Below are 55,560 nucleotides of genomic sequence, written 5' to 3'. Positions count from 1 at the left end.
AGTCCCCGCTCTTGCCGCCGCTTTTGGCCAGCACTCTGATGTCTGTCAATACGGCATGCTTGTCGACTGCCTTGATCATGTCGTACACGCTGAGGGCCGCGACCGACGCCGCGGTGAGCGCTTCCATTTCGACGCCGGTCACGCCGCGGGTCTTGACGGTTGCCAGGACCGCAACGGCATCCAGGCCCAGTTCGAAGTCGACAGTGACTTTGGAGATGGGCAGCGGGTGGCACAGCGGGATGAGCTCGGGAGTCTTCTTCGCTGCCATGATTCCTGCGACGCGAGCAACCGCCAGCGCGTCGCCCTTCGGCAGGTCGCCCGCGCCCAGGAGGGCGAGTACCTCCGCGGTGGTGCGGACCGTGGCGGTGGCTGTGGCCTCCCGTGTGGTCTCGGCCTTGCCGGAAACATCAACCATCTGCGCTGTCCCGTCCCGGCGCAGATGCGTCAGCCCGGCAGCGTTGTCTTCATTGTTCACAGCGTCCATACTTCCACTTCTGCGCCCGCGGCGAGCGCAGAAGTCCCCACCGGGACATGGATCAGGGCGTTGGAATTGGCCAGGGCATGGATCAGGTGCGAGCCTGCGCCTCCTTCGAGCCGGACCGAGCCGTCCGGAAGGAGCGTGCCGCGCCGGAGCTGGTGCTTCCCCTCGGGTGACTCCAGCGGTGCCGCCAGCCTGGCCAGGATTGCCGGCCGCGGGGCCGGTGCGCCGAACAACGAGCTGAGGACAGGGCGCAGGAACATTTCGAAGGAGACCAGGCAGCTGACCGGGTTACCCGGGAAACCCACGAACGGGACACCGTCGAACCGCCCGATCCCCTGGGGCCCGCCGGGCTGCATGGCCACGTGCAGGAATTCCACGTCCTGTCCCGCGGCTGCCTGCCTGACCACCTCGTAGGCTCCTTTGCTGACACCGCCCGTGGTGACGATCAGGTCCACTTGCGGGGCATGCCTCCGCAGCATGGCCGTCAGCTCGTCCGGACTGTCCGTTGAGATCGCAGCCCGCAGGACATCCAGCCCGGCCTGGCGCATGGCGGCTTCGAGGAGCGTGCCGTTGGCGTCGTAGATCTTGCCGGGTTCCAGCGGGCTGCCAGGCTCCACCACTTCGTCGCCCGTGGTGGCGAGGAGCACCTTCAGCTTCCGGTGTACCGTAACCTGCGTGATGCCCAGCGCCGCCAGCAGCCCCAGCTGGCCCGGGCCCAGAAACGTTCCGGCGGCGAGCGCCAGCTCCCCGGCCCGGATGTCGCTGCCCGCATTGCGGACGTATGTGCCTGGGTCCGTTGCCGGCAGCCGGACGGTGGCCGCCGCTCCGGGTTCCGGAAAGGAGTCCGGAACCGCCTTTTCAACGGGTACGACGGCGTCGGCTCCGGCAGGAATCATGGCTCCGGTCATGATCGGCGCGGCCGTGCCCGGTTCCAGCGCCGCAGCAGTGGCACCGGCCGGGATGGGCGCCACCACTTTCAGGTCTGTCCCGCCGTCGGGAATGTCTTGGCTGCGGACGGCGAAGCCGTCCATTTGGGAGTTCGCAAAGGGCGGCAGGTCCACGGGCGCGGGGATATCCGCTGCGAGCCCGCGTCCCAGCGCCGCCTGGAGCGGCAACTCTTCGGTACGCCCGGGACCGCTGAAGTCCGCAAGGAGCTCTCGTACCGCCTCGCGGTGGGCCTCCACGGTGCGGGCCTGGTGGCCGTGCCCTGTGGCGGTGTGACCATGACTGTTGTCGGTGCGGTGCATACGTTCCTTACCTGGGTCCTGGCGTGCTCGGATGCCGGGCGTACCGGGGCCGCCGGCCCGCTACGGCGTCACGTCAACTCTAATGGTGTGGAATCCGGTGGCGCCGTCCGGGGCGACCCGGGACGGCTTTTCAATCTGCGGCACACCGTTGAGGTCCGTGGCCCGGACCTGGATCTCATACTGCCCGGGCGTGAGGGGCAGTGAGAGCTGCCACTGGTACCAGGTATCCCGGGACATGCCGGGTGCAAGTTCCGCCGCCTGCCAGCGGCCGCGATTAACGCGGAGTTCCACTGTGCCTATTCCGGTGTGCTGGGCCCACGCGACACCGCCGAAAGCCACCGTTCCGGCACGCACCGGCCGGCCGGTGCGCGGGACGTCGATGCGTGAGGACGTTTTGATGGGTCCGCGCTCGCTCCAGCCGCGGGGGGTCCAGTACCCGGCGTCGTCGGCGAACCGGGTCACTTTTAGTTCCGTGAGCCATTTGGTGGCAGAAACGTAGCCGTACAGGCCGGGCACAATGAGCCGCACCGGGAAGCCGTGCTCCAGCGGCAACGGTTCGCCGTTCATGCCGACGGCGAGCAGGGCGTCCCGTGTGTCCGTCAACGCTTCCAGGGGTGTGCCGGCCGTCCAGCCGTCACTGCTGCGGGACAGCACCATGTCCGCACCGCTCTGCGGCCCGGCCATGGCCAGCAGCTCCCGGACCGGCCAGCCCAGCCACAGCGCGTTGCCGATGAGGTCCCCGCCCACTTCATTGGAGACGCAGGCGATGGTGATGTGGCGTTCGGTCATGGGCTTCGAAAGCAGCGTGGCGAAGTCGAGCTCGATGTCCCGTTCCACCATTCCCGTGACCTTGAGGACCCAGGTGTCCGGGTCCACTGCCGGAACAGTGAGGGCAGTGTCGATCCGGTAGAAGTCCCGGTTGGGCGTGACCAGCGGACTGATGCCGTCAAGCCTCAGCTCAGCTCCTGCCGGAACCGGCGGGACCGGGGATGCCGGGGACGGCAAGGCAAGTTTGCTCCGGAATTCGCTGACGCCGGCCGCGGCGGCGCGCAGGGCAACAGCAAGCGCGCCTCCAAGGATCGCGACGACGGCGGAGCCGCCCAGTGCCTGCATGAACCGGCGCCGGGCCGGTCCGGCCGCCGCGGCTGCCGGGCCCCAGTCGCGGAGGCGTGACATCAGCCAGCGCAGGACCAGGATTCCGGTTCCGGCCGCAAGCAGGGGCAGCGCAATGGCGCTGCCGGTTGCCTGTTCCCGGCCAAGGACCGCCGCCAGGCCCGCCACACCAAATAGGGCGATGACTGCAAACCCTGCTAAGCGGCGCCGCCACTCCAGGAGGCCGGCTAGCGCAGCGAGGGCGGCTATGGCCAGTCCCATGCCGACGAGCAGCGCCAGCTTGTCCGCCGTGCCGAACACTGAGATGGCCCAGTCCTTCACGGCCGGAGGTACGGCATCGATCACTGCACCGCCAACGCCGGTCAAGGGCGAAAGTGAGGGGCTCACGAGGGCGGCGGCGAGTTCGCCAGCCACCACACCGACGGCCACGGCGACAACGCCTGCGGCCGCTGCCCGCCGGCCGGCGGCGGCGACCGCGCCGGGGACGGCGGCAGGAACAGCGTCGGGAGGCATTTTCGCGGATCCCCTTCCCTGCGGATCAGTGTCCACGGCGCACCTTCGCTTCCGTCATGTCCTGGCTTCCGGTTGAACTCCGGCGCGGGGCGTCCGACGGGTGAGCCCGGTCCGGGGCGGGCAGGCGCAGCGAGAACCGGCAGCCGCCGTCGACATTTTCCACCGTCACGCTGCCCTCGTGGGCGCGGATGATTCCGGCCACCATGCTGAGCCCGATCCCGGCGCCGCTGTAGCCCGCGGCTTCCGGTTCCGGTCCGGAGATACCCGTGCCGCCGGAGCGGCTGCGCGAGGGATTCTTCTGCCATCCGGTGTCGAAGAGGCGGGGGATGTCCTCCGGTGCAATTCCGCCGCAGCGGTCCGTCACCGAAACCACCGCATCGTCCCCGTCCCTGGTGACTTCAACGGTCACGCCGGAGGCGGGGTGGCTGTACAAAATGGCATTCAGCACCACGTTGCGGACCGCCCGCCCCAAGGAGGGGCCGTCCGCGAGGGCCAGGCACTCCCGCACCCCGCCGCCGTCGAGCCTTATCTTCCGGCGGGTGGCGAGCGGTGCGAGGTCCGCGATCGCGTCGCTGGCGAGGTCGTAGAGATCCAGCGGTTCGGCCTTGAGCCGCAGGGTGCCTGCCTGGATCTTGGAGAGCTCCAGGAGATCATTGACCATGATGGCCATCTGGTCTGTCTGGCTGATGATTTTGCGGTAGTAGCCGCTGACGTCGTCGGCCATTCCGTCTTCAAGCGCTTCGGCCATCGCGCGCATGCTGGCCAGAGGCGTGCGAAGGTCGTGCGAAATCCAGCTGACGAGTTCGCGGCGGGAGTTCTCGACGGCAGCCTCCCGCTCCCGGGATTCAGCCAGCCTGCGGCTGCTGCGTTCCAGTTCGTCCGCCAGTTCCGAGAGCTCGGAACTCATGAGCGGCGCCGGCAGGCCCGGATGCTCGCCGCGTCCAATGCTCCTTGCGGCAGCTGCGAGGAGTTTGGCGTTGCGCGACACGCGCGCCCCGAGGACCAGTGAGATGGCCACGGCCACCGCGGATGCGATGGCCAGAACGTACCACATGACCTCCAGGTCCCGGGCGGAAATAACCATCGCATTGAAGGCGCTCACCATGCCTGCGGTCAGGACCGCAACGGTGGACAGCACCACCACGCAGATCTGGACGGCGATGGACGTCCTGCGAAGTGGTCTGAGCAGCAGCAGCGATGCTGCTCCAATGACCACGGCCCAGAGCAGCGCCCAGGCCACGATGGCGAGAAGTTCAGCTGTTTGCACCGGAGGCTCCGTCCGGAGTGTCCAGCCGGTAGCCCACGCCCCACACCGTCTTCAGGAGGGCAGGCCGGGTGGGATCCGCCTCGATCTTTTCGCGCAACCGGCGGACGTGAACGGTGACCGTGGAGAGGTCCCCGAAGTCCCAGCCCCACACGGCCTTGATGAGTTCCTCCCGGCTGAACACCTGGTTGGGGCGGCGCAGCAGGAAAGCCAGCAGGTCGAACTCCCGGATGGTCAGCGCAAGCGGTGTTCCGTGATGCGTCACGGTCCGGGCGGCAGGGTTGAGCTCAAACCCGGCAACCTCGACAGCAGGATCGGGGCTGAATTCCTGCACGCTGCGGCGCAGGACAGAGCGCACCCGGAGCACCAGTTCGCGGGGCGAGAAAGGCTTAGTGATGTAATCGTCCGCGCCAACCTCCAGCCCCAGGATCCTGTCATCCTCCGTCCCCAGGGCCGTCAGCATGATGACGGGGACGCTCGTCGTCTGGCGGAGCCTGCGGCACACTTCCACGCCGTCCAGGCCGGGCAGCATGCGGTCCAGCAGAACAAGGTCGGGGTGCCGCTCCGCGGCGAGGCGCAGGGCCGTAAACCCGTCCGCGGCGAGGTCCACCTGGAAGCCCGCCTGCACAAGGTAGTCACGGACCACGCCGGCGATGGTCTGTTCGTCTTCGACGAGGAGTATCCGCCGGTTTCCGACTGTGGCCTGGGCCGGTGCCGGCTGGGACTTGTTCACTCCTCCAGCATAGGTTCGGGGCCTGGGTGTGGCGCGGCTTTGCCGCCCGCTGTGGCGATCCGTAGGGATTCCGTAAGATCCGCGGAGTCATGGGCGTGATGGTTGACCCCAAGGTGGCGTAGCCTGAATTCATGAGTGTTCAGCTTGGTATGCCGCAACCCCGGGAGGGCGCAGGTTCCGACCCGCGAGTGCCGTCGCTGCCGTCGCGCCCGGAGGGCATGCCCGCGGGCCTCATGGACCGGTACGGACGCCGCGCCACAGACATGAGGTTGTCCCTGACGGACAAGTGCAACCTGCGCTGCACGTACTGCATGCCGGCCGAAGGCCTCGAATGGCTGGCCAAGCAGGCCGTGATGTCCGCCGAGGAAATCGTCAGAATAGTTCGGATCGGCGTCGACATGCTGGGGGTGCGCGAGCTGCGCCTCACCGGCGGCGAGCCCCTGGTCCGGGCCGACCTACTGGACATTATCTCTGCCTTGCGCCAGGCGCACCCGGAGCTGCCGATCTCCATGACCACCAACGCGGTGGGGCTGGATAAGAAGGCGGCCGGACTAAAGGCTGCCGGCCTTTCCCGGATCAACGTTTCGCTGGATTCCCTGCACGAGGAGACGTTCACCAAGCTGACCCGGAGGCCTTTCCTGGACAAGGTATTGGCCGGCGTGGACGCCGCGTGGGCCGCCGGGCTTGGTCCCGTGAAGCTCAACGCCGTCCTGATGCGCGGAATCAACGACGCCGAGTCCCCGTCGCTGCTGGCGTGGGCCCTGGACCGCGGCTATGAACTCCGCTTCATTGAGCAGATGCCGCTCGACGCCGACCACGGCTGGACCCGCCGGAACATGATCACCGCGGCCGAGATCCGCGAACTCCTGTCCGTCGACTACGTGCTCAGCGCCGATCCAAGGGACCGTGACGGTGCACCGGCCGAACGCTTCGAAGTACGCCGCAGGGCCCCGGGTTCCGCCGAGGCCGCCGGCCCCGTGCTGGGAACAGTGGGAATCATCGCCTCCGTCACCGAACCGTTCTGTTCGGACTGCCGCCGCACCCGGATCACGGCTGAGGGCAAGATCATGAGCTGCCTGTTCTCACGCGAGGAAGTCGATCTCCTGGGGCTGCTGCGCGAAGGCGCCACGGATGAGCAGCTCGCCGGGCGCTGGCAGGACGCCATGTGGATCAAGCCGAAAGCCCACGGCATGGACCACGTCGGTTTGGACGCTCCGGACTTCGTCCAGCCGGACCGCAGCATGAGCGCCATCGGAGGCTGAAGCATTGAACGTACGTTATTTCGCTGCCGCGCGCGCTGCGGCAGGGGTGGACGAGGAAAAGTTCGAACTGACCGACGGCGCCACCCTGGAGGAACTGTTGAGCGCCGTGCTCGACGTCGACCGCCCGGTTCCGCCCGCCGGTACCCCGCCGCTCGCGCGGCTTCTTTCGCGCAGCAGTTTCCTGCTCAATGAAGTGGCCGTGCGCGACCGGTCAGTGGTCCTGGGGCCGGATGACGTAGTGGACGTGCTGCCGCCGTTTGCCGGCGGTTAGGGATCGGGCAGGTTCTTACGACGGGCCGCCCCGTTCCGTGCCGAGGGCCAAGGCCAGCAGTGAATTCCTGCTCCTTACACCGCATGCAGCAAAAACAAGTTTGAACTGGTCCTGCACCGTGTAGGGGCTGATCCGAAGTGCCGCCGCCAGCGCCGCGGTGTCCAGTCCGCCCGCGGCGAGTTCCAGCAGGCTGCGCTGCCTCCGCGTCAGGCCGAAGCACCGGGCGAACACGTCAAGCCGTTCCCCCGCCGGGCATTCCTGAATGGTCACTGCCAGCTTCGCTGCCCCGTTCTCCCGCGGGTCCAGCCGGAATGACCTGAGCACTGCCCACCGGCCGCTGCCGATGCTTACCCGGGCGGACGCCGGATGGGAATCCACTCCGGCCTCCCGTGCCAGGAGTTGCGCGGCCACGTTGAAGACCTCGGCCGGGACGGCCTCGAACGGCCGGGGCCCCGGCTGCAGCAGGCAAAGCCAGTCGGCCGCCGAGGCGCTCCGGCTCGTTACTTCCAGCTCCGAGTCCAGCGTCAGCACCGCCTGCTGGGGCAGCCCCGCCACGGGCGGCACGTCGCGGCGGGGCTTCGCATCGAGCCTCATCCGGGCTGCCCTGCTTCGCCGCAGGCCAGCCGCGATGACGGGCGCCACAGCCGCCAGGTGCTTCGCTTCGAGGTCCGTAAATAGCCCGTCATCTGCGCTCCGCCACAGATCAAGCCAGCCCCAGCAGCCGTATCTGTCCGCGAACACCGTGGACAGGACATCCACCACCCCGTACCGCCGGAGGACGCCGTTCCAGAGCGGGCTCCGGGCAGGGTCTCCCCCGGTTGCCGTCCGCAGCGTCACCGCGGGCGGCCCGTTGTCGATGAGCGCCGTCCACCGGCCGGGAGTCGTCACATACTTCAACCTGATCAGGGCCGGCAGTTCCTGCGGGCAGGGAATTCGGGCCATCGGTGAAATTCCGGTGCACGTTTCGGGGTCGGTCAGGGGCCACACAAACGAACTGAACGGAACAATGCCGCCAATCTCCGCTAACAGGGCTGCGCGCAAGTCATGGTCCTCCAGCGGCGAACCGCAGAGGTCACCGATCCTTTCCAGGCTTCGGCTCGCCGCCCAGTGCGTGGTCATGCAAACAGTATGGCCCCGGGAACCGCAGCACGTGGGGGTCACAGGACCCCGGTGATCACGGCCCGGCAAGATGTCTCCGCCCAGATTTCTGGGATACCGGTCCCTCCCGCGGTGTGCCTACCGTGAGCTGTGCGGAAAACCTAAACGGAAGGCAAGGACATGTACACGCTTCAGATTGAGCACGGTATCAAGGACTTCGCGATGTGGAAGGACGCCTTCGACCGGGACCCCGTCAACCGGGCAGCCTCAGGCGTGCTGGCACATCGCATCAGCCGGCCAGTGGACGACCCGCGTCATGTGGTGGTGGAACTCGACCTTGCGCGTCGGGGACAGGCCGAGGAACTGCTGGCCAAGCTCCGCCAGCAGGTATGGAACTCGCCAGCCGCGGCTCCGGCCCTGGACGGTGCACCGAAGGCGCGGATTCTGGAATCAGCAGGCTGATTGCCTCCCGGTAGGCCCCAAGCGTCCGTTCGCGCTGTCAGGTACGGCGGCAGACAGAGGTCATGAACGGCGCGAAGGCTGCGGCGTCGGCCAGGCGGACCTCGGACGTGTGCGTCAGCACGCCGTCGTCCACCCGGAAAATGTGCCGGGACGTGTCCCGGCCGTTGCGGCGTTCCACGGTGAGCACTCCGCCATGCAGGCTGCACCGGATCGGAGCTTCCCGCGGCAGGCCCACGCTGTCCACGTGGTACCAGACGGTGTCCGCGTGGTCAGGGTCCATGGTGAACATGCCATGCCGCTCAAAACGGATCCCCTCAGCTTCCGTGTGGCGGTAGCTCTGTAGCACCGCGTACCCGCCGGCGGCCTTGGTGAAGGTCACCTCCGCCGCCGCAGTCCTGGCAGGCCGCCGGGGTGTGGCCTCAATGTGGGTCGTCCCCGTCCAGTGCCCGAGGAAATCCTCCAGCTCTTTGTGCACAGTGCCCGGGTGCGGACGGTCCATTGCTCCTCCAGTGTGGCCCCGGGTTCATCATCACGCCCCGCGGATGGAGTTGTCCAGCGTGTAGCTGTCCAGCGAAGGGCGGGCGGGCTCAGAGGCCGAAGGTTTCGCGTTCCTCGAACGGACCCACTACTGTCACGGTCCGGGGTGCCGCCGCAAGCTCCTGCGCCAGTTCCCGTACCTGCTCCACGGTGACGCTCTTGATCTGCCGGAGCGTCTCCTCGATGTCCTGGTATTCGCCGGACACCAGTTCGGCCCTGCCCAGCCGCGACATCCGTGATCCGGTGTCTTCGAGCGCCAGGACGATCCCGCCACACAGCTGGCCCACGGCCTTCCTGAGTTCGTCCTCGGAAATGCCGTGCTCCGCCAGCTTGTCCAGTTCGGCACCCAGCAGCTCAACGACCTGGCGGACCTTCGAGGGAGTGCAGCCCGCATACATGCCGAAATAGCCCGCGTCAGCATAGGACGAGGCAAAGGAATAGGTGGAGTACACCAGGCCGCGCTTTTCCCGTACCTCCTGGAACAGGCGCGAGGACATGCCGCCGCCCAGCACGGCGTTAAGCACGCTCATGACGTAGCGGCGCCCGTCCGTGGCGACGATGGTGGGGCAGCCCATGATGATGTTTGCCTGCTCGACGGGTCGCTTGACCACGTGGAGTCCGGCGGTTCCGCTGATGCGGGCCCGTTCGGTGGAGCGCCGCTCCACGGGTGCGGCGCCGGCCTCCAGCGCCCAGCCCGCCTGATGGAGGGCATCAACCACCAGTCCGCAAACGACGTCGTGGTCCAGCCCGCCGGCCGCGGTGATGACCAGTTCGTCCGGGCGGTAGTACCGGCGGTAGTGGTCCCAGACGGAATCGCGGGCAACGGCCCTGATGGCCTCCGGTGTTCCGCCGATCGGGCGTCCCAGCGGATGCGTCCCCAGCACCGCGGCAACGAAGTGCTCGTGGGCGACGTCCGTGGGGTCGTCGCTGTCCATCGCGATCTCCTCCAGGATGACGTCGCGTTCCTGCTCCATCTCCTGCGGGTCCAGGACTGCTCCGGTAATCATGTCCGCGATGACATCGATGGCCATCGGAAGGTCCGTGTCGAGAACCCGGGCAAAATAGCAGGTGCTTTCCTTGGCGGTGGCCGCGTTGGACTCCCCGCCGACCTCATCAAAGGCGGACGCAATTTCCAGCGCGGTACGCCGCTTGGTGCCCTTGAACAGGAGGTGCTCCAGGAAATGGGTGGACCCGTGCTGCCCGTGGGCTTCGTCCCGTGAACCCACGCCAACCCAAAAGCCGATGGTCGCGGACCGTTGGCCGGGCATGGCCTCCGTCAGTACACGCACGCCTCCGGGGAGCACGGAACGGCGAACCACGGACCCGCCGTCGGCTCCGTGGATCAGGGTGTCTCCGGGATGGTTCTGCACGAGCGGCAGGGGTACGACAGTCATCAAGGCCTTTCAGGAAAACGGTGCCAAATCTGCCTGCAATCGTACCAGCGGACCACTGCTGCCATGCCCGGGGAACTGGCGATTCAATCGGGCGGCTTAACGGCGGCGGGGCCGGTGGAAGTTCCACCGGCCCCGCCGTCATGCTGGTACTACGAAGTGCGCTGCAGACTACTCTGCGGCTGCCTCGGCGACCTCGGCGCTTTCAGCGCCTTCTTCCTCGGCGATGACCGGGGAGAGGGACAGCTTTCCGCGGTCGTCGATCTTGGTGATCTCGACCTGGATCTTCTGACCCACGGAGACGACGTCCTCGACGTTGTCAACGCGCTTGCCGCCGGCGATCTTGCGCAGCTCGGAGATGTGCAGCAGGCCGTCCTTGCCCGGGGTGAGGGAAATGAAGGCGCCGAAGGTGGTGGTCTTGACGACCGTACCCAGGTAGCGCTCTCCGATTTCCGGAACCTGCGGGTTGGCGATGGCGTTGATCGCGGAGCGTGCGGCGTCGGCGGACGGGCCGTTGGTGGCGCCGATGTAAACGGTGCCGTCGTCCTCGATGGAGATGTCCGCGCCGGTGTCTTCCTGGATCTGGTTGATCATCTTGCCCTTGGGCCCGATGACCTCGCCGATCTTGTCCACGGGGATCTTGACCGCGATGACACGCGGAGCGAACTCGGAGAGTTCGTCCGGGGTGTCGATCGCGGAGTTGATGACCTCGAGGATGTGCAGGCGTGCTTCGCGGGCCTGCTTCAGAGCGGCGGCCAGGACCGAGGCCGGGATACCGTCGAGCTTGGTGTCCAGCTGGATGGCCGTGACGAACTCGGAAGTACCGGCGACCTTGAAGTCCATGTCGCCGAAGGCATCTTCGGCGCCGAGGATATCGGTCAGTGCCGCGTAGCGGGTCTGACCGTCAACCTGGTCGGACACCAGGCCCATGGCGATACCTGCAACGGCCGCCTTCAGCGGCACGCCTGCGTTGAGCATCGACAGCGTGGAGGCGCAGACGGAACCCATCGACGTCGAACCGTTGGAGCTGAGGGCCTCAGACACCTGGCGGATGGCGTAGGGGAATTCCTCGCGGGACGGCAGGACGGGCACGAGTGCCCGCTCGGCCAGGGCGCCGTGACCGATTTCGCGGCGCTTGGGCGAACCCACACGGCCGGTTTCACCGGTGGAGTACGGCGGGAAGTTGTAGTTGTGCATGTAGCGCTTGCGCGTTACCGGCGACAGCGAGTCGATCTGCTGTTCCATCTTCAGCATGTTCAGCGTGGTGACACCCATGATCTGGGTCTCGCCGCGTTCGAAGATGGCCGAACCGTGAACGCGGGGCAGGACCTCGACCTCGGCGGTGAGCTGGCGGATGTCCGTCAGGCCACGGCCGTCGATGCGGATCTGGTCCTTCAGGATGCGCTGGCGCACAACGTGCTTGGTCACCGAGCGGAAAGCTGCGGACAGCTCCTTCTCGCGTCCCTCGAACTGGCCGGCGAGCGAAGAAGTGACGTCGTCCTTGAGCTGGTCCGAAGCGGTGTCGCGCTCCTGCTTGTCAGCAATCTGGAAGACAGCAGCCAGCTTCTCGGCGGCAGCGGCTTCAACGGCGGCGTAGGCGTCGTCTTCGTAGTCGAGGAAGACCGGGAACTCTACGGTCGGCTTGGCGGCGCGGGCGGCAAGGTCTGCCTGGGCGTCGCACAGTGCCTTGATGAACGGCTTGGCGGCTTCGAGGCCCTCGGAAACAACCTCTTCGGTGGGGGCGGTGGCGCCCTGTTCCTTGATGAGGTTCCAGGAGTTGTCCGTAGCTTCGGCTTCAACCATCATGATGGCGACGTCGTCACCGGCAACGCGGCCGGCAACGACCATGTTGAACACGGAGTTCTCGAGCTGGGAGTGCTTCGGGAACGCAACCCACTGCGAACCGTGCTCGTCGGCAACGAGGGCAACGCGGACGCCGCCGATCGGGCCGGAGAACGGCAGGCCGGAGAGCTGGGTGGACATCGAGGAGGCGTTGATGGCCACGACGTCGTAAAGCTCGTCCGGGTTGATCGCCAGGACGGTGACGACGATCTGGACCTCGTTGCGCAGGCCCTTGATGAAGGCCGGACGCAGCGGGCGGTCCATGAGGCGGCAAGCCAGGATGGCTTCGGTGGACGGGCGTCCTTCGCGGCGGAAGAACGAGCCCGGGATGCGGCCGGCGGCGTACATACGCTCTTCGACGTCAACGGTCAGCGGGAAGAAGTCAAAGCCTTCACGCGGGTGCTTGCCGGCAGTGGTTGCGGACAGCAGCGCGGTGTCTTCGTCGATGTACACCATGGCTGCGCCGGCTGCCTGCTTGGCAAGGCGGCCGGTTTCGAAGCGGATTACACGCTTGCCGAAGCGGCCATTGTCAATGACGGCTTCTGAGAACTGGATTTCGGGACCCTCCAAGAGAGTCACCTCCGTTTCTTGGTTAACGGAAGTCCAGCCGCATCAACCCAGTCCAGCATCTGTCTACTGGCCTGCACTGCACCCGGTCATCGATCGAGACCCACGGGCCGGGCTTCATTCTTCGAAGCCGTTCCCGGGAATCACTACCGAGGACCGCGAATGCGTGATGCGGTTGATCCTCCTGTTTAGTTTTGTTTGAAGAAGGCGGCCCTTTCCGTCACGGAAGGGGCCGCCCCTCAGGTCTGACTAGCGGCGCAGGCCGAGGCGCTCGATGAGCGCACGGTAGCGGTTGATGTCAGTGTTCTTGAGGTAGGTGAGCATGCGCTTGCGACGACCAACCATGGCCAGCAGACCGCGCTGGGTGTGGAAGTCGTGCTTGTGCTCCTTCATGTGCTCAGTGAGATCCTTGATCCGCTGAGTGAGGACTGCAACCTGGACCTCCGGTGAACCGGTGTCGCCTTCGGACGTTGCGAAATCCTTGATGATGGACTGCTTTACAGCGGCGTCAAGTGCCACAATAACTCCTAGAGATGTGCCGTGAGGCCCGAATCAGTAACTCACTGCCGGGTGTGCCAGTGCCGGAAATCCGCGGTAACCCGGGAAATCCTGCACATAACAAGAGCCAGCCGCCACGGACTGCAGCCGGATCCAACGTTTAGTTTACCGGCCCGGCCGCAATCTTGTCGAAACACGCCGTGCAGCGCGACCGCTGTGGGCGGGCCGGTTAGTGGCGCGCCAGCAGATCGCGGACGGCGGCAACACCGCGGTAGACCTCCATAAATGAGGTGCTGAGCGGCGAAAGCCCGATCCGGATGCCGTGCGGTGCCCGGAAATCCGGGATGACGTCCTGCGCCCAGAGCTGCGCCGTCATCTCCCGGAAGTCCGGATGGTCCACGGTGATGTGGCTCCCCCGGCGCTCCGGATCCCGCGGCGTTGCCAGGAGGACGCCGGCCGGAGCCAGCCACGCGTCATGGAGTTCGAGCGCGAACGCCGTGAGTTTCCGGGATTTTTCCCGGAGTGCGGACATGCCGGCTTCTTCGATCAGGTCCAGCGTGCCCTGCATCGCGATCATGCCGAAAATTGCCGGCGTTCCGCTGAGGAAGCCGCGGATCCCGGGAGCAGGCTCGTAGCCGGCCGCCATTTCGAACGCGTCCTTACGGCCCATCCAGCCCCAGATCGGCTGGCTCAGCCCCGGGAGGTGCCGCGAGTTGATGTAGGCGAAGGCCGGCGAGCCCGGTCCCCCGTTGAGGTACTTGTAGGTGCAGCCCGCGGCGAAGTCGACGCCGGCGGCGTCCAGGTCGATCTCCACCGAACCGGCGGAATGGCACAGGTCCCATACCACCAGCGCGCCGGCGTCATGCACTGCCGCCGTGATCGCCGGCAGGTCTGCGAGATAACCGGAGCGGTAGGCGATCTGGCTGAGGACCACGACGGCGGTGGCCGGCCCTGCCGCCTCGCGCACCTGGTCAACGGTCACCCCGGCGGCGGGATCGGCCTCGATCCATCGCAGCGTCAGCCCCTCTTCCCGGGCGATCCCTTCGAGGAGGTAACGGTCCGTGGGGAAGTTGTCCGTATCCAGCACGATTTCGGTCCTGGCGGGGTCCCTGACCGCAGCGAGGGCGGCACGGATCAGCTTGTACAGGACAACCGTGGTGGAGTCGGCAATGATGGTTTGCCCGGGGGCGGCTCCGAGCACTGCCCGGCCCAGCTGGTCGCCAATAGCTTCCGGCAGCTGGAGCCATTCCTCGTCCCAGCCCCGGATCAGCCGGCCGCCCCAGCTGTGCTGGATGAAGCTGCTGATATCCGTAGCTGTCCGTTTGAGCGGACGGCCCAGCGAGTTCCCGTCCAGGTAGGACAGGTCGGTGTCAGTTCCGATGAAGTGGTCGCGGTAGCCTGCCAGCGGGTCTGAGGCGTCGAGTTCGACGGCACGCTGCCGCAGGGCATCTTGGGTCTGATGAACCGTACTCATTGGCCGATCTCCGTCCGGACGGCAAAAAGCTCGGGAAAGAACGTCAGCTCCAGGGCCTTCTGCAGGAACGCGGCCCCGCTGGATCCGCCGGTGCCGCCCTTCATGCCGATGGTCCGCTGCACCGTCCGCAGGTGGCGGAAACGCCACAGCTGGAAGTTGTCTTCCAGGTCCACCAGTTCTTCGCATGCCTCATAGGCACCCCAGTTGTCCGCCGCGTTTTCGTAGATGTGCTTGAACACCGGCACCAGTTCGGGGCAGAACTGGTGAGCCTTCGTGACGTCGCGCTCCAGCAGGGATGCCGGAATATCAAACCCCTGCCGGTGGAGGTAGGCGAGGAATTCGTCGTAGATGCTGGGCGCCTCAAGGACGTTGCTCAGCTGCTGGTACGCCTCAGGGTCGGATTCGAACACCGGAAGCATCTTGCGGTTCTTGTTGCCCAGGACGAACTCCACGGCCCGGTACTGGCTGGACTGGAACCCGGAGGAGTTGCCCAGGAAGCCGCGGAACTGGGAATACTCGGTGGGCGTCAGCGTGGCCAGCACGGACCACTGTTCGGTCAGTGTCTTCTGGATGTGCTTCACTCGCGCGATCGCTTTCAAGGCGGATCCGAGGTCATCGCTGCGGAGCCAGGCCGCGGCGCTGCGGAGCTCGTGAAGGACCAGCTTCAGCCACAGTTCAGTGGTCTGGTGCTGGATGATGAAAAGCAGTTCGTCGTGGTGTTCGGGATTGCTGACCGGTTGCTGTGCGCTGAGCAGCGTGGGCAGTTGCAGGTACGACGCGTAGCTCATCCGCGAACTGAAGTCCCGGACAATGTCCTTTTCCAGTTTCCTCGTGTTCTTCTCAACGGACACAGCGGTGCCTTCCTTGCCAGTGACTGGGGTCAGCGCCGGAACAGGATGTCGTGGGCCTGGACCACGTCCAGGCACATCTGTTCGACGAGCGCCTCCGGCCCACGGTACGCCACCATGCCCCGCAGCCGTGCCACGAACTCCACAACTACTGTCTGGCCGTACAGATCGAAGTTTTCAACCGGTTCTTCCGGACGGTCAATAACGTGGGCTTCAACCTGCCGGCTGACGCCGTCGAATGTGGGGTTGGAGCCGACGGAGATGGCTGCCGGCCATCTGGTGCCGGCCTGGTCCACGAGCCAGCCGGCGTAGATTCCGTCGGCGGGGATGTAGCCGCTGGCTTCGGAGGACAGGTTTGCGGTGGGGAATCCGAGTGCACGCCCGCGGGCAGCACCGTGCACCACCTCGCCGCGCATCCGGTGCGGGCGGCCCAGCACGGCAGCCGCCGTGGCCACGTCGCCGTCCCGCAAGGCCTCACGAACCCAGGTGGACGAACAACGGCGGTCCTCGCCGCCGTCGTCGTGGATGGGAAAACCTTCTGAGCCGAATTCACTGATGACCTGGACAGTGAAGCCGAACTTCTCCCCCAGCTCCTGCATGGTGGAGAGGTCACCGGAGTTGCCGCGGCCAAACCGGGCGTCGTGGCCGATCACCACGTGGCTCGCCTTGAGGCTGCCGACGAGGACGCCGGCCACAAATTCTTCCGGCGTCAGACTGGCCAGCTCCAGGGAGTATTTCATGACCAGGACGGCGTCCAGGCCCAGCTCGCCGAGGGCAACGAGCTTGTCCTCCAGGCCCATGATGAGCTCGGGAGCGGACTCGGGCCGGTGAACCTGCGCAGGGTGGGGATCAAACGTCACCGCCACAGCCCGCGCGCCGTTGAGGCGGGCTGTACGGATGAGCTGGGACAGCACCTGCTGGTGCCCGCGGTGTACGCCGTCGAAATTGCCAAACGTGACAACGGTAGGGCCGAAGTCCGCGGGGACCTCGGACGGATCGTTCCAGATGTGGACCATCAACCTCGCCTTTTGCTGCCTGCCATTGACTCGTCCGAAACCGCGCCGGGCCCCGGAACTCTCTAAGATTACCCGCAATTGCCTCTGGAAATTACCCGGAATCACCCTGCTGCGACCGACACCGCGGCCGGTCCCGGGTTCCGGCCTACCACGGTCAGGGGTGCCCGGCTAGGATGCAAGGGCAGCATCCGGCGACGCAGTTGCGCGCCGCAGCCAACGATGCCCGAGGCCGTGCGCCGGGCTGAAGGAGAGCGCTATGACTGACCTCCGCGAGATTTTGGAACAGATACCCGTTGACCAGGTTGCCGGTCTGCTGGGCACGGACAGGGAGTCCGCCCGGGCCGCAATCGAGGCTGCGGTTCCCACCCTCCTCGCCGGCATGCAGAGCAACGCACAGGCGCCCGGTGGTGCCGCCTCCCTTGAATCCGCTCTTGCCCAGCACCAGGACGGGCTTGCAGAGGGTGGCGTTGACGCTGCGCAGGTGGATACCGCCGACGGCGAGAAAATTGTCAGCCATGTCTTCGGCGGCCAACAGGATCAGGTGGCACACCAACTCGCCGGCACTGCCAACCTGGGCGGCGTGGGCAGCGACCTCGTCCGGAAGCTTTTGCCGATCCTGGCGCCCATCGTGATGTCCTATCTCGCCAACAAGATCCTCGGCGGTCGGAACGCCCAGGCGGGCGGCGGAGCAGGCGGCGATGCGGCCGGCGGCGTCGGCGGAATCGACCTCGGCAGCATCCTGGGCGGCATTCTTGGAGGTGCGCAGGGCGGCGCGGGCGCCCAAGGAGGAGGACTGGGAGACATCCTCGGGGGCATTTTGGGCGGGGGCCCGCAGGGCGGCCAGCAGACCCGCGATGCAGTGGTCCCGGAGGCCAGTAAGGATTCGGCGCCGCAGCCCCCCACCGGACCACTCGGTCAGCCGATACCGCAGGGCGGTGCGCCCGTTCCGGGCGAGGTGATCGACGTCGACCTCCCCGGCGACGGTTCCGAGGACCACGCCGAAGAGAAAAAGAATACCGGCGGTGGTCTGGGCGGCCTGTTGGGCGGGCTCTTCGGCAAGAAATAGCCGCGCCGGGTCCGGCTACTCGTGGTGCTGGCGGCCGGAACCTTCAGCAGCATCCCCGGGACGTGAAGCGGCTGCTGCGACCTCCGCCAGCCAGTCGTCGAGGTCCCTGGGCCTACGGAACGCCATCACCGGCGGCATGTCCGGGCTGGCCTGCCATTCCTTGAAGACACGTTTCTTCCTGGCAAATGAGTTGAAGTGCCAGTAGAAGATCGAATCCCTCGCACATAGCCTCGCGAGCGTTTCGACGTTGCCGTTGCAGACGGGTTGCTTCGTGATGACCCGTCGCAGGGAGCGGCGGACCAGCCTGGACAGCGACAGCCAACGGGGATAATCCAAAGCGATGACCAGCTCCGCCCGGGGTACAACGATGTCGCGCCAGACGCCATAGGCGCTGTCCAGGACCCAGCGCTCGCGCGCCGCAACATTCGCCGCGAGTTCCCGTTGCTGCTCGACGCTGCGCTGCTGCCAGCCGGGAAGCCAGCCAATGTCGTCGTCGGCTGAAAACTCGGGAAGCCCCGACGCTGCCGCATATGCGCGGGCCGCCGAGGACTTGCCGCTGCCCGTCACTCCGTAAAAGATGACACGGGACGGGTTTACCGGGATGGGTTTCATGGTCTGCTCCCCCGTTTTGCTCGGCGGTCCGGCCTCCGGACTTCTGGCCCACCGCGATTTGCCACGATAGCACTCGGCGCATCAGTCGTTTTTGGAGTGGTTTCCAGCGGGCTTTGGCTAGTGCGGTCATGCCACACTGGTTCGATGCCAGAGTTCCGAGTCCACGCCGGTAACGAGCTTACCGATGCTGAAGTCCTGGCCTTGTACGAGTCAGTGGGCTGGACCACCTATACGGATGAACCCGACGCACTCCTACGAGCAATCCGCCGATCAGCGTTCGTTGTGACGTGCCGTGATGACACTGGCAAGCTCATCGGCCTGGCCCGCGCAATCTCGGACGACGCCACGGTCTGCTATGTGCAGGACATTTTGGTCGATCCGTCATGTCAAGGATCCGGAGCGGGACGGTCGATGCTTGAAGCCATCCTGTCCAGGTACAGGCATGTCAGGCAGACCGTACTCATCACCGACAATGAGCCGGGCCAGCGCGCGTTCTATGAGGCCCTGGGATTCACCGAAGGCTCGGATTTCAGGCCGGAACCGCTCAGGATGTTCGCTCGCTTCCGATAGCCATGAGACTGCCGGACCGGCCACCGAAGCCCGGGCAGGCCGTACTCCGGCTGGCGAGACCACTATTCCCTGGGGTGCGCGGGCTCACCACGGCAGGGTCACTCGGGCCTGAAGTAGTTGTTTCGTTGTGGTTTTTGGTGCGGGTCGATGTGGGGTGGCGGGATGAACCACGGGATCCCGGTTTTGACCTGGATGTGCCATTGCTCTTTGTGGATCAGGTGGTGGTGATGGCTGCAGAGGAGTGTGCCGTTTTCGGTGCTGGTGGTTCCGCCGTGTGACCAGTAAGTGATGTGGTGGGCTTCGCACCAGGGGGCGGGGATGGTGCAGCCCGGGAACGCGCAGCCTTGGTCGCGGGCGGTGATGGCTTTGCGGATGTGGGGCGGGAAGATCCTGGTGGTCCTGCCGATGTCCAGGACGCGGCCCTGGCTGCCGAGGAGGACGGGGATGATGTCGGCGTCGCAGGCGATCTTGCGGACCGTGGCGGCGGTGACGGGCCCGGTGAACGTGAACGAGCCCGTGCCGGGGATGCCTAGGGTTCCGGCTGGCCTGTCGCTGTTGTGGTCGAGCCGGTCGAGGCGGTCCAGGAGGTCGCGGTAGTCAATGGTGACCATGACCTGGGGACGCAGACCGCCTGCAGCGGGGAGATTCCCGGTGGTGAGGGCGGTTTTGGCGGCGCCGACGAGGCCGTCCAGGAGCTGCTGGGGCCGGGTCCGCCGGTCCAGATCCTGTTCGCCTGGTTGGGTGCGGGGGTTGGTGGCGGTGTTCATCACGGTCAGGAGGGGTTCGTATTGGTCCGGGGTGGCGAAGAATTCCACGTGGTGCAGTCCGCGGCGGGGTTTCCGGATGAAGACGCCCTGCCGGTGCCGGAGCTCCTCCTCGGAGGGTTCGCTGCCGTCCTGGTCGGCCGCCTCAACCAGTTGCCGGGCGACGCGGGCGACGAAGTCGGTGTCCTGTTCGGCCGCGGTGCGGGTCAGGGTGTGTTCCATCCGGGCCATGGTGTCTTCGGGGGCGTGGTGCCGGACCCGGTCCAGGGCGAGGGTGATGATGGTCGCGGAACGGGAGCCCACCGACCCGGACGCGACGGCCGCGGCGAGCACGGGCCGTTCCGGTGGTTGGGGGTGGCCGGTGATCCCGGTCCGGGGCAGCAATGCTTCGGCCAGGGCGAGCCGGCGGCGGGCTTCCCCGGCACCGATCCGCAGTCTCATACGCAGGAACTCGGTAGTGTTCCGGCACCCGTCATCGGCCGGATCCGGATCGTTCGTCTTCGGCGTTCCGGGGCTTGGAACGGGATCCGGGGCCGTCTCGACTTGGCCGTTCACCGTTTCATTGGCCGCCGTCCCGGCCGTCCAGCCGATCGGCCCATGCACAGCCGTCTCGTTGCCCCACCCGGTGGTCCAGCCAACCGCCGCACCCGAGCCCGCGCCAGCCCGCGCAGCAGCACTGGCCTCGCGCCGCGACCGGTCCACTCCCCCGGCGGCAACCACCTGCAAATATTCAGCGGCCCGGGAGATGTCCTCCACCCGGGCGGCGAAGTCAGCCGCCTCCCGGAAACCCAACACCGCAACGTCCGTGACCGCCGTCGAACTCAAGGCCGCCAGCAGCGCGAGGCACCGGGACAGCTCACCGGAACCACCGCCGTCGAACGCTAAAGCCTCAGGACGCCGCGGCCCCGCGGGGACGCTCCGCAGGCTACGGACTGAACCCGGCGAAACAGCGGCCGCGGGTGAAGCAGCAGCAGCGGGCAGCTTGGCCCACCGCAATGCCCCTCCTGCTGCAAGTTCCCCCATGACTTCCATGGCATAACTCTGCCAAAGGGGTACGACAAAAAAGGCCCGCCGGAATCGGGACGGCGATGCGGCTGGACGGGCGCGTCAGGCCGGGTGACTCAAGCCCCTAGCGGTGCCGGCCTGCGCTTGTACAGCCAGACGAGCCCAAGAATCGGAAGCAGGAGCGGGATAAAGGCGTAGCCGCGGCCGAAGAGGGACCAGACGGTTTCATGCGGGAAGCTGACGGAGTCGAAAATGCTCAGCGCCCCGACCACCACCACGCCTACGAGTTCCACCAGGACGGCAGCCACGGATACCTTGAACCAGGTCCGCCCGGCTTTCGCCAGTGAGACCGTGGCGACGACGTAAACGAGCGCCGCGAACGCCGAGAGCAGGTAAGCCAGCGGCGCTCCGGAGAACTTGGTGAGAATCTGGTAGCCGGCCCGGGCCGTAGCGGAGATGGCGAATACTGCATAGACCGCAATCAGCAACCGCCCTGGGCCGGTATTCCGGGTGTCCTTGGAACGGACCTTTGCGGTCTCATTCTCGGCCTTGTTGACGGGGGTTTGCGGAGTCACGTTGTGTGCTTCTTCCACTCAGTACCAGATCTGGTTCATGCGTGCTGCCATCACAAGGGCGGTGACGCCCACGGCAGCCAGGACAAAGTTGCTCCACCGGGTGCGCTCCAGGATGGACCAATACACGGCGCCAACCGGCAGGATCAGTGCAGTGACCAGGTAGCCCCAGAACTCCCACGGTTCCCCGGCTATCTGTTCCCCCGAGGATACGCGGACGATCGAGCCGACAAGGTAGACCAGAAGGGCCAGTTCGACGGCGGCCACCGACAGGATGGTGGCATCGTTGGGGGCTTTCTTCATGATCCCCGCGACGGCGCAGACGATCGTGGAAAGCAGCCCCACGGCCAGAATGATGTAAAAGTACGCGTCCACGCTACTTGCCCGGCTGTTCATTGCTCGGGGCGAAGACCAGCACCGGCTTCGCGTAGCCGCCCGCGTCAGCCAGCAGGGCCACCAGCGAGCCGTCAGGCGCAAAGGCCGCGGCGGGGTTGTCTGCGGTGGCAGCTTCCGGTGTTCCGGCTCCCGCGCCTGCGGCTATGCGCCGGCCGAACGAGATTTCAGTGGCTTCGTCTTCGCTGAGCTCACGGTTCGGCATGAGCGCGCGAGCCGCCTGGGACATCTCCAGCACTTCCAGGTCCTCGGCCAACTGCTCCAGCGTCCTGGCCTGGTCAAGGCTATAGGGCCCGACCCGGGTCCTTCGCAGCGCTGTCAGGTGGCCCCCGGTCCCGAGTGCTTCACCAAGGTCACGCGCCAGGGCGCGGATGTACGTACCGGACGAGCATTCCACGGTGACGTCCACGTCGATGACTGCCCCGTCACGCCCGGGTCGGACGGCATGGACGTCGAACCGGTGGATGGTGACTGGCCGTGCGGCAAGCTTAACGTCTTCGCCGGAACGGACGCGGGCATACGCACGCTCGCCGTTGACTTTGATGGCGCTTACGCTGCTGGGGACCTGTTGGATCTCGCCGGTGAGTGCTGCGACGCCGGCCCTGATGGCTTCCTCGGTGACTTCAGCGGCTGAGTGGCTGCTCACCACCTCGCCCTCGGCGTCGTCCGTTACGGTGGACTCGCCGAGGCGGATGGTGGCGGTATACGTCTTGGATGTCCCGACGATGTACGTCAGCAGGCGGGTGGCCTTGTTGATGCCGAGGACGAGGACACCGGTGGCCATGGGATCCAGCGTGCCGGCATGCCCCACTTTCCGGGTACCGGCCAGCCGCCGCATCCGTCCAACCACATCGTGGCTGGTCCATCCTTGCGGCTTGTCCACTATTACCAGTCCAGAAAGCACGCCTCCCAGTATATCCGCGCCTGCGGCTCTCCTATTGCGCCCGACGGCGGGCGGCCGGTTGGGCGGCAAGCGCCCGACGGCGGGCCGTGCCACCGCGGCCGGTCCGACGGCGGGCGGTGCCACCGCGGGGTCCGGCGGCGGACGGTTAGGATGGCAGACATGCCCGAGCTTGCCGCACACATCCACGACTTCCCCGTCAACCAGATCCGTGAGATCACGGAAGCTGCGTGGGGCACCCCCGGTGCCATTGTGTTGAGCATCGGTGAACCTGGCTTCGAGCTCCCCCGCCACGTCCTCAAGGCCGGCATGGCGTGCCTCGACCGCGACGAAACCAATTACACACCGAATGCCGGAATCCCCGCGCTCCGCGAGGCCTTCGCGGCCAGGTTCCGCGAGCACAACGGCGTTGAGATCGGGGCCGAGCGTGTCTACGTTGTGGACGGCGCCCAGCAGGGCCTCCACTTCGCCATGAGCCTTCTGCTCTCCCCCGGTGACGAAATACTGATTCCCAACCCCGGCTACCCGACTTTTGCGATGACCAGCCAACTGTTGCACGCAAAGCCCGTACGGTACCCGCTGTACCCGGAGCACGACTTCCAGCCAAGGATCGAGGACATCGAGGCCCTCATCACGCCGCAGACCAGGGTGCTGATCCTCAATTCACCGTCCAATCCCCTGGGCGCGGTCCTGGGCGGCGACCTCACCCGGGGCCTCGTGGACCTTGCCCGGCGCCACGACCTCTGGATCATCTCCGATGAATGCTACGAGGCCTTCACGTACGACGTGCCCCACGTCAGCCCGGCCCGGTTCGACAGCGATATCCCCGGAGAAGCCAGGGTCTTCACGTCGCTGACGCTGTCCAAGACCTACGGACTGACAGGGCTCAGGATCGGAGCCTTGATCTGCCCGCCCGGGCTGGAGCGGAAGATGAACAACGTGATGGAGTCGATCGTTTCCTGCGTCGCCTCTCCGTCCCAGTACGCCGCGATCGCCGCACTGACGGGACCGCAGGACTACGTCAACCACGCGCACGCCCATTACCGCGCCAACCGGGACGCTGCATCGGCGGTGCTGGCGTCCAAGGGCATTCCGTTCCTTTCGGCGCAGGGGGCGTTCTATCTCTGGGCCGATGTTTCCCACGTCAGCGGCGGCGATGTACGGTCCTGGGTCCGCACGTTCCTGGCCGATGCCGGAGTTTCCTTCGCTCCGGGCACCGCCTTCGGTTCCATCGGCGAAGGCTGGATCCGGATTGCGCTCTGCGGCGCCCAGGCTGACCTCGTGGAAGGCGTGGGCCGCCTTCCCTCCAGGGGCTGATGGAACAACGCCCAAGTGGGGCACAGAGTCCCTAGTGCGGAAGCCTGCCGAGCCCTAACCTGTCCACAGGGGCGGCACCGGAGAGGAACAACATGTGGTGGCAGGACCTGCTGTGGGGCTTCTGGAACGGTATTACGGCTTGGATCGTGCTCATCGCGCATGTCTTCGGCGCCTGGGCAGAGTTTCCCTTTTACAACAACGCGAGGGCCGGCAACTGGTACGACTTCGGTTTCCTGCTGGGCATGGGGTCCCCGCTGCTCGGCGGGCTGGGCGCGCGCGGCGGACGGCGGTCCCGGACCTAGCACCGGCGGCCAGCTGGCGGGCCAGCCGGCGCCCGGCGGCCCATGCCGGGCCCGCCAGTCCCCGGCGGCCCACGTGCCCGTCCCGGCGGCCCACATGCGCGTCCGCTAGGGAACGATCTCTTCCTCGGGTTGTTCTTGCTCGGGCGACCATGACATCTTGACGATGAAGTGGGCCTCCGTAACGTTCCTGGCGATGATGGCCCCTGCCGCGCCGGCCAATTTCACGCCGAACTGAATTTCCAGGTGTTCCGGCGCAAGGTCCCCCAGGACTTCCGCTGCTGCCTTGGCGGCCGGCCGAACGGAGGCCAGTGCATCTTCGAGCCTGCGCCCGGTGTCCTGGATCCCCTGCTCGTCACGCGACGGGTGTTCCACTCCGAAGCTGCTCTCCTCGGCTTCCACCAGGACCACGCCGGATCCGACTTCGTAGCGCAGTATCTCTGTCATGCTTTCCTCCGTCGAACTTTGCCGATCGTGTGCCGAAGTGCTCCTCTGGGCGCAGCCCGGGTTGGTTAGCTCAGAGTGGAGGACAGCGCGTGCTCCAGCCAGGTCCGCAGGGTCGCCGCGGGTGCGGCACCCGCCTGCCGGGCAATCACTATTCCGCCGACAATCACCATCAGAGTGGGGATCGCCTGCACCGCAAACCTCGCTGAGAGCCCGGGAGCGTGGTCCACATCCACTTTCACGAGCTTGATGCGGCCCGCTTTCTCGGTGGCCAACTGGTCCAGGACGGGGCTGACCAGGCGGCAGGGGCCGCACCATTCCGCCCAGAAGTCGATCAGGGCAGGCACCGTTGACTCCTCCGCGATGTGCTTGAAGTCCAAGTCCCCGGCGTCAACGATCCACGGCAAGTCATGGCTGCAGTTGCCGCAGCGGGGACGGCCGGGAGCGGTTGCAGGAATCCTGTTGGTCTTCCCGCAGCCGGGACACCTGATGAGCCTCGGCTCCACTACCCCGCGCTGTCTTCCAGCCGCCCCTGAAGTCATGGGTTAATCGGACGCCTGCCGCCAGAAGCCGGATAGAGTCGAAGGTCCCGCCGGCTTCGGCGGCCGGGTTCCCCCATGCCGCGGCCGGGCATGACGGTCAATATTCGGTGCGGTCCGGGTTAGCGTCCCAGACGTGAAACGGGGCGTTCGACGTCGGGACATCGGTTTGGTTGACCGGCATAAGTTCCGGCCGGATGCCCTCAAAGTATTCGTAGAAGAGGGCATCGTCGAACCCCGCCGCTGCAGCGCCGTGCCTGTCCGCGGCGAAATACACGCGGTCGATGCGCGCCCACAGCGCAGCCGCCAGGCACAACGGGCACGGCTCACAGCTTGCATAGAGCACGGCCCCGCTGAGATCGAAATTGGCGGATTCTGCCGCTGCCGTCCGGATGGCCACAACCTCGGCATGGGCGGTGGGGTCGTTGTCCCGCGTCACCCTGTTGACGCCGAAATGGCGCGTCCCGTCCGCGGTGACCACCAGTGCCCCGAACGGGCCGCCGCCGTCGGCCACATTCTGAACGGCAAGGTTGATGGCCTGGCCCAGGAACTCCTGGATATCAGCGGCTGAGGGTGGGGCATCCATGCTCCGATCATAGCCAGTACGCCCGGCTTTGCCGGGAACTGCGATGTCTTGGTTTGCCGAAGCCATCGACGTCGCCGAAGCCGAAGAAATAGAATGTGCGCAGTGGGGGCGCGGTGTTTCCCGCCAGCCGAATCAGTGGTCTCAATGAATCCTGGTAATCATCTTTGGGCATTTGGAGACCACCATGAGAAAGCACGTTTCGCTTGCCACGGCCACCATCAGCGCCGCGGTCTTCCTGGCGACCGGTACTGCAGGCGTTGCCGCTCCGCCGCGAACCGAACCGGTCACCCTCGCAGACGGGCTGGTCGGCCCGCTGCACGTCAGCGCAGGCCGTGACGGCTCGGTGATTGTGAGCGAGGAATTCGCCAGCCGGCTGACGCGGGTAGCTTCCGACGGCACCAAGGCAGTCCTGTATTCGGATCCGGAATGGGACGTGGCCGGAAGCGCGCAGCGCCGTTCGACCATCTACTTCGTGGAGAGCCAGGGGGCCGGGCCCATGGATCCGCGTCCGCTGGCCGGTCATGTCCGGACCATCGCTGCCGACGGAACACAAAGGACTTTTGGCGATTTGGCGGCTTTGGAGAACGAAAAGAACGCCGACGGTGACGTCAGTTATGGTTTTGAGGACCTGCCGGATGCGTGCGCGGCGCAAATTCCGCCTGAAGTACCGGCTTCCTACACCGGGACCGTCGACTCCCATCCGTACGGCATCGCCGTCTCCGGCGACACCGTCTATGTGGCCGATGCCGGCGCCAACAGCATTGTGGCCGTCGACGCAGACTCCGGAGACGCTGAAACAGTGGCCGTCCTGCCGCCGCGTCCCTTCGTGATCACCGCAGAAGTGGCATCCACACTGAAACTTCCCGACTGCGTTGTGGGCCTCACCTATAACTTTGAACCCGTTCCCACCGACGTGGCAGTCGGGCCGGACGGCTGGCTGTACGTTTCGGTGCTCCCGGGCGGACCGGAGGACCCCGCGCTGGGTGCCCGCGGTGCCGTGTACCGGGTCAACCCGGACAACGGCCGGGTGCGGCTTTTCGCCGATGACGTCATGTCACCTACCGGGCTGGCGGTGGATGACGACGGCGACGTGTACATTGCATCCCTGTTTGGTGAGGGGGTGCTCAAGATAGACGGCAAGGACAGCCAGCGCACGGTGCTGGCTGGCAAGCTCACGGCCGACGTCGCCCTCAGGGGTTCGACCCTGTACGCAACCACCGATGCCCTGCCCGCAGAAAACCAGCCGCCCAACGGCAAACTGGTGTCCCTGGACTTTAAGGGGCACTCCCACCGTTGAGGCAGCCCCTTAAAACGAGTGTGGCCGGTCCCTTGCGGGTCCGGCCACACTGATGCCTCCGACGGCCTACTTGTTGCCGTCTTCGTCGAGTTCTTCGTCGTCGATGAGGTCTTCATCCTCTTCGTCGAAGTCATCCTCGTCGATTTCCACGTCCTCGGGAATGTCGCTCTTGTACGGATCGGCATCGCCGGCGTGCTTGGCGCCTGCAGCCAGGGCGGCCACTTCAGCGTCACGCTTCTTGGCGGCGCGGAGCAGTTCTTCAAGGTTGGAGGCGTTGACCGGAATCTGGTCGGCCACGAACTCGAGGGTGGGAGTCAGCCGGACAGTAATGTTGCGGCCGACTTCCTGGCGGAGAACGCCCTTGGCTTTCTCCAGGCCCTTGGCAGCATCCGCCTGAACCACCTGGTCCCCGAACACGGTGTAGTAGATCGTGGCGTGCTGCAGGTCATTGGTCACGCGGGCGTCGGTAACAGTAATACCTTCAAGCCGCGGATCCTTGACCTTCCGGCCCAAAGCCTCTGCAACAACAACCTTAATCCGCTGCGCCAACTTGGCAGCGCGTGCCGGATCAGCCATTTCCACTCCTAAATATTTGGATGTACGACGGCGCAGTGGCGGCTTAGCTTCTTGGGCTGAGTTCGCTGCCACGCACCTGAGGTGAGTCTATGACGATGCCGGAGAGTTTTGGGGGCGCCCGGGAGTGGCATCGGGCCTACCGGAGCTGGGCGGCACAGGATCGCAGATCCAGTGCCGCCCAGCGTAGGGGCGGGGCGCCCCCAAAACTCGGAGGCTCCCCGCAATAGTGCTTACCCTGCCTTAGACGCGCGGCTTCTCGCGCATCTCGAAGGTCTCGATGATGTCACCCTCGTTGATGTCGTTGTACGAGCCAAGACCGATACCACACTCGAAGTCCGTGCGGACCTCGGTGGCGTCGTCCTTGAAGCGCTTGAGCGTCTCAACGGTGAGGTTGTCACCGATGATCTTGCCGTCGCGGCTGATGCGGGCCTTCGTGTTGCGTCGGATAACACCCGAGCGAACGATGGAACCGGCGATGTTGCCGAACTTGGAGGAACGGAACACTTCGCGGACCTCGGCGGTGCCAAGCTGGACTTCTTCGTACTCCGGCTTGAGCATGCCCTTGAGGGCCATCTCAATGTCATCGATTGCTGCGTAGATGACGGAGTAGAAGCGCATGTCCACGCCTTCGCGGTCTGCCAGTTCGGCAACACGCTCGGCGGGCTTGACGTTGAAGCCGATGATGACGGCGCTGTCGACCGTTGCCAGGTTGACGTCGTTCTGCGTGATCGCACCGACACCGCGGTGGATAACGCGGAGCTGGACACCTTCGCCGACGTCGATCTTGAGCAGCGCGTCTTCGAGGGCTTCCACGGCACCGGACACGTCACCCTTGAGGATGAGGTTGAGGGTGTCGATCTTGCCTTCGGCGACGGCCTGGTCGAAGTCTTCCAGGCTAATGCGCTTGCGGCGCTTGGCCAGGGCGGCGTTGCGGTCCGCTGCTTCACGCTTCTCGGCGATCTGGCGGGCGGTGCGCTCGTCAGCGGTCACAAAGAAGGTGTCGCCGGCGCGCGGGACGTTGGACAGACCCAGCACCTGCACGGGGCGGGACGGGCCGGCCTCGGTCAGGACGCTGCCGTCGTCGTCGAACATCGCACGGACGCGGCCGTGGGCCGTGCCTGCCACGATGGTGTCGCCGACGTGCAGCGTACCGGACTGAACCAGGACGGTGGCAACCGCACCGCGGCCCTTGTCCAGGTTGGCTTCGATCGCGATACCGCGGGCGTCCTTGTTCGGGTTGGCGCGCATGTCCAGGGCTGCGTCTGCGGTGAGCAGGACGGCCTCGAGCAGCTCGTCGATGTTGAGGTTCTGGCGTGCAGAGACCTCCACGAACATGGTGTCGCCACCGTATTCTTCCGGAACGAGTCCGTACTCGGTCAGCTGGCCGCGGACCTTGTCCGGGTTGGCGCCTTCCTTGTCGATCTTGTTCACGGCCACGACGATCGGCACGTTGGCGGCCTGCGCGTGGTTGAGGGCTTCAACGGTCTGCGGCATAACGCCGTCGTCCGCTGCGACCACCAGGATGGCGATGTCGGTGACCTTCGCACCACGGGCACGCATGGCGGTGAACGCCTCGTGGCCCGGAGTATCGATGAAGGTGATCTTGCGGTCGACACCCTCGTGCGCTGTGGTGATCTGGTAAGCACCGATGTGCTGCGTGATGCCGCCGTGTTCACCCGCGACGACGTCGGAGTTACGGATGGCATCCAGCAGGCGGGTCTTACCGTGGTCAACGTGACCCATGACGGTGACAACAGGAGGACGTGCCTCGAGTTCCTCGTCGCCTTCGGCCTCCAGCTCGGCGTCGAAGTCGATGTCGAAGCCGGAGAGCAGCTCGCGCTCCTCGTCCTCCGGCGACACGACCTGGAGCTTGTAGCCAAGCTCCTCGCCGAGCAGTGCGAAGGTCTCTTCATCCAGCGACTGCGTGGCCGTGGCCATTTCGCCGAGGTGGAAGAGCACGGTCACCAGTGCAGCGGGGTTCGCCTCGATCTTGTCGGCAAAGTCCGTGATGGACGAGCCGCGGCGGAGCCGGACTACGGTGTTGCCGTCGCCGCGGGGCACACTGACGCCGCCCAGCGACGGAGCACTCATCTGCTCGAGTTCCTGGCGCTTGGCACGCTTCGACTTGCGCTGCTTGCCACGGCCTGCGCCGCCCTTACCAAAGGCACCCTGGGTGCCACCGCGACCGCGGCCACCCTTGCCGAAGCCACCGCCGGCCGGAGCACCGCCGCCGGCGCCGGGAGCGCCGCCGGTACCCGGTGCGCCACCGGGGCGTCCGGGACCGCGGCCTCCGCCGCCGGGACGGCCTGCACCAGCGGGTGCGGGACGTTCGGTGCGGTTAGGCATCATGCCCGGAGTAGGACGGTTTCCGCCGCCTGCTCCGGGGCGTGCACCGGGAGCACCGGCCGGACGCGGAGCGCCGGGACGTGCACCCTGGGTGCCGCCGGGACGCGGAGCGCCCGGACGGGGACCGCCGGCGCCGGCCGCGGGACGCGGGCCGCCGGGGCGTTCGCCTTCGGTGCGGCTTCCGCCCGGACGGGGCATGCCCTGGGAAGGAGCGAACGGGTTGTTACCCGGACGCGGGGGACGTTCGTTGTCGCCGCCGCGGCCCCGGGGCATGCCCTGGGACGTGGCGAAGGGGTTATTGCCGGGGCGGGGACCGCCCGGTCGGGGTGCCGAACCGCCCTGTCCGCCGGAGCGGGAGGGGGCAGCCGGAGCTTCAGCCTTCGGTGCCGGGCGTGCGCCGGGCTTTGCACCGCTGGACGGTGCGGCCGGAGCCGCCGGAGCAGCTGCTGCCGCAGCGGGGGCCGCGGGAGCCGGTGCTGCTGCGGGAGCAGGCGCCGACGGTGCGGGGGCCGCTGCCGGAGCTTCAGCCTTGGGTTCCGGAGCCTTGGGAGCTGCCGGGCCCGGCGCGGGGGCCGGACGGGAAGCCGAGGGGCTGGCGGGCGCCTTGGGCGCTGCTGCGGGAGCTTCGGACTTCGAAGCGCCGGCGGCGGGGTAGGCGTTGCGGAGTTTCCTCACAACGGGGGCCTCAATGGTGGAAGAGGCAGAGCGAACGAATTCGCCCAGTTCCTGCAGTTTGGTTACTGCATCTTTGGAAGTAATACCGAGCTCTTTAGCAAGCTCATGTACGCGGACCTTGGCCACATTTCTCCTGTCTCGGTCCGCACCGAGCCAGGCACGAACCGTCTACTTCTTACTGCGGACCTTCGCCGCGATAGCAGCTGAAAGGCCCATTGCAGAGCGCAACAAAGTTGTCATCGTTGCGCACTCATCGCTGGGAACTCATCGGGTTTCCATCAGTTTTCTGACCCGCTTTCAGGTTGGACGGTTGTTGCTGCGGCCACCGGAGTGTCCACGGCTTGCGTGCCTGCCGTTATCCGGCGTTCGACTGCGGCAGTTCCGGTGGTGCCCGGGAGGGCACGTCCGAACGCACGCCGCTTGATTGCCAGCGCCAGGCACGTTTCGCTGGGGTGCAGCCATGCACCCCGGCCAGCCATCCGGCGTCGTTCGTCAACGACGACAACGGTGGAACCGTTGCCTTCGGCGACGAGCCGGAGTAACTCAGACCGCGGGCCCTTCTTCCGGCATCCGATGCAGGTGCGTTGCGGCTGATCCTCAAGGTGTTGCACTAGCGCCACGGTGAGTATCTTCCTGCCCCTACAAATCTGCTGCCCCGAACCCGCCTGCACGTTCCGCGTTCGTAACGAACGCCGATTATGCGGGCACGCTCAAGGCGCACGAATACCGGCCATCAGGCACGGTCAATGTCTATTCTAGCCCCTCAGGTGCCCCGGCCCCGAAACGACGGGTCGAAACGGGGCGGGACAATCCGAGGGGCCGTCCGCCAAGGCGGCCTAGTTTTCGCGCGGAACCGCCGCGTCGGAGACGATGTCAATCCGCCAGCCCGTGAGCTTGGCGGCCAGGCGGGCGTTTTGGCCCTCCTTGCCGATGGCCAGCGACAGCTGGTAGTCCGGGACGACGACACGGGCGGAGCGCGTTGCCTCATCCGTGATGGTGACGGAATTCACCCTCGACGGCGACAAGGCGCTGGCGATGAAGGTCGCCGGGTCCTCGCTGAAATCGACAATGTCGATCTTTTCGTCGTTGAGCTCGGTCATGACGGCCCGGACGCGTGAACCCATCTCACCAATGCAGGCACCCTTGGCATTGATGCCGGGGATGTTGGCCTTGACGGCGATCTTGGTGCGGTGCCCGGCTTCGCGGGCCAGCGCCACGATCTCCACCGAACGGTCGGCGATCTCCGGAACTTCCAGTTCGAAGAGCTTCCGGACCAGGCCGGGGTGCGAGCGGGACAGCGTAATGGACGGGCCCTTGGTGCCGCGGTGCACGTCGATCACGAAGGCGCGGAGCCGGTTGCCGTGGATGTACTTCTCGCCGGGGACCTGTTCGGGCGGGGGAAGCAGCGCCTCAACCGTTCCAAGGTTCACCTGAATCATGTGCGGGTTGTTGCCCTGCTGGATGGTGCCCGCAACCAGTTCGCCCTCGCGGCCCTTGAACTGGCCCAGGACGTTGTCGTCCTCAGCGTCGCGCAGGCGCTGCAGGATGATCTGCCGTGCCGTGCTGGCAGCGATACGGCCGAACCCGGCCGGGGTGTCTTCGAACTCGCCGATGGGGGCGCCGTCGTCGTCAATTTCAGTGGCCCAGATGGTCACGTGGCCGCTCTTGCGGTCCAGCTCTGCGCGGGCCTTTTCGAAGGCTCCCGGAGACTTGTGGTAGGCCACCAGCAGTGCCTGCTCGATGGTCGGGATCAGGAGGTCCAGCGGGATTTCACGCTCACGCTCCAGAAGTCTCAGTGCGCTCATGTCAATATCCATCAGGCCTCCTCAGAAGGTCCATTGTTTTCATCTTCCAGACCGACCTCATCGAGGTGGCTGAACTCTATCTCGACTTTTCCATTGCGGATCCTGTCGAAAGGAATCTTCTCGGGCTCGCCCTGCTTGGGTTTCATACCCTTTTTGGCCGCGATCTCCGGAATCAGGGTCACGCCGTCGTCGTCAACGGACTGGATCCTGCCGGTGAGGTTCTCACCCTGGATGACATTTACCTTGACCATGCGGCCGCGGGCACGGTGCCAGTGGCGCGGCTCAGTCAGGGGACGTCCGACGCCGGGAGAGGAAACCTCGAGGTCGTACGGGCGGCTGTCGTAGCTGGGATCGCCGTCCAGGATGCCGGAGAGCTCCTTGGAGATCTCAGCAATAACGTCAAGGCTTACCCCGCCGGTTTCTTCCTGCGGCAGGTCCACCACTACGTGGACCACCCGGTTGGCACCGGCGACGTGAATGGACACGTCCTCCAGATACAGCCGGTGTGCCTGGACCGAGGGTTCCAGCAATGCCCGGACGCGCTCGGCCTCCGGGTTATGCACGGATTCGGCCTCAGCCTTGCCCGTACCGGTCCGGTCTGATGAAGTCGTGGCTTCTGCATTACTCACGATGCCGGCCGCCTCCCGCTAGATGATGTTGTGTGTACTAGCGTAGCGATTTTATGGGCGCCATGGTGCACTCGCTTGCTGCCGGGCATGACAACATGGTCTGTTGTGAAAGACGACACCAAGGAAAAACGCCGGCCGGGCCGCTATTTCCGGTACGGCATCCTGGCGTCATTGGCGGTGCTGGTCATTAGCCTGGGGCTGGCGCTGACACCGGGGCAGCCTCCGGAGCCGCCGGAGCCTTCCTTTTCCGAGCAGGCACGGGCCGCAGCCCTCGCAGACACGATGCGCCTGCGCACGGCCGGCAGCCACCTTGCCGATTCCGTTTCCGGCGCCGAGCGCCAGGCGCTGCTGCGCACTGTGACTTTGCTGACAACCCAGGCGAGGGCACTGTCCGGTCCCGACCAGAAGCAGTCGCCCTCGGCCACAGCCGCCGCATCCGGCACAGCATCAGGTGTACCCTCCACCTCCGCAACCGTGTCCGGAGAGCCCGCTGTGGCGGACTCCCCCGCCGGGCTGGTGGCCGCGGTATCGGCCAGCGGCAGCCGGCGCCTCAAGGACGCGGTAGCGTCCGACGGCGGGATGGCGCGGCTGCTCGCCGCCGTCGGCACCGCCCAGCTTCTTCAGGCGTCCTCGCTGGCGCCGGCGGTGGGGGCAACGGCCCCGGAACTGCCCGCACTTCCAGCGCCGCCGCCGGCACCTGCAGCGGCGCCGGCTGCGTCGCCGTCAGCCGCATCCCTGCCTGCTGCCTCGCCGGCCGCCGGCGGAAGTTCATGCCCGCCCGCCCCGGCCGCGTCCGCCCCGGCCGCAGGCTCGGCGACACCGGCCGCTGCCCTGGCGATGACTGTTAAGACCGAGGCTGAGACGGTCTACGGCTATCAGGTAGCCCTTGCCCGCCTCGAGGGCGGCGCAGCCGGCTCGGCGTCAGAGCTCCTGGCCCGGCATGAATCGGTGCTGGCTGAAGCGGAGGCCCTGAGCCGGGCACAGTGCGTGGATATTCCCCCGCGGGAGGCCGGCTACACCCTTGGCCCGTTGTTCCTCGAAGCGCCGGCAGCCGGCCTGGGCAGCCTCGAAGCAGGCACCCTTCCGGTATACGGGGACCTGGTGGCCTTGAGCGACGGCAGCACCCGGCAATGGGCCATTGCAGGTTTGCTGGCCGCCGCCAACCGTGCCGCGAAATGGGGCACCGACTCCGGCCCCCTGCCGGGCATCGTGGTGGACACCGCACAGCTTCCCGAACTCACCCCTGACAGCCCGGCCCCGGAATCCACGGCGCCGCCTGCGTCGCCGGCGCCGTCGGACGCCGGCTAATGGACCCCGAGCCAAAGCGTGCCTTACCTTCCTTAGCCACGTATTACTGGCAAGCCACGGACACCAGTGCTTTGCTATAGGCATGGACAGCGCCCGAGTAGCAACGCAGCATGAGAACGAACCGCACCACAATGACATTGCTCACCGGCTCAACTGGCTGCGCGCCGGCGTGCTCGGGGCCAACGACGGCATCGTTTCCGTCGCCGCGATCGTGGTCGGCGTTGCAGGTGTCACCACAGATTCCGGCCCCATCCTCATCGCCGGTACGGCCGGCGTGGTGGGCGGTGCCATCTCCATGGCACTGGGCGAATATGTGTCCGTCAGCAGCCAGAAGGACAGCCAGCAGGCCCTCATCGAGAAGGAAAAGCGCGAGCTGGCCGAACAGCCGGAAGAAGAGCTCGAGGAGCTCACCGCCATCTACCAGGGCAAGGGCCTCAGTCCCGCCACCGCCCGCACTGTGGCCAAGGAACTCACCGCCCACGATGCCCTGGCCGCCCATCTTTCCGCCGAATTGCACATCGACGAAACCGACATCGTCAGCCCGTGGCATGCCGCCTTCGCGTCAGCGATAGCCTTCCTGGTCGGAGCCGTCCTGCCCATGCTGGCAATCCTGCTGCCCCCGGAAAACATCCGCGTCCCGCTGACCTTCGCGGCCGTGCTGGTGGCCCTGGCGGCAACCGGTGCCCTGGGGGCCTGGATCGGCGGAGGCTCAAAAATGAAGGCCGCCGTCCGGGTGGTGGTGGGCGGCGCCCTGGCGCTTATCGCGACCTTCGGCATCGGCACCCTGCTCGGCGCCAGCGGCGTGGTGGCCTGATCCCGGCGTGCCGGCCCCGGTCCAGCAGTTACGCTGGATCCGATGAAACCGCCCGCAGATGTCCCGATCCCGCCTGACCTTAGCCGCCGCTACAGCCGGACCAGCGGCGGACGTGCCTGGCTGGGTTCGCTCCAGGGACTGATCTGCGGACGCCTGGAGCGGTGGGACCTTGAGGTGGACCTCGAACCGGGCCAGTTGCCCTGGAACGGCCACGGCGGCGTGGTTGTCCCGGTCACCCGCCAGGGCGTCCCGGCCGTCCTGAAGGTTGCCTACCCGCACGACGAAGCCCGGGTTGAGCGTTTCGCCCTCCGGCTCTGGGACGGCCACGGTGCGGTGCGGCTCCTGGAGTCCGACGCCGGCACCTGTTCCATGCTGTTGGAGAGGCTGGACGCCGGCTGCTCCCTCCAGCAGGTTCCGATGGAAACGGCCGTGGAAGTGTGGGGCGGCCTGACCCGGCAGTTGAGCCTCACGCCGGACCAGCGCCCGGAGTGGCAGGAATTCCACCATGTGGCCGCCCGCGCAGAACAGTGGAGCGATGATCTTCCAGCGGACTGGGAGCAGCTCGGCAGGCCCTTTCCCCGCTGGCTTCTGGAGGCCGCCCTCGAGGTTTGCCAGACGCGCGGAGCAGTGGGCCGCCGCGCCGGGACCGATGTGCTGGTCAACACGGACTTCCACTTCCTGAACATCCTGGCCCGGCCGCAGGGCGGTTTTGCCGCCATAGACCCGCAGCCGATGATCGGTGAAGCCGAGTTCTCCGTGGCCCCGCTCCTCTGGAACCGCATCCGCGACCTCCCCCGCAGCAACCCCGGCCAGGGATTGCTGGACAGGTGCCGTGAGTTCAGCGCCGCCGCAGGGCTTGATGCCGAGGTGGCCCGGCAATGGAGCCTCGCCCGTGAAGTGGAAAACGCGCTCGGGTATGCCTCGCGCCCCCACCACGACGGCGACCTTGCGCGGTCCCTCTGGGTGGCGAGCACGCTCGCGGGACGAACCCTTGACGGACTGCCCGCGGCCCATGACCTCCCGGCACCGGGGGAAGCAGCACCCGGACAGGCTTCGCCTTAGCCCCGGACTGCTGCCAGGGCCTTCCGCACCGCCTCGACCGCCGATTCGACATCGGCGTCGTCGGTTGTCCAGTTGCTCACCGAAATACGCAGGACATCCCGCCCCCGCCAGCGGGAACCGGACATCCATACGAGGCCGTCCGCGATGATCCGGGCCGTCACCGCCCGCGTGGTGGCGTCATCGCCAAAGGCCAGCGAGACCTGCGTGTAGGCGACGTCGTTGAGCACTTCGACACCGTCCAGCGCCGACAGCTGCTGCGCCAGCTGCGAGGCCCGGCTGACGAGGTTGCGCACCTGTCCAGCAACACCGTTCCGGCCGAGGAACTTCAGCGCCGCCCAGACAGGGACGCCGCGCGCGCGGCGGGAAAGTTCCGGGACGGTCTGGAAGGGGTCCGGCGAGGCACCGGCATCGCGAATCATATAGCTGGGGTTGACGCTCAACGCCGCCTCCAGCGCCTCCGTGTCCCGCACGGCCACGATGCCGCAGTCATAGGGCACGTTGAGTGTCTTGTGCGCATCGGTGGCCCACGAGTCAGCCAGGTGCAGCCCGGCGGTGAGGGCGGCGAGCTCAGGCACCGCGGCAGCCCAAAGCCCGAAGGCACCATCAACATGCACCCATGCGCCGTGTGCCTTCGCCACGGTGATCGCCTCGAGAAACGGATCGAACGCACCGGAATGCACGTTTCCGGCCTGCAGGCAGACAATCGGCGGTGCAGGAGCCGCTCCCCCCGCATCCCCGGATGCTTTGACCAGGGCACGGTCCAGGGCGCAGTCCAGCTCCGCCGGATCAATGCGGCCTTGGCGGTCCGAAGGCACCGCGACGGGGTGTCCCATGCCCAGATACCGCAGCGCGAGATCGATCGAATCATGGCGTTCCTGCCCCACCAGGCAGCTGACAGCAGGGGCACCGGCAAGCCCGGCGGCGTTGACGTCCCAGCCGGCTTTCTCCAGGACGCGCCAGCGTGCTGCAGAAAGGCCGGCGAAGTTGGCCATCGTTGCACCGGTGACGAAACCGACGTCGGCCGTTTCGGGCAAGCCCAGCAGGTCGAGGAACCAATGCCCGGCGGCCGCCTCGATGACCGCGGTGGCCGGCGTGGCAGCGCGGAGGAACGAATTCTGGTCCCAGGCACTGACCAGCCAGTCTGCCGCCATGGCGGCGGGCAGGGTGCCGCCGATGACCCAGCCGAAGAAGCGGCCCGAGGGCATGGCCATGAGGCCGGGTTCCGCCTTGGCAGCAAGATAATCGATCACGTCACCCGCCGGCAGGCCGTTCTCCGGCATCGGGCCGCCGAAGACGGCTTCCAGATCCCCCGCCGTGGCCCGCGGCCCCACACGGCGGGTGGGCTGGCTTTCCAGCCATTCACGGGCATGCCGGGCCGCGGCGTCCAAGGCGTCCCGGAAGGGTTCGTCCCCTGTTGACATAGGAGCATGGTACGCCCGCTCCCCCCGCGCAGGGAGGGGCTTTCCTCCCGGCTTCGGCTCACATGCCTAGGCGAAGTTGTCCTGCCAGATGTCGAAGCCCAGCTTGAGGATCAGGGCGCCGACGACGGCGAGGAAAACGTTGCGGATGAAGGTGCTGCCCTGCTTCACCGCGGTCCGCGCCCCGAGGTAGCCGCCTGCCATGTTGGCGAGCCCCAGCACGAGGCCCACACCCCACAACAAGGAGCCGTGCGGCAGGAAGAAAATCAGGGCGCCGGCGTTGGTGGCCATGTTCACGATTTTTGCCTTGGCGCTGGCTTCCAGAAAGGCGTAACCCATCGCGGAAACCAGGGCGATGATCAGGAAAGATCCTGTACCGGGCCCAATCAGGCCGTCGTAGAAACCGATGGCCGCCCCTATGAGGCAGGCCACCACGTAGTGAGTCCTGCCGTCGTGGCGGAGCGAGGTCAGGTCGCCGACATTGGGTTTGAACGCCGTGAACAGCGCGACGGCGACCAACGCCGCCACGATGATGGGCTTGAAAACACTCGCCGGCAGGGTGGCGGCCAGGACGGCACCGCCGAAGCTCCCGGCCAGCGCGATGACGGCCATGGGGATGGCCGTACGCAGGTCGGGCCGGACCCGGCGGTAGTACGTCACCGCGCTGGTGGTGGTCCCGAAGATCGAGCCCATCTTGTTAGTGGCAAGGGCCTGGACAGGACTGATCCCCGGCACCAGCAGCAACGCCGGGAGCTGGATGAGCCCGCCGCCGCCCACCACGGCATCAATCCATCCTGCAGCGAAGCCCGCCACGATGATCAGGATCAGCGTGGCGGGCTCCAGAGATTCGAATCCCGAGATCACTCCGTCAGCCGTGAGGGTTACTTGCTGCGGACGGCGTTGACCACGTAGTCAACAGCCTTCTCAACGGCCACGTTCTCTGCTTCACCGCTGCGGCGGTCCTTGATCTCCACGACGCCGTCCACCAGCCCGCGGCCAACGGCCAGGATGGTGGGCACGCCAATGAGTTCCGCATCGCCGAACTTGACGCCCGGGGACACCTTGGGACGGTCGTCGTAGATGACCTCAAGGCCGGCGGCCTCGAGCTCCAGTGACAACTGCTCGGCGGCGGCGAAGATTTCCTCGCCCCGGCCCACAGCCACAACGTGGACATCGGCAGGAGCCACTGCACGGGGCCAGACCAGGCCCTTGGCGTCGTGGTTGGACTCGGCCAAGGCGGCGACGGCACGGGTGACGCCGACACCGTAGGAACCCATGGTGACCACCACCTGCTTGCCGTTCTGGTCCAGGACCTTCAGTTCAAGGGCTTCGGCGTACTTGCGGCCGAGCTGGAAGATGTGGCCCATCTCAATGCCGCGTGCGGTTTCCAGCGGTCCGGAACCGTCCGGGGCTTCATCACCGGCGCGCACTTCCGTGCACTCGATCACGCCGTCCCAGCCGAAGTCGCGGCCGGCCACGAGGCCGAAGACGTGCTTGCCGGCCATGTTGGCTCCGGTCACCCAGGCGGTGCCGTTGACGACGCGGGGATCCACCAGGTACAGCAGCTTGGCGGCACCCTCCAGGCCGAGGAGGGGCGTGCCGAGGGACATGCCCGGGCCGAGGTATCCACGGACGATCAGGGGGTTGCGGGCGAGGTCTTCCTCGCCGGCTGCTTCCACGGTGATCTCGCCGGCGACCGGCAGGTAAGCGCCGATGTTGGCCTCCACCCGCTTCAGGTCGACGCCGCGGTCACCGGGGACGCCGATGACAACGATCTGGCGCTCGCCCGTGGGCAGGGTGACGGCGAGGACGACGTTCTTGAGCGTGTCAGCGGCCGTCCATGCGCCGCCGTCGTGCTCGTCGCGAGGAACCAGCTGGTTTGCCGCGTCCACGAGCGTGTCAATGGTGGGGGTGTTCGGGGTGTCCCGGATCTCGGCTGCCGGCGCATTGCTGAAGTCGATCTCAGCCGGGACCACAGTGGTGACGGCTTCAACGTTGGCCGCGTAGCCGCCGGCGGACCGCACGAAGGTGTCTTCGCCGATCTCGGTGGGGTGCAGGAACTCCTCGCTCCGGGAGCCGCCCATGGCTCCCGCCGTGGCAGCCACCGGAATAACCTCGAGGCCGAGGCGTTCGAAGATCTTCAGGTAGGCGGCGCGGTGCGCGTTGTAGCTCGCGTCCAGGCCGGCGTCGTCGACGTCGAAAGAGTAGGAGTCCTTCATGATGAACTCGCGGCCGCGCAGCAGGCCCGCGCGGGGCCGGGCTTCGTCGCGGTACTTGTTCTGGATCTGGTAGATGCTCAACGGAAGGTCCTTGTACGAGGAGTACAGGTCCTTGACCAGCAGGGTGAACATTTCCTCGTGCGTGGGAGCCAGGAGGTAGTCCCCGCCCTTGCGGTCCTTGAGCCGGAAGATGCCCTCGCCGTACTCGGTCCAGCGGTTCGTGGCCTCGTAGGGCTCCTTGGGCAGGAGCGCCGGGAAGTGCACTTCCTGTGCGCCGATGGCGGCCATTTCCTCGCGAATGACCTTTTCCACCTTGCGCAGCACGCTCAGGCCCAGCGGCAGCCAGGTGTAGATGCCCGGCGCTGCCCTGCGGATATACCCGGCACGGACCAGGAGCCGATGGCTCGCCACTTCGGCGTCGGCGGGATCTTCGCGCAGGGTGCGCAGGAACAGCTTGGAAAGTCGAAGGACCACGGGTAGGAATCCGTTTCTTGGGAGGTGCCTGTTCTGATGACGGGCTTGGCAAATTCGTCTGGGTACTAATCTACCGTGGCGCGGCGGGTGCCGGGTTCCCGGCGGCGGGCCTCCGGCGTCGGAGGCTGAAATCCGCGCCGGACGGAGAAGAGCCACGCCAGAACTAAAGGAAGCCCCTGGCCGTCACCGGCTGGTCATCCTGTTTTGGCGTGGCTCTTACGGCCCGTCGGACCGATAAGTCCGGAGGAAGCGCTAGGCGTGCCTGCTGGGAAGGTCAACGTCCAGTGCCATCTGCTGATTTCCCCTCTGAGACCGCACGCACCCCATCGGCGCGGCTACGAAGAACCTATGTGATCCACGGCACCATTACAAGAGTCGTCACGCAGTTTTCTGCAGTTGACTCCGCGTTACCGCGTTCGTCCCGGAGGGCGGCCGGTTAGTCAATGAGGGCCGCCGCCTGGTCCAACAGGGCTTCAGCTGACGTCAGGTCGGACGAGGTAACACCCGACCCTGAAGCCTGCGCGGAGATCAGGACTCCACCTTTGACGGCAAAGGTCATAACAGTGCTCTGGGTGGCGCCCGTGGGCAGCGTGACGTCCGTCTGCATGGCGATGGCACCCGGAGTGGCGGCGCCACTGTCAAGCCTGGTGGTGGCTGCTGTCATGGACATTCCGCCGATGTCCATGCTGATGTTGCGGCAGGCGTCTATTTCGCTGCCGCGCTGTGCAAGCGTCTGGTCCAGCTTTTCCTTTTCAACGCCGGAGAGGAGGGAAAGCGTCTGGGTCAGCTCTGCAGTTGAGGATGTGGATGCGCCAACCGCCAAGGTGGTGTTGCTGTCCGGCTTGAGTGCCGTGCCCGTTGCGATGGAGTTGCATTCGGCGGGCTCCACCTGGACTTCGGTCATCAGGGACATCATCTGATCGAGCGCCTGCGAGACCTTCTCCGCGGGCATCACGGACAGGGCTACGCTCTCCGAGTCCTTCACCGCTCCGGTGATCGCCGCGAGCTCATCGGCCGTCAGCATTTTGAACGCGTCTTCCGTGGGACTCGGGCTCGGCGTAGCCGTCGCGGCGGAAGTTTCCGAGGCCGCGCCTGCCTCCGCGGTACTAGCGGGTCCGCTGCAAGCGGACAGCCCCAGCACCAGCAAGGCGGATGCCCCCGAAAAGCGCATAACGGACGTATTCATTTATCCCCCAAATAAGTTCGAATGCCGGCCGGTTGCGGCCAGCTAGAACAGAACTGTAGCGAACGTGCCCACCTGGTGGAAGCCCACACGTTCGTATGTTGCCCTCGCCCGGGCGTTGTAGTCATTGACGTACAGGCTGGTGACCGGCGCCAATTTCTGCGCCAACGCGACGACGGCGGCCATGTAGCCGGCGCTAAGTCCCAGTCCGCGGGAGGAAGGGTTCATCCAGACGCCTTGGACCTGGGTCACCTCGGGAGTGACGGCGCCTAGTTCGGCCTTGAACATGACCTGGCCGCCCTCGTCGAGGTGGACGAGGGAATGACCCTGCCGGATGAGGCCTTCCACGCGCCTGCTGTAGAACTCCCGGCCGCCCAGGAACGGCGAATAGCCGACTTCTTCTTCGAACATGGCGGCGCAGGCGGGAAGGATCCTGTCGAAGTCGGCGAGCTGGCCGATCCCCAGGCCCGTGTTGGCCTGTACCGCCGACGGCCCGGAGATGGTCATCAGGGGCTGGTCCGCCCGGACCTCGTGCGCCTGCTGCCCGAGTTGCTCCAGCTGCTCGTACATGGCCAGGACGGTGTCGGCGGGGCCGAAGATGGAGGCGAAGCGGCGGCCGGAGCGTTGCGCCTGCTCAGCGACAAACCCGGCGAGTTCCGGGTCCAGCTGGACGGGAACAAGGTTTGCCCCGGCCCAGCACGCTCCCACCAGGGCGTCGCCGTCGAACACGCCAAAAATGCTGGCCCCGCCCACGGTGGGCGCGGCCGTCCCTGTCGCGGCCAGGTGCGACAGGATGAACACATTGGCCACAACGTCTGCCCGGGCCAGTTCCCGCAGTTCGGCGGTGTCCGGCCCGGACAGGACCCGGATTGATATGCCGGGCCCGGCAGTCTCTTTACGAGACGCTAACCACGGGGCTACCCTTGACAGCATCTTCGCCATCGGCCTCCCCCATCTCTTCAGCGATTCGCATGGCCTCTTCGATCAGTGTCTCAACAATTTCGCTCTCGGGGACAGTCTTGATGACCTCTCCCTTCACAAAGATTTGTCCCTTGCCGTTGCCGGAGGCCACGCCCAGGTCGGCTTCGCGCGCCTCGCCGGGTCCGTTGACGACGCAACCCATGACGGCCACGCGCAACGGGATCTCCATGCCTTCCAGGCCGGCCGTGACCTGTTCGGCCAGCGTGTAGACGTCCACCTGGGCCCGGCCGCAGGACGGGCAGGAGACGATTTCGAGCTTGCGGGGACGCAGGTTGAGGGACTGCAGGATCTGGTTGCCGACCTTGATTTCCTCGACGGGCGGGGCCGAGAGGGAAACGCGGATGGTGTCGCCGATGCCCCTGGACAGGAGCGCGCCGAAGGCGGTGGCGGATTTGATGGTGCCCTGGAAGGCCGGTCCGGCCTCGGTAACGCCGAGGTGGAGGGGCCAGTCGCCCTTTTCCGCCAGCATTTCGTACGCGGCGACCATGATCACGGGGTCGTTGTGCTTGACGGAGATCTTGAAGTCGTGGAAGCCGTGCTCCTCGAACAGCGATGCTTCCCAGACTGCCGACTCCACCAGAGCCTCCGGAGTTGCCTTGCCGTACTTCTTCAGGATGCCCGGCTCCAGGGATCCCGCATTGACGCCGATCCGGATGGAGGTGCCGTGGTCCTTGGCGGCGCGGGCGATCTCCTTGACTTGGTCATCAAACTTACGGATGTTGCCGGGGTTAACGCGCACCGCAGCACAGCCGGCCTCGATGGCGGCGAAGACGTACTTGGGCTGGAAATGGATGTCCGCGATGACGGGGATCTGGGACTTCCGCGCGATGATCGGCAGGGCCTCAGCATCATCCGCGGAGGGGCAGGCCACGCGCACGATGTCGCAGCCTGAGGCCGTCAGCTCAGCTATCTGCTGCAGCGTGGCGTTGATGTCCGTGGTGGGCGTGGTGGTCATCGACTGCACGCTGATGGGCGAATCCGAGCCCACCCCAACCGAGCCCACCTTAATCTGGCGGGTCTTCCTGCGCGGGGCAAGGACGGGGGGCGGTGCTGACGGCATTCCCAGGCTGACCGAGGTCACGTGGACTCCTCTTTAGATCGAAATTCGATGGTGTGTGGTGCCGGCGGCTAGGCGGCGTGCTCGGCCAGGAGGCCGATCACCGGATTCCATTCCGTGGTGCGCGTGCCCGCGATGACGTTGGCCGGGGCGTACGGATCCTGCTTGAGGATACCGTTCAGCGCATTTTCGTCTGCGACCTTGAAGATCAGCAACGCGCCTGCGCCGTCGCCGTAGGGTCCGCTGGCCAGGAGCGCGCCTTCACGGGCAAGCCCGGCGGTCCATTCGCGGTGTGCCGGGCGGGCGGCGTTCCGTGCTTCGGTGGACTCGGCGGCGTATACGTACTCAACAGCAAAAACAGTCATATGGATACCCTATCGCCATGCCCGCCCGAGTATGTATCCGGTTCAGCCGAGGAAGAGGATCCTGGCGAGGGCCGCAACCCCGGCGGCCCACAGCATGGAGGCCAGCGTGCCGATGATGAACCTCTCTGCGGCAACGGGAGTCTCTTTCAGCTCGGCGAAGCGTCCCAGGCCCTTGATGGCCACCACATAGGCGATGGCCACGGGCTGGCCCGCCAGGATGGCCAGGCACACCGCCAGCCTTTCCAGGACGCCGATAATGGCGCCGCCTCGGAGTATCCGCGTGGTGGGTGCCGGCTGGGCGGAAGCCTTGTCCGCCGTGACATTGTCTACCGTGACATCGGCGGCGGGGTCGTCAGCGGATTCGCTGGCGGCCCGGTCTACGGCGGCCCTGGCCGCGTCCGCTTTGTCGTCGATGGTCCGGGCCAGCCGGAACACCAGTGCCGTGACGGGCCAGCCGGCGAAACCTGCGGTGAGCAGGGCGAGCGTAATCCAGAGAGCGTTCACCTGTGTCCTTCCAGCACTGCGTCATGGGCCAGAGCCAGGAGCATTTCAGCGGCAGGCCTCGCCGCCCATTCTTCCTGCCAGCCGGACCTCAGGACGGCACGGCTCACCGACTGCTCGGTGATTCCGAGTTGTGCGGCAGCGAGCTTCTGGCTGCCATGCCTGGCTGACCCGTCCTGCTGCAGCCCGCGGAGGACGTCCACCACTTTCCATTGGGCTTCCGTGCGGTCCTGCACGAGCCGGCCAATGAGACGCAGGACAGCTTCGGCGTTCGCGCAGGCCCTGACGCCGGGCCCGCTCTCCGGCGTGGCCACTCCGCCGCGACGGAATCCGCCGGAAACCACGGACAACGGGACATGGGCGGCAGCGGACTTGGCTTTCTCAACGGCCAGCCGGGCGGCGACGAATGCCGGCCCGGATCCTTCCCGCGGGCTGGCCGGCAACGGAAGGTCGACGGCGCCCACTCCGATTCCGACGTACCACTGGCCGCTGCGCAGGCAGTGAAGCGCGATGTCCACGACTTCCGCAGTTTTTTCCACGACGCCCTGGACTTCGTCCCCGACGGAGCGTTCGAACCTGCCTGCGGTGGTTATCGCCTGCAGCTCGGTAAGAAGGCCGGGCACTCGGTCCCGGTCCCCCGTGCTGCCCCGCTGGTCGATCGTAAGCACGTACATACGGCAACCATAATCGACTGATTACTCAATATCAATCACTTTCAGCTGATTTATGAAAATTAGCCAAAAAGAGGTGATTTTAGGATAAAAGCCGCTGTGAGTTGATTACCCGAAAAGGTTAACGGGCTTGACGATATCCGCGTAGATCAGCAGCGCACTCATGCCCATGAGCAGCGCGGCGACGACGTACGTCACGGGCAGGAGCTTGGCGATGTCGAAAGCACCGGGGTCGGGCCGGCCGAACAGCTTCGCCACCCGCCGTCGGGCTCCCTCATACAGCGCCCCGGCCACGTGGCCGCCGTCCAGCGGCAGCAGCGGGACCAGGTTGAACACCGCGAGCGCGAAGTTCAGTCCGGCCAGCAGTCCCACCAGCGCGGCGAGCCTGGACTGCAAGGGAACCTCCTCCATGGCGGCGACTTCACCCGCGACCCGGCCCACGCCCACGACGCTGATGGGCCCGTTAGGATCGCGCGGCTCTTCGCTGAAGGCCGCCTTCGCAACACCCACCACGCGTGCCGGGAGATTCAGGACGACGCCGGCAACCTGCCGGATGTTTTCCCCCGCCATGGGCAGGACGGACGACGCCGGCTGGGCAACCAGCGCTGTTTGGGCACCGATCCCCAGGAACCCGACTTCCTGGTACTGGAGGGTTCCGTTCGAATCAGTGGCCTGCCGGCCGTCGGCGCCGACGACCGGCCGGGCCGAAAGCACCGGCGTCACCGTGGTGGTGACAGGCGAGCCGTCACGTTCCACGGTGATGCTGACTTCCCGGCCTGCGGACGCACGGATCCAGCCGGTGAGTTCATCCCAGCTGGTTACGGCCTTGCCGTCGAAGGAGGTAATGGTGTCGTTCGGTTTGAGTTGCGCCGCGGCCGCGGGTGTGAGCTTGCAGTCGGCGGAGTCCGGATCCACGGTCTCCCCGGCCTTGACCTGGCACTTGGACACGTCCGCGATGGTGGTGGTCGGGGTGCTGATCCCGAAGCCCATCAGCAGCACGGCGGTCAGCGCCACGCCGATCAGCAGGTTCATGGCGGGGCCGCCAAGCATCACGATGACTTTCTTCCACACCGGAAGCCGGTAGAAGACCCGCTTCTCGTCGCCGGGGCCAACTTCCTCGTGGGCCATGGAACGCGCCTCGGTGGCGAGGGTCTGGAACATGCCGGTGCTGGAGGGACGCACCGTGCCGTCGCCCTTGTTCGGCGGGTACATGCCGATCATGGACACGTAGCCGCCCAGCGGGATGGCCTTGACGCCGTATTCGGTATCCCCCCTGCGTTTTGACCACAGGGTGGGGCCGAAGCCGATCATGTACTTGGTGACCCGCACTTTGAACAGCTTGGCGGGAACGAGGTGGCCCACCTCGTGCAGCGCGATGGAGACTGCGATGCCGATCGCCACAAAGACGACACCGAGAATGAAGAGAATGACGGGACTCATGCGTAGATCTGCTGCTTCCTAGAGACTGCTCACTGCTAAACGTTCGTGGGTGCGCGCTCGTGCCCACGTTTCAGCATCCAGCACGGACTCAACTGTCAGCCCGGAAGATCCTGGGTGTTCGCTGAGTACCGCTTCGATGGTATCCACAATGTCCGTAAACCGGATCCGGCCGGAGTGGAAGGCCATCACGGCCTCTTCATTGGCCGCGTTGAAAACGGCAGGGTACGTGCTCCCCTGCTTGGCAGCGTCCTTGGCAAGGCCCACGGCCGGGAATGCCTCGGCGTCCAGCGGTTCGAAGGTCCAGCTGGCGGCCTGGGTCCAGTCGCACGGTGTGGCAGCTTTCGGAACGCGGTGCGGCCAGCCGAGGCCGAGGGCAATGGGCAGGCGCATGTCCGGCGGCGAAGCCTGGGCGATGATGGAACCGTCCACGAACTGCACCATGGAATGGACCACGGACTGCGGGTGGACCACCACGTCGATCCGGTCCAGCGGGATATCGAACAGCAGGTGCGCCTCGATCACCTCAAGGCCTTTGTTCACCAGGCTGGCGGAGTTGGTGGTGACCATCAGGCCCATGTCCCAGGTGGGGTGCGCGAGGGCATCCTGCGGCGAGACGTTGCGGAGTTCCTCGCGGCTCCTGCCGCGGAACGGGCCGCCGGAGGCCGTCAGGATGAGCCGGTCCACTTCGGCGGCGGTCCCGGAGCGCAGGCATTGCGCGATCGCCGAATGCTCGGAGTCCACCGGGACAATCTGGCCTTCCCGGGCGGCGGCCTTCACGAGGGCGCCGCCGACGATCAGCGACTCCTTGTTGGCCAGCGCCAGGGTGGCACCGGATTTCAGGGCGGCGAGCGTTGGTGCCAGGCCGATGGAGCCGGTGATGCCGTTAAGGACCACGTCGGCCTCGATTTCCGCAATCCGGGTGGACGCGTCCGGTCCGGTGATGATCTCCGGTCGGTAGCCTGCCACCCCGGCGGCGCGGGCGGCGTCGTCGATCAGGCCCTGCAGGGCGGCCGCGTCGCCACTGGCCGTACCGACTGCCTTGGCCTTCGTATGGACGGCCTGGCGGGCGAGGAGTTCCAGGTTGCCGCCGCCTGCGCTCAGTGCCACAACCTCGAATAGGTGCGGGGCGCCGTCGACGACGTCAATCGCCTGGGTGCCGATGGAACCGGTGGATCCGAGGAGAATGATTCTGCGTGGCTGCATCCGTTAAGTATCCCGCACGCCGGCATCCCCCCACGTCAGCCCGTCCGCCGGCGGCATGTGCCGCGGGACATTGACGCGGTGCGCGGCAGGCGTAACGTGAACAACGTGGAATGGACCGCATGGTTCGATGCGCCGGAGTACGAATTCGCCCGGCAGGTGCTCCAGCGCGGCGTTGCCACGATGTTCCTTGTGGCGTTCCTCTCCTGCCGCAACCAGTTCCCGGCGCTGCTCGGAGAGCGCGGCCTGCTCCCGGTTCCGGACTACCTGGACAGTTTCAGGCGCCGCCGGCGGCCCAGCCTGTTCCTGTGGCGCTATTCGGACCGCCTGCTGCGGCTGGTCTGCTGGTGCGGCATGGCAATTTCGGCCACACTCGTCCTGGGGCTTCCGCAGCTGGGACCGCCCTGGCTGCCGATGATCGCTTTCCTGGCCCTGTGGCTGCTGTACATGTCGATCGTGAACGTGGGACAGACCTTCTACGGGTTCGGGTGGGAGATGCTGCTGCTGGAGGCCGGCTTCACGGTGGCGTTCCTCGGCTCGGACCAGACGCCGCCGCCGCGGACAATCCTGATCCTGCTGGTCTGGCTGCTGTTCAGGCTTGAGTTCGGTGCCGGGATGATCAAGATCCGCGGTGGCAGCGAGTGGCGTGACCTGACCGCACTGTATTACCACCACGAGACCCAGCCGATGCCGGGACCCTTGAGCCGGCAGGCCCACCTTCTGCCCAGGCCCCTGCACCGGATGGAGGTCCTGGGCAACCACTTCGCCCAGCTGGTGGTTCCCTTCTTCCTGTTCGCCCCGCAGCCGCTGGCCGGCATCGCCGCGGGCATCGTCATCTTTACCCAGCTGTGGCTGGTGGCGAGCGGGAACTTTGCGTGGCTCAACTGGATGGCCATCCTGCTGGCCTTCGCGGCAGTCAGCGATCCGGTGGCCCATGCCGTGCTCCCCGTCATACCGCTGGACTGGCATACGTACGGTTCAGCCGCCAGTTCCGGCGCCGGCGGCGGCTTGCAGACCCCGGTCTGGTGGCTCGCCGTGGTGCTCGCCGTGACGCTGCTCCTGCTGGTGCTCAGCTACTGGCCGGCCCGGAACCTGCTGCAGCACCGGCAGCTGATGAACGCCAGCTTCAACCGCTGGCAGCTGGTGAACACTTACGGAGCCTTCGGCACGGTGACCAAACTGCGGATCGAGATCGTGGTGGAGGGCACCCTCGACGACGAACCGGACGACGACTCCGACTGGCGGGAGTACGCATTCCGCGGGAAGCCCGGTGACGTCCGCCGGCTGCCCCGGCAGTGGGCTCCCTACCATCTCCGGCTGGACTGGCTGATGTGGTTCCTGCCCCTGCGCACCGTCCACGAAGAATGGTTCTACGCTTTCCTGGCCAAGCTGCTGCAGGCCGACGATGCTGTACTGCGGCTGCTGCGCAAGGACCCGTTCGACGGCGTCCCTCCCCGGTGGGTGCGCGTCCACAGCTACCACTACCGCTTCGCGAGCCGGGCGGAATACCGCGAGACGGGGCAGCGCTGGATCCGGACCCTGCTGTATGAGGCCATTCCCCCGTTGTCCCTCCCGCCGGGGTCAGGCTGACTTGAGGGCGTAGCGGCGCTCCGGACGGCCCGCACCGTATTTCAGGCGCACTTCGACCCTCGCCTCGTCGTGGAGGTATTCGAGGTAACGGCGTGCGCTGACCCTGGATGTGCCCAGCAGGTCCGCGACTTCGGCCGCCGACAGATCCGCTTCGGCGGACTCCAGCACGCCCACCACCCGGCTGAGGGTTTCCGGGCTGCAACCTTTGGGGAGGCGGTTTTCCGTCCGTTCCCCGCGCTCGGTGCGCTCCAGCCCGAAGACCCGGTTGACGTCGGATTGCTCGGCGATGTCCTTGGCAAGGTCCAGCCCCTGGTAGGCGCTGCGATAGTGCTCCAGCCGCTCCTGCAGGTCCGTCTGCGAAAACGGCTTGATCAGGTAATGGACTATGCCGCCGCGCAGCGCCCGGCGCACGGTTTCCACCTCGCGGGCCGCGCTGATCACCAGTACGTCCAGTTCCGGTGCGGTTTCCCGCAGCCTGCCCATGAGGTCCAGGCCGTTGATGTCGGGCAGGTGGATGTCCAGGAGGACCAGGTCAGGCTGCAGGCGGGCGGTTTCCGCGATGGCCTGGGCTCCGGTGTGCGCGACCCCGACGACGGCGAAACCCGGCGTGCGCTGGATGAAGCCGGCGTGGACCTTTGCCACCATGAAGTCATCATCGACGATCAGGACATTGATCATGCCCGGGTCCCCTTTCCTGTGGCCGGAGCCGCGTGTGCCGGCCCGCCTTCTGCCGGAGTCTCTTTAAGCGGCGTCCTCTTCAGCCGAGCCGTAAAGACAGCCCCGCCGTCGTTGGCCACTGCCAGGTCCCCGCCGCTCCGCCGGCAGACCACCCGCGAGAGTGCCAGGCCAAAGCCCCGGCCGCCGGCCGGGCCGGGCTGCTTGGTACTGAATCCCTGCCGGAAGATCTCATCGGCGGCTGCGCCGTCAATGCCCGGCCCGGTGTCCCGGACGGTCACCACCACTTCTTCGCGGCTGTCCTCGACGAGGACCCGGACCGATGCTTCCGCGGCTCCCGTGACGGCGTCGAGCGCGTTGTCCACAAGGTTTCCCACCACGGTGGTCAGGTCACGCGAGAGCTCATCGCCCACCGGCGACAGCGACGACGAGGGGTCCAGTTGCAGAGGCACACCCCGTTCCGCAGCAAGGCTTGATTTGGCGATCAGCAGGGCGGCGAGCGCCGGGTCCTGGATGCGGCTGGTCACATCGTCATTCAGGCGCGTCCGGTCCACCGTGACTCCATTGACGAACTGCACCACGGAATCGTACTCGCCGATCTGGATCAGCCCCGAAATAACGTGAAGCTGGTTGGCGAATTCGTGGGCCTGCGCCCTGAGCGTGTCCGTTGCCGTCCGTGTTGTGCCCAGTTCACGCTCCAGGGAGGAAAGCTCAGTCCGGTCACGCAACGTGGCTACGGAACCCATCACCCTGCCCTTGGAACGGATGGGCACCCGGTTCAGCACCACCAGGCGCTCCCCCACCAGCACCATCTGGTCCTGCCCGGGCTGCTCGCCGGTCAGGACTTCCTTGAGCGCCGGTTCCACGGGCAGTCCGGCCAGATCCTTGCCCACGCAGTCCGCCGGCAGGCCCAACAGGGCCCGGGCACTGTCGTTGGCCACGGTAATACGTCCGTGGAGGTCCAGCGCCACCACGCCTTCCTTGAGGCCATGCAGCATCGCTTCGCGGTTCTCCACCAGGCCCGAGATTTCGCTGGGCTCCATGCCGAGGGTCTGCCGCTTGACCCTGCGGGACAGCAGCAGGGAGCCGGCAACGCCCAGGACGCTGGCAACTCCCAAATAAGTCAACAGGTTGGGGACGGCATCCCCAAGGCGCTCCCACGTGGACGGGTAGTTCCGGCTGATGGACGCAATCCCGATCATGGTCCCGGAGTCGTCAAGGACCGGCACGTGGGCTGAAAGCACGGGGGTAGCCGTTCCGCCCACCACGCCGGTCCAGGCCCGGCCTTCCATCACCCGGCTCGCACCGAGTTCCAGCGGCCGGCCCAGCAGTCCGGGATCCGACGACGCCACCACCGTGCGGTCAGACCGGGCGAGTGCCACCTGCGCGGACCCGGAAACGGTGCGGACCGACTCGGCGACGGCTGACAGTGCCGCACTGCCGCGCGGTTCGGCCGAGGGAAGAAGCGCACGGACGGCGGGATTGCTGCCCAGCGCCTCAGCCGCGGACAGTGCCCGGCGCCCCTCGATCCGCTCAAACGCGGCGGCCGACTGGGCCAGGGAAATGGCGACGACGGCCACGAGGACGGCCAGGACAATCAGCAACTGCAGGACCAGGTACTGCCCGGCGAGGGACATTCCTCTTCGTCGAGTCACTGTGGTTCTTTCCTCTGGTGGGTGGGGTACCGGAACTATACCCCAGCGCACCCTTGCGGGCAGTCGCGCAGCCGCTCCTCCGCGACGGCGTCCGGAGCCTGCGGTGGGACAGCGGAAACGTGAACGAAATGAACTTAACTTTCTCTGCGTACACAAGAGTGATGGCTGTCACTTCCACGCCTAGCATCAGAGCACCAGTCAGTTTTGCTGACTAGCTTTACCAGGAACTTTACTGAGAAGAGGAACACCATGCGCCAGAACCGCGCATTGCGAATTGCCGCCGTCGCTGCCGGCATCGCCCTGATGGCCACCGGCTGCGGTGCCACCGGCAAGAGCTCAACGAGCGGCAGCTCCAGCGCTGCTGCCGGCCCCGTCACCGGGCTGCAGATCCTGGTCCCCAATACGCCCGGCGGCGGCTACGACACCACCGCGCGTGCCGCTGCGAAGGTTCTCGACGACGAGAAGATCGCCACCAACACCGAAGTCTTCAACCTCGCCGGTGCGGGCGGCACCGTGGGCCTGGCCCGCGTGGTCAACGAAAAGGGCAACGGCGACCTCACGATGCTGATGGGCCTGGGCGTGGTGGGTGCCAGCTACACCAACAAGTCCGCGTCCAAGCTGACGGACACCACGCCGCTGGCCAAGCTCATTGAAGAGCCCGGTGCCATCATGGTCAGCAAGGATTCGCCCTACAAGACCATCGATGACCTTGTGAAGGCCTGGAAGGCGGATCCGGGTTCCATCGCCGTCGGCGGCGGCTCCTCACCGGGCGGCCCCGACCACCTGCTGCCCATGCAGCTTGCAGGAGCCGTGGGAATCGACGCCACCAAGGTCAACTTTGTGTCCTACGACGGCGGTGGCGACCTGCTCCCGGCCATCCTCGGCAACAAGCTCGGCTTTGCTGCCTCGGGCGCCGGTGAGTACCTCAAGCAGATCGAATCGGGCGAAGTCCGTGTGCTGGCTACCAGCGGCGCTGAGCGGCTGGACGGCGTGGACGCGCCCACCCTGAAGGAATCCAACATCGACCTGGTGTTCACGAACTGGCGCGGCATCGTTGCCCCTCCGGGAATCAGCGACACCGACAAGGCAGCCCTCATCGCAGCCCTCGAGAAGATGCACGGTACCGCTGCCTGGAAGGAGACCCTGAAGACGCACAGCTGGACCGACGCTTTTGTCACCGGTGACGAATTCAAGACCTTCCTGACCGAGCAGGACAAGCGGGTGGCGGACGTACTCACGAAGCTTGGCTTGGCGTGAGTTCCTCACCAACGGTAGCCTCACGGCTCAAAGGCCGCTCCGAGCTGGGGGTCGCCCTCCTGCTCGGAGCGGCCGGGGTCATGGTCTTCCTCGACGCCTACGGCCTCGCGACACCCTATTCCAAGTCGGACCCGGTGGGTCCCAAAACGGTCCCCTTCATCGTGGCCGCCCTGCTCATCGTCTGCGCCGTGCTGCTGGCAGTAAATGTCATGCGCGGCGGCAAAGGCGAGGCTGAAGGCGGCGAGGACGTTGACCTGGCGCACCCGGCGGACTGGAAAACCGTGCTCCCGCTGGTGGGTGCCTTCATCGCGAACATCCTGCTCATCGACTGGGCCGGCTGGGTGATTTCCGGGACCATCCTGTTCTGGGGCAGCGTGTGGGCCCTCGGCGGGCGGAACTACGTCCGTGACGGCCTCATTTCCCTGGCCATGTCCATCCTGACCTTCTACGGCTTCTACCTGGGCCTCGGCATCGCATTGCCCGCGGGCTTGCTGGAAGGGATTCTCTAATGGACGTCTTCTCCTCCCTCATGGACGGTTTCGCCACCGCGCTGACCCCCATGAACTTCCTCTACGCAGTCATCGGCGTGGTCCTCGGCACCGCGGTGGGAGTCCTCCCGGGCCTTGGCCCGGCAATGACCGTGGCCCTGTTGCTTCCGGTCACCTACGCCCTGGAGCCCACCAGTGCCTTCATCATGTTCGCCGGCATCTACTACGGCGGCATGTACGGCGGCTCCACCACCTCCATCCTGCTCAACACCCCCGGTGAGTCCTCGTCGGTGGTCACCGCCATCGAAGGCAACAAGATGGCGAAGGCCGGGCGGGCGGCCCAGGCTTTGGCCACCGCCGCCATCGGTTCCTTTGTTGCCGGCACCATCGGTACAACGCTGCTCGCCGTCTGCGCGCCGATCGTGGTCCAGTTCGCCGTCAGCCTGGGCTCCCCCAGCTACTTTGCGATCATGGTGCTCGCCCTGCTGGCCGTCACCGCCGTCCTGGGTTCCTCCCGGCTGCGCGGGTTCGCGTCGCTGGGCCTGGGCCTGGCAATCGGCCTCGTGGGCATGGATTCAGTCACCGGCCAGCAGCGCCTCACCTTCGGGATGCCGCTCCTCGCCGACGGCCTGGACATCGTTGTGGTGGCTGTGGCCATCTTCGCCGTCGGCGAGGCCCTGTGGGTGGCCGCGCACCTGCGCCGCACTCCGATGAACATCATCCCGGTCGGACAACCCTGGATGGGCAAAGAGGACTGGAAGCGGTCCTGGAAACCCTGGCTCCGCGGTACGGCTTTCGGCTTCCCGTTCGGAGCACTTCCCGCGGGCGGCGCCGAGATCCCAACTTTCCTGTCCTACGTGACGGAGAAGCGGCTGTCCAAGCATCCCGAGGAATTCGGCCACGGCGCCATCGAAGGTGTTGCCGGGCCGGAAGCTGCCAACAATGCCGCGGCGGCAGGCACGCTGACCCCCATGCTTGCCCTGGGCCTGCCCACCAACGCAACGGCCGCCGTCATGCTGGCAGCTTTCACGTCCTACGGCATCCAGCCCGGCCCGCAGCTGTTCGCCAGCGAAGGCCCGCTGGTCTGGGCGCTTATTGCCAGCCTCTTCATCGGCAACTTCCTGCTCCTGATCATCAACCTTCCGCTGGCACCGGTCTGGGCGAAGCTCCTGCAGCTCCCCCGGCCGTACCTCTACGCCGGGATCCTGTTCTTCGCCACGCTGGGCGCCTATTCGGTGAACCTGCAGGCGTTCGACCTGGTCATACTGCTGGTGCTTGGCGCGCTGGGGTTCATGATGCGGCGCTTCGGGCTTCCCGTACTGCCGCTGATCCTGGGTGTAATCCTGGGGCCGCGGCTGGAAGGCCAGCTGCGCAAGACCCTCCAGCTCAGCGCCGGTGACCCGGCCGGCCTGTGGAGCGAGCCGATCGCCGTCGGGATCTGGGTCATCGTGGCGATCATCCTCCTCTGGCCGTTGCTGCTCAAGCTGATCCGCCGCAACCGCCCGACGGGCAAGTCACTGCTTCCCGCCAATTCCGGCGCAGCCGACTACAGCGACTAAATAGCGGCGGAGCATCGCCGAACCACACCGACCCTCACTCAGCAGATACAAGGAGCAACCATGACGATCGTGGTGGGATACGTCCCGACACCCGAGGGCGAAGCAGCGCTGGCCCAGGCCATCGCCGAAGCGCGGAAGAGCAACAGCAGGCTGCTGGTCATCAACTCCTCCAAGGGTGATGCACTGGTGGATAACCGGTACGCACAGGAACCTGCGATCCAGAGCATCGAGGACCGGCTCGCGACGCAGGGCATTGACCACGTGATCAAGCAGCCGGTCCGTGGCCACGATGCGGCAGCGGAGGTACTGGACGCGGCGGAGGAGCACAATGCCGATCTGATCGTGATCGGCCTGCGCCGCCGCACCCCGGTAGGCAAACTGATCCTGGGAAGCACGTCCCAACGGATACTGCTTGAGGCGGACTGCCCGGTGCTGGCAGTGAAGGCCAGCTGACGCCTCACGGCCGTCCAGGCCAGGGCGGCGCGGAAAAGCCGCAGTCCGGGAGTCCAACGACTCCCGGACTGCGGCTTTTCGCTGTGCGACGCGTTCAGGCGTCCCGGCCTAGCGGGCGGCCCGCCGAAGAGTTGATTCCGCGTGCTTGAGGATGGGGCCGTCGATCATCCTGCCGTT

General features: G+C 66.4%; 56 protein-coding genes (2 of these 56 cut by a window edge). 16 read left to right on the top strand and 40 right to left on the bottom strand.

What is annotated here, in order from left to right; genetic code table 11:
• The 5 genes in view from moaC to ACSQ12_RS07385 are tightly spaced (at most 60 nt apart) and all read right to left on the bottom strand, a layout consistent with a single transcriptional unit that may run on beyond the window.
• Positions 1–484: the 5' portion of a cyclic pyranopterin monophosphate synthase MoaC gene (gene moaC / locus ACSQ12_RS07405; RefSeq protein WP_390250979.1), read on the bottom strand. The gene continues 11 nt to the left of window position 1, outside the view; 484 of the gene's 495 nt are visible here — the first part of the coding sequence; the start codon lies at positions 482–484; the stop codon falls past the left edge of the window.
• Positions 472–1,728 carry a molybdopterin molybdotransferase MoeA gene (locus tag ACSQ12_RS07400; RefSeq protein ID WP_436064904.1) on the bottom strand — a complete coding sequence of 419 codons (1,257 nt, stop codon included), beginning with the start codon at positions 1,726–1,728 and terminating at the stop codon, positions 472–474. The genes moaC and ACSQ12_RS07400 overlap by 13 nt, the downstream gene beginning before the upstream one ends.
• 60 nt (positions 1,729–1,788) lie before the next feature.
• Positions 1,789–3,354, bottom strand: a complete 1,566-nt coding sequence (locus tag ACSQ12_RS07395) for a molybdopterin-dependent oxidoreductase (RefSeq protein ID WP_436064903.1) — start codon at positions 3,352–3,354, stop codon at positions 1,789–1,791.
• A gap of 25 nt (positions 3,355–3,379) precedes the next feature.
• Positions 3,380–4,621, bottom strand: a complete 1,242-nt coding sequence (locus ACSQ12_RS07390) for a sensor histidine kinase (RefSeq protein WP_436064902.1) — start codon at positions 4,619–4,621, stop codon at positions 3,380–3,382.
• Entirely contained in the window at positions 4,608–5,351 is a 744-nt protein-coding gene (locus ACSQ12_RS07385; RefSeq protein WP_436064901.1) for a response regulator transcription factor, read from the bottom strand. The genes ACSQ12_RS07390 and ACSQ12_RS07385 overlap by 14 nt, the downstream gene beginning before the upstream one ends.
• A 131-nt stretch (positions 5,352–5,482) precedes the next feature.
• Between ACSQ12_RS07385 and moaA the strand changes: the two genes are divergently transcribed.
• Together moaA and ACSQ12_RS07375 are read left to right on the top strand one after the other, a co-directional pair.
• The gene (gene moaA / locus ACSQ12_RS07380) at positions 5,483–6,613 is read left to right on the top strand and encodes a GTP 3',8-cyclase MoaA (RefSeq protein WP_209746183.1); all 1,131 of its coding nucleotides are present in this window, start codon (positions 5,483–5,485) and stop codon (positions 6,611–6,613) included.
• Between the two features lie 4 nt (positions 6,614–6,617).
• The gene (locus ACSQ12_RS07375; protein WP_436064900.1) at positions 6,618–6,884 is read left to right on the top strand and encodes a MoaD/ThiS family protein; all 267 of its coding nucleotides are present in this window, start codon (positions 6,618–6,620) and stop codon (positions 6,882–6,884) included.
• 15 nt (positions 6,885–6,899) lie between these two features.
• On the opposite strand, the gene ACSQ12_RS07370 is transcribed toward ACSQ12_RS07375, so the two are convergent.
• On the bottom strand, positions 6,900–8,003 hold the full coding sequence (locus tag ACSQ12_RS07370; RefSeq protein WP_436064899.1) for a helix-turn-helix transcriptional regulator: 1,104 nt from the start codon (positions 8,001–8,003) through the stop codon (positions 6,900–6,902).
• Positions 8,004–8,162: 159 nt separating this feature from the next.
• Here ACSQ12_RS07370 and ACSQ12_RS07365 point away from each other — a divergent pair, with 159 nt between their 5' ends.
• On the top strand, positions 8,163–8,444 hold the full coding sequence (locus ACSQ12_RS07365; RefSeq protein WP_436064898.1) for a hypothetical protein: 282 nt from the start codon (positions 8,163–8,165) through the stop codon (positions 8,442–8,444).
• 37 nt (positions 8,445–8,481) lie between these two features.
• Here the strand turns inward: ACSQ12_RS07365 and ACSQ12_RS07360 are convergent, their stop codons facing one another.
• The 7 genes from ACSQ12_RS07360 to ACSQ12_RS07330 form a co-directional block, all read right to left on the bottom strand.
• Positions 8,482–8,943, bottom strand: coding sequence for a DUF1579 family protein (locus ACSQ12_RS07360; RefSeq protein ID WP_209746194.1), 462 nt, complete (start codon positions 8,941–8,943; stop codon positions 8,482–8,484).
• Between the two features lie 88 nt (positions 8,944–9,031).
• On the bottom strand, positions 9,032–10,375 hold the full coding sequence (locus ACSQ12_RS07355) for a M16 family metallopeptidase (RefSeq protein ID WP_436064897.1): 1,344 nt from the start codon (positions 10,373–10,375) through the stop codon (positions 9,032–9,034).
• Between the two features lie 168 nt (positions 10,376–10,543).
• Positions 10,544–12,784 carry a polyribonucleotide nucleotidyltransferase gene (locus ACSQ12_RS07350; protein ID WP_436066955.1) on the bottom strand — a complete coding sequence of 747 codons (2,241 nt, stop codon included), beginning with the start codon at positions 12,782–12,784 and terminating at the stop codon, positions 10,544–10,546.
• 246 nt (positions 12,785–13,030) lie between these two features.
• Entirely contained in the window at positions 13,031–13,300 is a 270-nt protein-coding gene (gene rpsO, locus ACSQ12_RS07345) for a 30S ribosomal protein S15 (RefSeq protein ID WP_011691294.1), read from the bottom strand.
• Positions 13,301–13,508: 208 nt separating this feature from the next.
• A complete protein-coding gene (gene kynU, locus ACSQ12_RS07340) occupies positions 13,509–14,753 on the bottom strand; it encodes a kynureninase (protein WP_436064896.1) in 1,245 nt (414 codons plus the stop codon).
• Complete coding sequence (gene kynA, locus ACSQ12_RS07335; protein WP_436064895.1) at positions 14,750–15,604, bottom strand: tryptophan 2,3-dioxygenase; 855 nt, start codon at positions 15,602–15,604, stop codon at positions 14,750–14,752. The genes kynU and kynA overlap by 4 nt, the downstream gene beginning before the upstream one ends.
• Before the next feature lie 29 nt (positions 15,605–15,633).
• Positions 15,634–16,617, bottom strand: a complete 984-nt coding sequence (locus tag ACSQ12_RS07330) for a bifunctional riboflavin kinase/FAD synthetase (protein ID WP_209746201.1) — start codon at positions 16,615–16,617, stop codon at positions 15,634–15,636.
• A gap of 256 nt (positions 16,618–16,873) precedes the next feature.
• Here ACSQ12_RS07330 and ACSQ12_RS07325 point away from each other — a divergent pair, with 256 nt between their 5' ends.
• Positions 16,874–17,683, top strand: coding sequence for a DUF937 domain-containing protein (locus tag ACSQ12_RS07325; RefSeq protein ID WP_436064894.1), 810 nt, complete (start codon positions 16,874–16,876; stop codon positions 17,681–17,683).
• Between the two features lie 15 nt (positions 17,684–17,698).
• Here the strand turns inward: ACSQ12_RS07325 and ACSQ12_RS07320 are convergent, their stop codons facing one another.
• Entirely contained in the window at positions 17,699–18,295 is a 597-nt protein-coding gene (locus ACSQ12_RS07320; RefSeq protein WP_436064893.1) for an adenylate kinase, read from the bottom strand.
• 144 nt (positions 18,296–18,439) lie between these two features.
• Here ACSQ12_RS07320 and ACSQ12_RS07315 point away from each other — a divergent pair, with 144 nt between their 5' ends.
• Positions 18,440–18,865: a GNAT family N-acetyltransferase gene (locus tag ACSQ12_RS07315; protein ID WP_436064892.1), complete on the top strand. Its 426-nt coding sequence runs from the start codon at positions 18,440–18,442 to the stop codon at positions 18,863–18,865.
• Positions 18,866–18,963: 98 nt separating this feature from the next.
• Here ACSQ12_RS07315 and ACSQ12_RS07310 read toward each other — a convergent pair whose 3' ends face one another.
• The 4 genes from ACSQ12_RS07310 to truB all read right to left on the bottom strand — a co-directional run bounded on the left by ACSQ12_RS07310 (position 18,964) and on the right by truB (position 22,503).
• Entirely contained in the window at positions 18,964–20,661 is a 1,698-nt protein-coding gene (locus ACSQ12_RS07310; RefSeq protein ID WP_436064891.1) for a DUF222 domain-containing protein, read from the bottom strand.
• Between the two features lie 89 nt (positions 20,662–20,750).
• A complete protein-coding gene (locus ACSQ12_RS07305; protein WP_436064890.1) occupies positions 20,751–21,209 on the bottom strand; it encodes a hypothetical protein in 459 nt (152 codons plus the stop codon).
• Between the two features lie 18 nt (positions 21,210–21,227).
• Positions 21,228–21,581 carry a hypothetical protein gene (locus ACSQ12_RS07300; protein ID WP_436064889.1) on the bottom strand — a complete coding sequence of 118 codons (354 nt, stop codon included), beginning with the start codon at positions 21,579–21,581 and terminating at the stop codon, positions 21,228–21,230.
• Between the two features lies 1 nt (position 21,582).
• Positions 21,583–22,503, bottom strand: a complete 921-nt coding sequence (gene truB, locus ACSQ12_RS07295) for a tRNA pseudouridine(55) synthase TruB (protein WP_436064888.1) — start codon at positions 22,501–22,503, stop codon at positions 21,583–21,585.
• Positions 22,504–22,662: 159 nt separating this feature from the next.
• On the opposite strand from truB, the gene ACSQ12_RS07290 reads away from it, so the two are divergent.
• Both ACSQ12_RS07290 and ACSQ12_RS07285 read left to right on the top strand, forming a co-directional pair.
• Entirely contained in the window at positions 22,663–23,817 is a 1,155-nt protein-coding gene (locus ACSQ12_RS07290; RefSeq protein WP_436064887.1) for a pyridoxal phosphate-dependent aminotransferase, read from the top strand.
• 92 nt (positions 23,818–23,909) lie between these two features.
• Positions 23,910–24,119, top strand: a complete 210-nt coding sequence (locus tag ACSQ12_RS07285) for a hypothetical protein (protein WP_209746220.1) — start codon at positions 23,910–23,912, stop codon at positions 24,117–24,119.
• Positions 24,120–24,224: 105 nt separating this feature from the next.
• On the opposite strand, the gene ACSQ12_RS07280 is transcribed toward ACSQ12_RS07285, so the two are convergent.
• From ACSQ12_RS07280 to ACSQ12_RS07270, 3 genes are all read right to left on the bottom strand, one after another.
• Positions 24,225–24,563 carry a CU044_2847 family protein gene (locus ACSQ12_RS07280; RefSeq protein WP_436064886.1) on the bottom strand — a complete coding sequence of 113 codons (339 nt, stop codon included), beginning with the start codon at positions 24,561–24,563 and terminating at the stop codon, positions 24,225–24,227.
• A 65-nt stretch (positions 24,564–24,628) separates the two neighbouring features.
• Positions 24,629–25,102 carry a thioredoxin gene (gene trxA / locus ACSQ12_RS07275; RefSeq protein WP_436064885.1) on the bottom strand — a complete coding sequence of 158 codons (474 nt, stop codon included), beginning with the start codon at positions 25,100–25,102 and terminating at the stop codon, positions 24,629–24,631.
• 97 nt (positions 25,103–25,199) lie between these two features.
• On the bottom strand, positions 25,200–25,685 hold the full coding sequence (locus tag ACSQ12_RS07270; protein ID WP_436064884.1) for a nucleoside deaminase: 486 nt from the start codon (positions 25,683–25,685) through the stop codon (positions 25,200–25,202).
• Between the two features lie 184 nt (positions 25,686–25,869).
• On the opposite strand from ACSQ12_RS07270, the gene ACSQ12_RS07265 reads away from it, so the two are divergent.
• The gene (locus ACSQ12_RS07265; RefSeq protein ID WP_436064883.1) at positions 25,870–26,982 is read left to right on the top strand and encodes a ScyD/ScyE family protein; all 1,113 of its coding nucleotides are present in this window, start codon (positions 25,870–25,872) and stop codon (positions 26,980–26,982) included.
• A 66-nt stretch (positions 26,983–27,048) separates the two neighbouring features.
• On the opposite strand, the gene rbfA is transcribed toward ACSQ12_RS07265, so the two are convergent.
• The 5 genes from rbfA to rimP form a co-directional block, all read right to left on the bottom strand.
• Complete coding sequence (gene rbfA, locus ACSQ12_RS07260) at positions 27,049–27,558, bottom strand: 30S ribosome-binding factor RbfA (RefSeq protein WP_011691278.1); 510 nt, start codon at positions 27,556–27,558, stop codon at positions 27,049–27,051.
• 240 nt (positions 27,559–27,798) lie between these two features.
• Positions 27,799–30,705 carry a translation initiation factor IF-2 gene (gene infB, locus ACSQ12_RS07255; RefSeq protein WP_436064882.1) on the bottom strand — a complete coding sequence of 969 codons (2,907 nt, stop codon included), beginning with the start codon at positions 30,703–30,705 and terminating at the stop codon, positions 27,799–27,801.
• A gap of 152 nt (positions 30,706–30,857) precedes the next feature.
• Positions 30,858–31,199: a YlxR family protein gene (locus ACSQ12_RS07250; RefSeq protein ID WP_200890971.1), complete on the bottom strand. Its 342-nt coding sequence runs from the start codon at positions 31,197–31,199 to the stop codon at positions 30,858–30,860.
• A gap of 216 nt (positions 31,200–31,415) precedes the next feature.
• Complete coding sequence (gene nusA / locus ACSQ12_RS07245) at positions 31,416–32,396, bottom strand: transcription termination factor NusA (protein ID WP_043480087.1); 981 nt, start codon at positions 32,394–32,396, stop codon at positions 31,416–31,418.
• Complete coding sequence (gene rimP, locus ACSQ12_RS07240) at positions 32,396–33,013, bottom strand: ribosome maturation factor RimP (RefSeq protein ID WP_209746230.1); 618 nt, start codon at positions 33,011–33,013, stop codon at positions 32,396–32,398. Before rimP ends, nusA begins: the two co-directional genes overlap by 1 nt.
• Positions 33,014–33,100: 87 nt before the next feature.
• Here rimP and ACSQ12_RS07235 point away from each other — a divergent pair, with 87 nt between their 5' ends.
• The 3 genes from ACSQ12_RS07235 (at position 33,101) to ACSQ12_RS07225 (ending at position 36,197) form a co-directional block, all read left to right on the top strand.
• On the top strand, positions 33,101–34,321 hold the full coding sequence (locus ACSQ12_RS07235; RefSeq protein WP_436064881.1) for a ferritin-like domain-containing protein: 1,221 nt from the start codon (positions 33,101–33,103) through the stop codon (positions 34,319–34,321).
• A gap of 82 nt (positions 34,322–34,403) precedes the next feature.
• Positions 34,404–35,135 (top strand): VIT1/CCC1 transporter family protein, encoded by a 732-nt coding sequence (locus tag ACSQ12_RS07230; RefSeq protein ID WP_436064880.1) that lies wholly within the window; start codon positions 34,404–34,406, stop codon positions 35,133–35,135.
• Between the two features lie 42 nt (positions 35,136–35,177).
• Entirely contained in the window at positions 35,178–36,197 is a 1,020-nt protein-coding gene (locus ACSQ12_RS07225) for an aminoglycoside phosphotransferase family protein (RefSeq protein WP_436064879.1), read from the top strand.
• Here the strand turns inward: ACSQ12_RS07225 and ACSQ12_RS07220 are convergent.
• The 11 genes from ACSQ12_RS07220 to dxr form a co-directional block, all read right to left on the bottom strand.
• Positions 36,194–37,618 (bottom strand): pyridoxal phosphate-dependent decarboxylase family protein, encoded by a 1,425-nt coding sequence (locus ACSQ12_RS07220; RefSeq protein WP_436064878.1) that lies wholly within the window; start codon positions 37,616–37,618, stop codon positions 36,194–36,196. The two genes, ACSQ12_RS07225 and ACSQ12_RS07220, sit on opposite strands and share 4 nt — an antisense overlap.
• A gap of 66 nt (positions 37,619–37,684) precedes the next feature.
• Positions 37,685–38,479: a sulfite exporter TauE/SafE family protein gene (locus ACSQ12_RS07215; protein ID WP_209746240.1), complete on the bottom strand. Its 795-nt coding sequence runs from the start codon at positions 38,477–38,479 to the stop codon at positions 37,685–37,687.
• A gap of 17 nt (positions 38,480–38,496) precedes the next feature.
• Positions 38,497–40,308 (bottom strand): proline--tRNA ligase, encoded by a 1,812-nt coding sequence (locus ACSQ12_RS07210; protein ID WP_436064877.1) that lies wholly within the window; start codon positions 40,306–40,308, stop codon positions 38,497–38,499.
• Positions 40,309–40,744: 436 nt separating this feature from the next.
• Complete coding sequence (locus ACSQ12_RS07205; RefSeq protein ID WP_436064876.1) at positions 40,745–41,494, bottom strand: hypothetical protein; 750 nt, start codon at positions 41,492–41,494, stop codon at positions 40,745–40,747.
• Positions 41,495–41,536: 42 nt separating this feature from the next.
• A complete protein-coding gene (locus tag ACSQ12_RS07200; RefSeq protein ID WP_436066954.1) occupies positions 41,537–42,424 on the bottom strand; it encodes a GNAT family N-acetyltransferase in 888 nt (295 codons plus the stop codon).
• Positions 42,387–43,553: a flavodoxin-dependent (E)-4-hydroxy-3-methylbut-2-enyl-diphosphate synthase gene (gene ispG, locus ACSQ12_RS07195; RefSeq protein WP_011691265.1), complete on the bottom strand. Its 1,167-nt coding sequence runs from the start codon at positions 43,551–43,553 to the stop codon at positions 42,387–42,389. The genes ACSQ12_RS07200 and ispG overlap by 38 nt, the downstream gene beginning before the upstream one ends.
• Before the next feature lie 47 nt (positions 43,554–43,600).
• Positions 43,601–43,894 (bottom strand): YciI family protein, encoded by a 294-nt coding sequence (locus tag ACSQ12_RS07190; RefSeq protein ID WP_436064875.1) that lies wholly within the window; start codon positions 43,892–43,894, stop codon positions 43,601–43,603.
• Positions 43,895–43,936: 42 nt separating this feature from the next.
• On the bottom strand, positions 43,937–44,398 hold the full coding sequence (locus ACSQ12_RS07185; RefSeq protein ID WP_436064874.1) for a hypothetical protein: 462 nt from the start codon (positions 44,396–44,398) through the stop codon (positions 43,937–43,939).
• On the bottom strand, positions 44,395–45,069 hold the full coding sequence (locus ACSQ12_RS07180) for a MarR family transcriptional regulator (RefSeq protein WP_436064873.1): 675 nt from the start codon (positions 45,067–45,069) through the stop codon (positions 44,395–44,397). Before ACSQ12_RS07180 ends, ACSQ12_RS07185 begins: the two co-directional genes overlap by 4 nt.
• A gap of 105 nt (positions 45,070–45,174) precedes the next feature.
• The gene (locus ACSQ12_RS07175) at positions 45,175–46,506 is read right to left on the bottom strand and encodes a M50 family metallopeptidase (protein WP_436064872.1); all 1,332 of its coding nucleotides are present in this window, start codon (positions 46,504–46,506) and stop codon (positions 45,175–45,177) included.
• Positions 46,507–46,524: 18 nt separating this feature from the next.
• Positions 46,525–47,709: a 1-deoxy-D-xylulose-5-phosphate reductoisomerase gene (gene dxr / locus ACSQ12_RS07170; RefSeq protein ID WP_436064871.1), complete on the bottom strand. Its 1,185-nt coding sequence runs from the start codon at positions 47,707–47,709 to the stop codon at positions 46,525–46,527.
• A 105-nt stretch (positions 47,710–47,814) separates the two neighbouring features.
• Between dxr and ACSQ12_RS07165 the strand changes: the two genes are divergently transcribed.
• Positions 47,815–49,296: a lipase maturation factor family protein gene (locus ACSQ12_RS07165; protein ID WP_436066953.1), complete on the top strand. Its 1,482-nt coding sequence runs from the start codon at positions 47,815–47,817 to the stop codon at positions 49,294–49,296.
• Here the strand turns inward: ACSQ12_RS07165 and ACSQ12_RS07160 are convergent.
• Positions 49,288–49,974 (bottom strand): response regulator, encoded by a 687-nt coding sequence (locus tag ACSQ12_RS07160; protein WP_209746256.1) that lies wholly within the window; start codon positions 49,972–49,974, stop codon positions 49,288–49,290. The two genes, ACSQ12_RS07165 and ACSQ12_RS07160, sit on opposite strands and share 9 nt — an antisense overlap.
• Positions 49,971–51,608: a sensor histidine kinase gene (locus ACSQ12_RS07155; protein WP_209748504.1), complete on the bottom strand. Its 1,638-nt coding sequence runs from the start codon at positions 51,606–51,608 to the stop codon at positions 49,971–49,973. The genes ACSQ12_RS07160 and ACSQ12_RS07155 overlap by 4 nt, the downstream gene beginning before the upstream one ends.
• Before the next feature lie 267 nt (positions 51,609–51,875).
• Between ACSQ12_RS07155 and ACSQ12_RS07150 the strand changes: the two genes are divergently transcribed.
• The 4 genes from ACSQ12_RS07150 to ACSQ12_RS07135 are packed head-to-tail and all read left to right on the top strand — an operon-like array spanning position 51,876 to position 55,383.
• Positions 51,876–52,883 (top strand): Bug family tripartite tricarboxylate transporter substrate binding protein, encoded by a 1,008-nt coding sequence (locus tag ACSQ12_RS07150; RefSeq protein WP_011691256.1) that lies wholly within the window; start codon positions 51,876–51,878, stop codon positions 52,881–52,883.
• A complete protein-coding gene (locus ACSQ12_RS07145) occupies positions 52,880–53,392 on the top strand; it encodes a tripartite tricarboxylate transporter TctB family protein (protein ID WP_209746260.1) in 513 nt (170 codons plus the stop codon). The genes ACSQ12_RS07150 and ACSQ12_RS07145 overlap by 4 nt, the downstream gene beginning before the upstream one ends.
• Entirely contained in the window at positions 53,392–54,930 is a 1,539-nt protein-coding gene (locus ACSQ12_RS07140) for a tripartite tricarboxylate transporter permease (RefSeq protein WP_436064870.1), read from the top strand. The genes ACSQ12_RS07145 and ACSQ12_RS07140 overlap by 1 nt, the downstream gene beginning before the upstream one ends.
• Before the next feature lie 60 nt (positions 54,931–54,990).
• Positions 54,991–55,383: a universal stress protein gene (locus ACSQ12_RS07135; RefSeq protein WP_436064869.1), complete on the top strand. Its 393-nt coding sequence runs from the start codon at positions 54,991–54,993 to the stop codon at positions 55,381–55,383.
• A gap of 108 nt (positions 55,384–55,491) precedes the next feature.
• Here the strand turns inward: ACSQ12_RS07135 and ACSQ12_RS07130 are convergent, their stop codons facing one another.
• On the bottom strand, positions 55,492–55,560 hold the 3' portion of the coding sequence (locus tag ACSQ12_RS07130; protein WP_436064868.1) for an HpcH/HpaI aldolase/citrate lyase family protein. It continues 765 nt past the right edge of the window; 69 of the gene's 834 nt are visible here — the last part of the coding sequence; the start codon falls outside the window, past its right edge; the stop codon is at positions 55,492–55,494.

Source organism: Arthrobacter sp. LjRoot14, assembly GCF_964253905.1.
In the GTDB taxonomy this organism is placed as follows: Bacteria; Actinomycetota; Actinomycetes; order Actinomycetales; family Micrococcaceae; genus Arthrobacter.
This window is presented reverse-complemented; position numbering and strand designations above follow the sequence as displayed.

What these genes read in the sequence shown, in the direction of transcription:
- ACSQ12_RS07400 (WP_436064904.1), bottom strand. Translation starts at nt 1,728, where the DNA reads ATGCACCGCACCGACAACAGTCATGGTCACACCGCCACAGGGCACGGC.
- ACSQ12_RS07395 (WP_436064903.1), bottom strand. Translation starts at nt 3,354, where the DNA reads ATGCCTCCCGACGCTGTTCCTGCCGCCGTCCCCGGCGCGGTCGCCGCC.
- moaA (WP_209746183.1), top strand. Translation starts at nt 5,483, where the DNA reads ATGAGTGTTCAGCTTGGTATGCCGCAACCCCGGGAGGGCGCAGGTTCC.
- ACSQ12_RS07370 (WP_436064899.1), bottom strand. Translation starts at nt 8,003, where the DNA reads ATGACCACGCACTGGGCGGCGAGCCGAAGCCTGGAAAGGATCGGTGAC.
- ACSQ12_RS07365 (WP_436064898.1), top strand. Translation starts at nt 8,163, where the DNA reads ATGTACACGCTTCAGATTGAGCACGGTATCAAGGACTTCGCGATGTGG.
- ACSQ12_RS07360 (WP_209746194.1), bottom strand. Translation starts at nt 8,943, where the DNA reads ATGGACCGTCCGCACCCGGGCACTGTGCACAAAGAGCTGGAGGATTTC.
- ACSQ12_RS07355 (WP_436064897.1), bottom strand. Translation starts at nt 10,375, where the DNA reads ATGACTGTCGTACCCCTGCCGCTCGTGCAGAACCATCCCGGAGACACC.
- kynU (WP_436064896.1), bottom strand. Translation starts at nt 14,753, where the DNA reads ATGAGTACGGTTCATCAGACCCAAGATGCCCTGCGGCAGCGTGCCGTC.
- ACSQ12_RS07330 (WP_209746201.1), bottom strand. Translation starts at nt 16,617, where the DNA reads ATGGTCCACATCTGGAACGATCCGTCCGAGGTCCCCGCGGACTTCGGC.
- ACSQ12_RS07325 (WP_436064894.1), top strand. Translation starts at nt 16,874, where the DNA reads ATGACTGACCTCCGCGAGATTTTGGAACAGATACCCGTTGACCAGGTT.
- ACSQ12_RS07320 (WP_436064893.1), bottom strand. Translation starts at nt 18,295, where the DNA reads ATGAAACCCATCCCGGTAAACCCGTCCCGTGTCATCTTTTACGGAGTG.
- ACSQ12_RS07315 (WP_436064892.1), top strand. Translation starts at nt 18,440, where the DNA reads ATGCCAGAGTTCCGAGTCCACGCCGGTAACGAGCTTACCGATGCTGAA.
- ACSQ12_RS07310 (WP_436064891.1), bottom strand. Translation starts at nt 20,661, where the DNA reads ATGGAAGTCATGGGGGAACTTGCAGCAGGAGGGGCATTGCGGTGGGCC.
- ACSQ12_RS07290 (WP_436064887.1), top strand. Translation starts at nt 22,663, where the DNA reads ATGCCCGAGCTTGCCGCACACATCCACGACTTCCCCGTCAACCAGATC.
- ACSQ12_RS07285 (WP_209746220.1), top strand. Translation starts at nt 23,910, where the DNA reads ATGTGGTGGCAGGACCTGCTGTGGGGCTTCTGGAACGGTATTACGGCT.
- ACSQ12_RS07280 (WP_436064886.1), bottom strand. Translation starts at nt 24,563, where the DNA reads ATGACAGAGATACTGCGCTACGAAGTCGGATCCGGCGTGGTCCTGGTG.
- trxA (WP_436064885.1), bottom strand. Translation starts at nt 25,102, where the DNA reads ATGACTTCAGGGGCGGCTGGAAGACAGCGCGGGGTAGTGGAGCCGAGG.
- ACSQ12_RS07270 (WP_436064884.1), bottom strand. Translation starts at nt 25,685, where the DNA reads ATGGATGCCCCACCCTCAGCCGCTGATATCCAGGAGTTCCTGGGCCAG.
- ACSQ12_RS07265 (WP_436064883.1), top strand. Translation starts at nt 25,870, where the DNA reads ATGAGAAAGCACGTTTCGCTTGCCACGGCCACCATCAGCGCCGCGGTC.
- rbfA (WP_011691278.1), bottom strand. Translation starts at nt 27,558, where the DNA reads ATGGCTGATCCGGCACGCGCTGCCAAGTTGGCGCAGCGGATTAAGGTT.
- nusA (WP_043480087.1), bottom strand. Translation starts at nt 32,396, where the DNA reads ATGGATATTGACATGAGCGCACTGAGACTTCTGGAGCGTGAGCGTGAA.
- ACSQ12_RS07235 (WP_436064881.1), top strand. Translation starts at nt 33,101, where the DNA reads ATGACAACATGGTCTGTTGTGAAAGACGACACCAAGGAAAAACGCCGG.
- ACSQ12_RS07230 (WP_436064880.1), top strand. Translation starts at nt 34,404, where the DNA reads ATGGACAGCGCCCGAGTAGCAACGCAGCATGAGAACGAACCGCACCAC.
- ACSQ12_RS07225 (WP_436064879.1), top strand. Translation starts at nt 35,178, where the DNA reads ATGAAACCGCCCGCAGATGTCCCGATCCCGCCTGACCTTAGCCGCCGC.
- ACSQ12_RS07220 (WP_436064878.1), bottom strand. Translation starts at nt 37,618, where the DNA reads ATGTCAACAGGGGACGAACCCTTCCGGGACGCCTTGGACGCCGCGGCC.
- ACSQ12_RS07205 (WP_436064876.1), bottom strand. Translation starts at nt 41,494, where the DNA reads ATGAATACGTCCGTTATGCGCTTTTCGGGGGCATCCGCCTTGCTGGTG.
- ACSQ12_RS07200 (WP_436066954.1), bottom strand. Translation starts at nt 42,424, where the DNA reads ATGCTGTCAAGGGTAGCCCCGTGGTTAGCGTCTCGTAAAGAGACTGCC.
- ACSQ12_RS07190 (WP_436064875.1), bottom strand. Translation starts at nt 43,894, where the DNA reads ATGACTGTTTTTGCTGTTGAGTACGTATACGCCGCCGAGTCCACCGAA.
- ACSQ12_RS07180 (WP_436064873.1), bottom strand. Translation starts at nt 45,069, where the DNA reads ATGTACGTGCTTACGATCGACCAGCGGGGCAGCACGGGGGACCGGGAC.
- ACSQ12_RS07175 (WP_436064872.1), bottom strand. Translation starts at nt 46,506, where the DNA reads ATGAGTCCCGTCATTCTCTTCATTCTCGGTGTCGTCTTTGTGGCGATC.
- dxr (WP_436064871.1), bottom strand. Translation starts at nt 47,709, where the DNA reads ATGCAGCCACGCAGAATCATTCTCCTCGGATCCACCGGTTCCATCGGC.
- ACSQ12_RS07160 (WP_209746256.1), bottom strand. Translation starts at nt 49,974, where the DNA reads ATGATCAATGTCCTGATCGTCGATGATGACTTCATGGTGGCAAAGGTC.
- ACSQ12_RS07155 (WP_209748504.1), bottom strand. Translation starts at nt 51,608, where the DNA reads ATGTCCCTCGCCGGGCAGTACCTGGTCCTGCAGTTGCTGATTGTCCTG.
- ACSQ12_RS07150 (WP_011691256.1), top strand. Translation starts at nt 51,876, where the DNA reads ATGCGCCAGAACCGCGCATTGCGAATTGCCGCCGTCGCTGCCGGCATC.
- ACSQ12_RS07140 (WP_436064870.1), top strand. Translation starts at nt 53,392, where the DNA reads ATGGACGTCTTCTCCTCCCTCATGGACGGTTTCGCCACCGCGCTGACC.
- ACSQ12_RS07135 (WP_436064869.1), top strand. Translation starts at nt 54,991, where the DNA reads ATGACGATCGTGGTGGGATACGTCCCGACACCCGAGGGCGAAGCAGCG.